The following is a 56,457-nucleotide window of genomic DNA, read 5'->3' as shown; positions in this document are numbered from 1 at the left end:
CATCGACGAAAATTGCCTCCTGGGCACCCTCCTCCTTCGCCTTCTGGCGGGCGAGCACGTTGGGAAGGAGCCCGACGGACTTGATGTCCACCCGGTCCCAGCGGTTTTCCGGTACGGTGATCGCGGCGATCCCATGCGTCGCTTTTTTGGCGATGGCCTCGGCATCGATGCGCTTCGCCGTCACCACGATCGTCGGCATCGTCTCCTTGGCCGGAAACACATGGTCACGGCGCGCCACGCCGCGCGTGACCTGGATATAGAACAGACCATTCCGGACCCGGTTGCGCCGAACCACCTCTCGAATCACATGCACGAGCGCCGCCCGGCTCATCGGCCGGTCGATGCGCAGTTCACGAAGCGAACGGTCGAGGCGATCGAGATGCCGGTTGAGATCGACGATGTAACCATGGCGTATCTCGCAGACTTCGTAGACGCCGTCCGCAAATTGATAACCGCGGTCTTCGATATGGATGCCGGCGTCGGCATGCGGCACGTAGGCACCGTTGACATAGGCAATTCTCGGCATGGATCTCGGCCCTAGAAGTACTGGATGCTGACGCGGAAAAGCTGTTCGACGTGCCGTACGGCATCGGCGGTGGCAAAGAGCACGACACGGTCCTTCGCCTTGATCTTTGTATTGCCGTCCGGACGAATAAACGTCTTGTCGCGATAGAGTGCACCGATGCGGATGCCTTCGGGAAGATCGAGGTCACGCAGGGCCCTGCCAACCAGCGGCGAGGTTTCCAACGCTTCGGCCTCGATCACCTCGGCCATGCCCTTCTGCACCGCATAGACCGCGCGAATGCGCCCCTTGCGGACATGCTGCAGCACGCGCGAGATGGTAACGGCACGTGGGTTCACATAGGCGTCGACGCCAGCCGTGCCGGCAAAATCCTGATAGGACGGTTCGTTGATCAGCACCAGCGTCGACTTGGCGCCCAGCCGCTTCGCCATCATGCTGCCGAGAATGTTGATCTGGTCGTTGTTGGTCAGCGCCACCACGAGATCGGCATCCTGAACGTCAGCCTGGGCCAGAATCCGTTGATCCATCGCCGAACCGTTGAGCACAACCGTGTTGCTCAGCTTATCCGCCATCACCACCGCCCGGTCGCGATCGCTTTCGATCAGTTTCACCCGGGTCCGCGGCTGATGCTCCTCGATGGCCTTGGCAACGAAGTAGCCGACATTGCCGCCACCGAAGATGATGATGCGCCGCGCTTCCTGCTCCTCATGGCCAAAGAGCGCCAAGGTCCGGCGGGCGTGGTCCCGGTCGCAAACGACATAGGCGATATCGCCGGCCTGCAGCTGGTCATCCGAATGCGGCGCCATGACCTTGCCGTTGCGGAAGATGCCGGTAACTGTTGCAAGCAGATCGGGGAACAGTTCGCTCAGCTGCTGGAGCGGCGTGCCGACGACCGGGCAATCTTCCAGGCACTCGAAGGCGACCATGGCGATACGATCTTCGGCGAAACGCACGACGTCGATCGCGCCGGGAAAGGAAATACGGCGCAGCACCAGCCGCCCAACCTCGACTTCGGGCGAGATGGTGACGTCGATCGGCACGTTCTCACGTGAAAACAGGTTCGAATACTCGGGCGCGAGATAGCTTTGCGCCCGGATGCGCGCGACCTTCGTCGGCACGTTGAAGATCGCATGGGCCACTTCACAGGCGACGATATTGACCTCGTCGGAGAGCGTGACGGCAATCAGCATGTCGGCCTGGTCGGCGCCGGCCCTGGCCAGCACATCCGGATGCGCACCGTGGCCGACATAGCCGCGCACGTCGAGGCTCTCGGTGATGTTGGCAATCAGCGTCGCCGAGGTATCGATCACCGATACGTCGTTATCTTCCTGCGCGAGCCGCTCGGCAATGCCGTACCCCACCTGGCCCGCACCACAAATGACTACCTTCATGTCGTACTTTCAGCTGGGAGCACTGCCGCGATGGCCGGAAAAATGCCTCAGACGCCCAGCGATTTGAGCTTGCGATGCAGCGCCGACCGCTCCATTCCGACAAATTCCGCCGTGCGCGAAATATTACCCCCGAATCGGTTGATCTGCGCGATCAGATAATCACGCTCGAACATTTCGCGAGCCTCGCGCAACGGCAACGTCATGATGTGCTGGTCGCCCTGCGCGGAGATCTTCGGCAGCGTATCGCCCACCTCCGTCGGCAGCATGTCTGCGGAAATCGGCGTGTCCGGACCGTCGCTGCGGGCAAGAATCATCAGGCGCTCGATGTTGTTGCGAAGCTGGCGGATGTTGCCGGGCCAGTCGTGGGCCTGGAGCACGGCCAGGGCATCGTCGCCGATCTTGCGCGGACGAATGCCGGCCTGTTCGCTGACCTGGCGCATGAACATGTCGACGAGGAACGGAATATCCTCGCGCCGCTCGGCGAGCGCCGGCACGCGCACCGGAATGACGGCAAGCCGGTGGAACAGGTCTTCGCGGAACAGGCCCTCGGAGATCATGTTTTCGAGATTGTAGGCGGTCGAGGAGATGATCCGGACATCGACCTTGACGCGCTTGGTACCGCCGACACGCTCGAACTGCTGGTCGACGAGCACCCGCAGAATCTTGTTCTGCGTCTCGCGCGGCATCTCGCCGATTTCGTCGAGATAGAGGATGCCGCCATGGGCTTCCTCGAGCGCACCAGTGCGGCGTGGCTGTCCCGGCGTTCCCTCGGTTCCGAACAGCGCAATTTCCATGCGGTCCGGCGTGATTGCCGCCGCGTTCAGCGCCACGAAAGGACCGGTCGACCGCGTCGACTTGCGGTGGATCATCCGCGCGACCAGTTCCTTGCCCGATCCTGACGGCCCCTGGATCATGATGCGGCTGTTGGTCGGCGCGACCTTCTCGATCGTCTGACGAAGCTGCGACACGGCAACCGACGTCCCGATCAGTTCGACCGGATCGCCGGACTTCTTCTTCAGCTCCGAGACTTCACGCTTGAGCTTCGAGTTTTCCAGCGCCCGCTCGGCAATCAGGATCAGCCGGTCGGCCTTGAAGGGCTTCTCGATGAAATCGTAGGCGCCACGCTTGATGGCGTTGACGGCGGTCTCGATATTGCCGTGACCGGAAATCATGACGACGGGGAGGTCCGGATAGCGCCCCTTGATCTCATCGAGCAGCGCCAGGCCGTCGAGCCGGCTTCCCTGCATCCAGATATCGAGGAAGACCAGGCGCGGCACGCGATCGCTGATCGCCGCCAGCGCACTGTCGCTGTCGAAGGCGGTGCGGGTTTCGTGCCCTTCGTCAGAGAGGATACCCGAGACGATCTCGCGGATATCTTCCTCATCGTCCACAACCAGAATATCAGCGGCCATCGCTCGCACCCTTATCCTTCAAACTGTCTTCGCCCCCGGTTTCTCCGGCAGGCGGCAGGACCACGCGGATCATCGCCCCGACACCGCCGTCAAAATCGGCTGGCGCGTCGTGCAACTCCAATTGTCCGCCATGGTCCTCAATGATCTTCTTGACGATGGCGAGTCCCAGGCCCGTGCCCTTCTCGCGCATCGTCATGTATGGCTCCAGAATCCTGTGTCGGTTCTCCGTCGGCAGCCCCTTGCCGTTGTCGATGATATCGACGACAAAGCGACCCGTTGCCACGTCGGTTCGTGCTCGTGCGACAATCCTCGGATGGCCGCGCACCGCATCGGCCGGCACCGCTTCGATCGATTCGACCGCGTTCTTGACGATATTGCCAAAGGCTTGGCCGAGCATTCGCCCGTCGAACATGCCCTCGAGCGGCTCTTCACCGAGGTCCCGCACGAATTCGATGTGATTGTTGCCCATCTCGCGCAGGAACACGGCATCCTTCAGGATCGCGCGGAGATCCGCCTTCTCCTTGGTCGGCTTCGGCATGCGCGCAAAAGCCGAGAACTCGTCGACCATGCGGCCGATGTCTTCCACCTGGCGCACGATCGTATCGGTGCACTGGTCGAAGATAGCCTTGTCTTCCTGGTTGATCTGCTTGCCATAACGGCGCTTCAGGCGTTCGGCGGAGAGCTGGATCGGCGTCAGCGGGTTCTTGATCTCGTGCGCGATGCGGCGCGCCACATCGGCCCAGGCCGTCGAGCGTTGGGCGATGACGAGGTCGGTAATGTCGTCGATGGTGATGACGTAGGATTCGTTCGCTTCGCCACCCTCTTCGCGCGTCACCTGAACGTTAAGCGTCCGCTCGGTTCCGCCGCGCATGATATTGATCTGCTTGCGGTAGTCGTTGCGATGGCGGCTTTCGGCCTCCACCAGAACCTCTTCGACTTCCGGCGCCACCGTGCGCAGGTCCGCGCCGAGGAGCTCAGGCGCCGCCTTCTTCAGGAACTCTTCGGAAAACGAGTTGACGATGGTGATCTGTCGATCGCGCCCGACACCGATCACCGCCGCCGTCACGCCTGAAAGAACAGCCTCGATGAAACGACGGCGATGGTCGACTTCGTCCTTGGCCTCCAGGATCTGTTCCTGCTGGCTGCGGATTTCCGAGACCATCTTGTTGAACGTGCGCGACAAGTTACCAACGTCGCCGTCGACGGCACGGACCGGCACGACGACATCGAGATTGCCGGAGGCGACACTGTCGGCAGCGCCGATCAACTGGCGAATGGGCCGGACGATCCGGTCGGCAACCGCGATTGCGGTCCAGATCGCAGCCAGGAGAACGATGAGCGCAAACCCGATATAGAGAACACCGAAGGCGATCTGCGTGAAGGTTCGACCGGCCTCAAGCATCTTGTACTCGGCCGTGTTCTCTTCCATCAGCCGCAGCGAGCGCATCACTTCCGGATCGACATTGCGAACCGTGTAGAGATAGGTGCCCGGAATGTCGTCGAGCGGAATGACAGCCCCGACAAGGTTGGTGACCCCTGGCGGAATCAGCGTCGGCTGACCGGATACCGAGCTTTTCAGTGCGTCCGGCGGAATGGAGGGCAGCGGACGGTCCGTGGAGATGTTGGCCTGAATTATCGCGCTGCCATCAGCACGAACCAGGAATGCGCCAAGCATGCCGCGACCGCGCGCCTGGCGGGTCATGAGTTCCGTGAAACCGGTGCGGTCGAGGCTGTAGAGCTGCCGGTTGCGTTCGAGGTCGTTCGCCATCGACACGGTCTGGCCCTGCAGATAGCTCGCATTTTCGAGCACATAGGCCTGGGCGACGTTGATCGACGAGCGGACGATCGCCTGCGTCCGCAGCGAAAACCAGCGATCGAGGCCGACGTCGAGCGTGATGCTGGCAAAAATCGCGACAAGAACCGCAGGCGTGATCGCCACGATCGAAAACAGCGCAACGATGCGCACGTGAAGGCGCGCGGCGGCGCGGCCTTTGCGTCGGGCGCGTAGCAGCCGCAGGATTTCGCGGGCGATCAGATAGATCAGGCCAACGACGAACAGGCTGTTGATGGCAGCGCAGGCGATGACGACATTTCGCTCGAGCCGTATCGGCGTCAATCCGAGGAGGACGAGCAGCGAGACAGTGGCGCAGATCAAGGCACCGGTCGCCAGCATCAGCCCCGGCAGGGCAAAGGACGCGCGCCGGTCCTGCGCCGCGAGTCCCTCATCTGTGCCCAGCGGCAAGGCCATTGCGTCCACCATGAAAAGCGTTCCCCCAACCGGCGCCAGCCGGCGACGGCATCACTTGCTAGCATTCTCTGGTCAAAGGTTGACCTCGCCGCCCAAATGGGCTGCCGCGTTGCCCCCCCAGTCAATCAATTGGGTCAAATCGATTGAACGAGACGGCAACGACACGCGATTGGGCGATCGTCACACGTTCAAGCAACGCATTGTGGCGAAAATGCAACGGTGGCCGTGTCCAAGTCAAGCGCTGCGTGAGCTGCGATAGACTGAAACGCCGAGTTCGCGGATTTTCTTGCGCAGCGTGTTACGGTTGAGGCCGAGCAAATCGGCCGCCTTGATCTGGTTACCACGGGTTGCGGTGAGCGCCGCAAGGATCAGCGGATACTCCATTTCGGCAAGCACTCGATCGTAAAGGCCGGCCGGAGGCAAAGCTTCGCCGAAGCTTGCGAAATACTGGCGCATGTTTTCTTCGACGGCCTGCGAAATGGTGAGCGATCCGGGCCGCGCCGCGGTCTTTTCGATAGGGCTGTCCGGTATCTCGGAACGCAACTCGTTTTCGATGATCTCGCGGGTGATCACGTCCTGTGGATAAAGTGCCGTCAGGCGCCGCACCAGGTTTTCCAACTCGCGCACGTTGCCCGGCCAGGCATGCGCCTTCATCAGTTCCAGCGCTTCATGATCGAAGCGCTTGACGTCGAGCCCTTCCTTTTCGGCCTGCTGGACGAAGTGACGAACGAGATCCGGAATATCCTCCGCCCGGTCACGTAGCGGCGGCAGACGCAGCGGCACGACGTTGAGGCGGTAATAGAGGTCTTCGCGGAACAGGCCCTGATTGATCGATTGCTTCAGGTCCTTGTTGGTCGCCGCCACGATGCGCACGTCCGAACGGATCGGCGTGCGGCCGCCAACGGTCGTGTATTCGCCCTGCTGCAGGACGCGCAGCAGGCGGGTCTGTGCGTCCATCGGCATGTCGCCGATTTCATCGAGGAAGAGCGTGCCGCCCTCGGCCTGTTCGAAACGACCGGTCGAGCGCACCTGGGCACCGGTGAAGGCGCCCTTCTCGTGGCCGAAAAGCTCCGATTCGATCAGATCGCGCGGGATCGCCGCCATGTTGATCGCCACGAACGGACCGTTGCGGCGTTTGCCATAATCGTGCAGCGCGCGGGCGACGAGCTCCTTGCCGGTGCCGGACTCGCCGGTGATCATCAGCGTCAGGTCCGTCTGCATCAGGCGCGCCAGCACCCGGTAGATTTCCTGCATCGCCGCCGAACGGCCAACCAGCGGCATGCCGTCCTGGGTGTCGTCGTCGAGCTTGGCCGGCCGGCGCTTGGGCTCCGACAGCGCCCGGCCGATGATGCCGATCAATTCGGTCAGGTCGAAGGGCTTCGGCAGATAGTCGTAGGCACCCTTCTCCGAAGCCTTGATCGCCGTCATGAAGGTGTTCTGGGCACTCATGACCAGCACCGGCAGATCGGGGCGCGCCTTCTTGATGCGCGGCAGGAGATCGAAGGCATTCTCGTCGGGCATGACAACGTCGGTCACGACAAGATCGCCGTCGCCCGCCGCGATCCAGCGCCAGAGCGTCGCCGCATTGGAGGTGATGCGGACATCGTAGCCGGCGCGGCTCAGCGCCTGGTTCAGCACGGTGCGAATGGCGGCATCGTCATCCGCAACGAGGATCGTGGCACCCGTCATGCAAGGCTTCCTTTTGTCATCGGCATGTCGTCTTCATCCGCTGCCTGGCCTTTGGAGGCCGGCATCAGGACACGGAAAGTGGTGCGGTTCTGCTGGCTGTCGCATTCGACGATGCCGCCATGGGCACCGATGATCTTGGCGACCAGCGCCAGCCCCAGGCCGGAACCGTTGGTCTTGGTGGTAATGAAAGGATCGAAGAGCAGCGGCAGCAGGTCGGACGGCACGCCCGGTCCATTGTCGTGCACGCAGAATTCCAGCGGCAGCGAGATCTTCTCGCGAGTCCCGGCGACCGACAGGCGGATACCCGGCCTGTAGGCCGTCGTCAGCACGATCTCGCCATCGCTGCGGTCGCCGATCGCTTCGGCCGCATTCTTGATCAGGTTAAGGAACACCTGAACCAGTTGGTCGCGGTTGGCATAGACGGGCGGCAGAGACGGATCGTAGTTCTCCGCAAACTTGATGTATCGGGCAAAGCCTGCCTTGGCGATCGCCTTCACATGGTCGAGCACCGAATGGATGTTCAGCGGCACGCGATCCACGGGGCGCTCGTCGGAAAACACCTCCATGCGATCGACCAGCGAGACGATGCGGTCGGTCTCATCGCAGATCAGACGCGTCAGCGCCCTGTCTTCGTCATTGGCGGAGGTTTCCAGCAGTTGGGCGGCACCGCGGATGCCCGAAAGCGGGTTCTTGATTTCGTGCGCCAGCATCGAGGCAAGCCCGGTCACCGAACGGGCAGCACCACGATGGGTCAGCTGCCGGTCGATCTTGTCGGCCATCGAGCGCTCCTGGAAGACGACGACGACCGAGCCCGGCTCGGAAAGGACCGGGGCGACATAGAGATCGACGAGCTTGTCGGCGCCGAGACGCGGCGAACTCAGGTCGACGCGATACTCGTTGACCGGCGCCTTGCGCTCGCGCACCTGTTCGATCAGGGTCAAGAGCGGGCTGCCGAAGGGGATGAAGGCGCTGATGTTGTGGCGCGCCAGATGATTGGCGCTCGCGCCGAAAAACGATTCGGCTTCCCAGTTGGCAAACGCGACCAAACCATTGGCATCGACCAGAATCACCGGATTCTGAATGGCGTTCAGAACCGCCATCGACAGACCGTTTGCGGCCGTATCGGGAATGCTCGGTTTCTCGGTCATGCGGCCATTCCTTCCGCGACCGCCTCGCCGTCCAGCTTGGCCGGAGCCGCGTCGAGTATCACGGCGCTTGCCCTGTCGCAGACGAAACGGGCATCAGTCGATGTCAGGATCGCTGCCTTTTCCGTGCCTGCGATATCAGGGGCAAAGCGGTCAAGATACCAGGCGACATGTTTGCGCGCGTGCCGCACGGCCACGTCGACACCATAGAATTCGAGCATCATTTCGTAGTGCTCCGCAAAGATATCGGCGATCTCCGCCTGCGACGGGTGCTCAACGGCACCGGCAAGAAAGCCGACGTGCCACGGGCGCCCCTGCGACGAACGCCCGGCCATGACGGCATCAGCGCCCGACCGGCGGAGAATCTCTTGCGCGTCGGCGATCGTCTCCACGTCGCCATTGGCGACCAGGGGGACGGTAATGACCTCGCGGACCGGGCGAATGGCATCCCAATCCGCCTTGCCGTTGTAGAACTGCATGCGTGTACGGCCGTGCACGGTAATCGCCTTAACCCCGGCGTCTTCGGCGCGCTTGGCAATCAGCGGCGCGTTGATCGAGTTCTCGTCCCAGCCAAGCCGCATCTTCAACGTCACCGGCACTTCGACGGCATCGACTGTCGCCTCAACCAGCGACAGCGCGTGATCGGGATCGCGCATGAGTGCCGAGCCGGAGTAGCCACCCGTCACCTTCTTGGCCGGGCATCCCATGTTGATGTCGATGATATCGGCACCATTGTCTGCAGCTATCTTGGCGGCTTCCGCCATCCAATGGGCCTCACGGCCGGCAAGCTGAACGATATGCGGCTTGATGCCGGAGTTCTTGAGCCGCGCCCACGATTCAGACGCATTGCCGACCAGTTCGCGGCTCGCAACCATCTCGGTCACGACGAAGCCGGCACCATAACGCCATGCAAGCCGCCGGAACGGCAGATCGGTAACGCCGGACATAGGGGCGAGCGCAACGCGATTGCGCAGTTCGATAGTCCCGATCCGGAGCGGAGACGAAAGAGCCGGAATTGGCAAATGCATATCTTTCAGGCACATGTTGTTCCTGCACTATTTTTAGACATTGTTCTCGGGCTTGCCAAGCGATTTCGGCGCCTTGCGCAAATTTCCCGGTTTACAGCGCCGCGCGTCTTTCAAGACGCGCCAAGGTGGCCGTAAGAAACGAGAACTGCTGGCAAAGCGCGACCCTTCGCGGTACATCACCGCGAAGATCGGCGAATGCGGGACCTCATACAGAAGATGCAGCCTCAAGAACAGCTTAAGTGCGGCGTGGTGATCGTTGCGGCCGGACGCGGCGAACGTGCCGGGCAGTCCGCCGAAGGCCCAAAGCAGTATCGAACCATCGGCGACCGCCCCGTTATCGCCCATACGCTTGACACTTTCGCGACATGGCCGGGCGCCGGCCCGATCGTCGTCGTCATCCATCCGGACGACGAGGCCCTGTTCGACGCCGCACGCAAACGCTCGGTGGCCGGCGATGTGATCATCGTCCATGGCGGCGCGACCCGGCAGATCTCCGTGCTCGCCGGCCTCGAAGCCCTGGCTGAAACTGGCGTCGGTCATGTGATGATCCACGATGCGGTCCGTCCCTTTGCCGATCACCCGTTGCTTTCGCGCTGCGCAGCGGCGCTCGGTGGCGAGGTCAAAGCCGCGTTGCCGGCGGTCGCCGTCGCCGACACGCTGAAGCGCGCAGGCAAGGATGGCGTCGTACTGGAGACGGTGCCACGCGACGGTCTCTATGGCGCGCAAACACCGCAGACCTTTGATCTTCCGGCCATTCTTGCCGCCCACCGGGATGCAGCCAAGAGCGGCCGCACCGATTTTACCGACGATGCCTCGATCGCCGAATGGGCCGGTCTCAAGGTCGTCCTCGTCGAGGGCACGGTCGACAACGTCAAGCTTACGCTGAGAAGGGATATCGCCATGGCCGACGAGAAACTCACGCGCACCACCCTGCCGGATGTGCGCACCGGCAACGGCTACGACGTACACCAGCTCATCGAAGGAGACGGCGTCACGCTCTGTGGCGTCTTCATTCCGCACACGAAAAAACTCTCTGGCCACTCCGATGCCGATGTGGCGCTGCATGCGCTCACCGACGCGCTGCTTGCCACCTGTGGCGCCGGCGACATCGGCGACCATTTCCCGCCTTCCGACCCGCGATGGAAGGGCGCGCCGTCGCGCATCTTCCTTGAACATGCCGCACGGATCGTGCGCGAGCGCGGCGGCATCATCACCAATGCGGACATCTCGCTGATCGCCGAGGCGCCGAAGGTCGGCCCGCATCGGCTGACGATGCGCGAGAACCTTGCAGACATGCTCGGCATCTCGCTCGACCGCTGCTCGGTCAAGGCAACGACGAACGAACGCCTCGGCTTCGTGGGCCGCGATGAAGGCATTGCCGCCATCGCCACGGCGACCGTCGTCTATGGGAGCCTTTCGTAATGTGGCCCGCCGATATCGAAGTCAAAGCCGGTGAGATCATCGCCAAGTTCACGGCGCGGGACCTCAAAGTCGCCACCGCCGAATCCTGCACCGGCGGCCTGATCGCCGGGGCGCTGACCGAGATTTCCGGTTCGTCCGCGGTCGTCGATCGCGGTTTCGTCACCTACTCCAACGAAGCGAAGGTAGCGATGCTTGGCGTCGAGACCGCAACACTTGCGGCCCATGGCGCCGTTTCGCGGGAGACAGCAATTGAGATGGCGCGTGGCGCCCTCTCGCATTCGGCAGCGGATTTCGCCGTTGCCGTCACCGGCATTGCCGGTCCCAGCGGCGGTTCGGCTGAAAAGCCGGTCGGGCTCGTGCACCTTGCGGCATCCGGGCGAAACGGCGCGATGCTGCACCGGGAGATGCGCTATGGTGATATCGGCCGCAGCGGCATCCGGCTTGCGACCGTCCGCACCGCGCTCGACATGCTCATGGAAATCGCTCAGGCCGTATAGATGCTGTCGGCGCGCTTTTCGAAGGCGTCGGAGAACATGCGGAAGGCGCGGTCGAACATCGATCCCATCAACGCGCCGAGAATGCGGCTCTTGAACTCGTAGTCGATGTAGAAATGCACGATCGACTGCCCCTCGCCCGCGGGTTCGAAGCGCCAGCGGTTGTCGAGATATTTGAACGGCCCGTCGATGTATTTGACTTCGATCGCGCGCTCGGCCTTGTTCAACAGCACCTGCGTCGTGAAAGTCTCGCGGATCGCCTTGTAGCCGACGGTCATGTCGGCCAGCAGCAACACCTTGCCGTCGCGCTCCTTGCGCGTGCGCACCGTCAGTGCCTCGCAGAGCGGCAGGAATGCGGGATAGTGCTCGACATCGGCAACCAGATCGAACATCTGGTCCGCGGTATGCTTGACGACATGGTTGGTTTCGAAATGCGGCATGATCGAGAGCTAGTCGCCCCGCCTTATCTTCGCAAGTAGTAACGCCGTTTCCGCGTGCGATTTCAACACGAGAACCGGCAGGTTGGCATGGCCGGCCAGCTGCGCCTCGATCTCAACCGCATCCCTGCGCTCGAAGTTCCAGATGTAGCGAAGGAAATCGAGATCGACCTTCTCCGGACAATCATCGGCCATATCCGGGCGGGTCTTTTTCCAATGGGCGAACCAGCGCCAGAGCACACCGCGCAGCGAAACCCAGCGCGGCGGCCGCATCCAGATCACCACGTGTGTGCGTGGCAAGCGGAGCGGCAGCGTCTTCGGACTGGTACCATCCATGATCCAGCGTTCGCCAGCCGCAGCCTTCGAGATCAGGGCAAGCATTTCCTGCCTCGGCCGCAGCTTCCACCCCGGCAACCAGAAGAATTCCCGATCCATCGCCAGATGCGGCAAACCGAACTGCTCGGACAGTTGCCGGGAAAGCGTGCTCTTGCCGCTGCCGGAACAGCCTATTACCAGAATGCGTTGCGCGCTTTCGAGATGCGACACCGCCTCGTCCCAGTTGCTCACGTATCGCGGCATCGGCTCGCGTCCTCCAGAGACAGCCGTTAGGTGATTGAACGGGAGGATGCAAGCTTTGCGCGCGCAGCCCGATGTCGCTCCGACGCCCTCCCCAAAACAAAAACTCCGGCGCAAGCGCCGGAGCCGATCGTTTTTTGAGAACCTGTTTCCGTCTTACTCGGCAGCCTGCAGCTTCTTCTCACGCGCTGCCCTGAGGCGGGCGAAGTCGTCGCCGGCATGGTGCGACGAGCGCGTCAGCGGGCTCGAGGAGACCATGAGGAAGCCCTTGGTGTAGGCGACGGTCTCGTAGGACTTGAACTCCTCGGGGGTCACGAACTTCTCGACCTTGTGGTGCTTGCGCGTCGGCTGCAGGTACTGGCCGATCGTCAGGAAGTCGACATCCGCGGTGCGCAGGTCGTCCATCAGCTGCAGCACTTCGTTGCGCTCTTCGCCGAGGCCGACCATGATGCCGGACTTGGTGAACATCGTCGGATCCAGCTCCTTCACGCGCTGCAACAGGCGGACGGAGTGGAAGTAGCGCGCACCCGGACGGACCGTCAGATAGTTGCCCGGTACGGTTTCCATATTGTGGTTGAAGACGTCAGGCTTGGCAGCGACGACGCGCTCCAGTGCACCCGGCTTCTTCAGGAAGTCCGGCGTCAGGATTTCGATGGTCGTCGCCGGTGACGCTTCGCGGATCGCCCAGATCACCTTCTCGAAGTGCTCGGCGCCGCCATCTTCCAGGTCGTCTCGGTCGACGGAGGTGATGACGACGTGGCTGAGGCCCATCTGCTTGACGGCCTTGGCAATGTTCGCCGGCTCTTCGAGATCGAGCGCATTTGGTTTGCCGGTCGCGACATTGCAGAAGGCGCATGCGCGGGTACAGATCTCGCCCATGATCATGAAGGTGGCGTGCTTCTTGTCCCAGCATTCGCCGATGTTCGGGCAGCCCGCTTCTTCGCAAACAGTGACGAGCTTGTTGCTCTTCACGATCGAACGCGTCTCCTGATATCCCTTGGACATCGGCGCCTTGACGCGGATCCACTCCGGCTTGCGCATCACTTCGGTGTCGGGCTTGTGGGCCTTTTCCGGGTGGCGGACGCGTTGCGCCCGGTCAGAGACGGCATCGAATACCGTTACCATACTGTCTTCCTCGTCGCGGCGGGCCGGCATCAGGCCGGATGACCCATTTTCGCTCTATATAGACGGCCCGACGGGAAATGTCAGGCCGTCTCGCCCGACGGAAGCGCAAATGGCCCGGCAGGCTATCGTTTGACGGCGCGACCAACGGCAATCAGCAGGCAGGCGCCGATAAAGCCGATGACCAGATAGGCGACCCAGCCGGCAAAAGCCATGCCGAAGGCCGCCAGGATGAAATTCAGCACCACCGCGCCGATGATGCCGAGCAGTATGTTCATGAACAGACCCATCTCGCTGCTCATGAACCTCTCCGCGAGCCACCCGGCCAAACCGCCGATGATGATCGCAGCCAGAATGCCGACGCCGTTCACGCTCATTTTGATCTCCGTGCATTGAAAACGAGGCCATTCTCAATGCCGAAGCCTATCAAAAGTTCCGGCGAGGATACAGCGCCGCGCGTCTCGAAGGACGCGCAAAGGTCGCTGTAACCCTTTGAATGCCGTATAATTTTGTCCTTAAATCGATGTCGATCTAAGGAATTATACGGGGCTCTAGGCGTTGAGCGCGCGGCCGTAGGCGTCGAGCACGCTTTCCTTGATCGTCTCCGAAATCGTCGGATGCGGGAAGATCGTGTGCATCAGGTCTTCTTCTGTCGTCTCGAGGTTCATCGCGACGACGAAGCCCTGGATGAGCTCGGTGACTTCGGCCCCGACCATATGGGCGCCGAGCAGCTCACCGGTCTTCTTATCGAAGATGGTCTTGACGAGACCCTGGTCCTCGCCGAGCGCGATTGCCTTGCCGTTGGCAACGAAGGGGAAGCGGCCGACGCGGATCTCGCGGCCCAATTCCTTGGCCTTGGCTTCGGTGAGGCCGACGGAGGCGACCTGCGGATGGCAATAGGTGCAGCCCGGGATCTTCAGCTTGTCCATCGGGTGCACATTCGGCAGGCCGGCGATCTTTTCGACGCAGATCACGGCCTCGTGCTCGGCCTTGTGGGCGAGCATCGGCGGGCCGGCGACGTCACCGATGGCGTAGATGCCCGGCACGTTGGTCTTGCCGTAACCATCGATGGCGATGAAGCCGCGATCGGTCTTCACGCCGAGGGCCTCAAGACCGATATTTTCGACATTGGCCTGCACGCCGACGGCGGAGATCATCCGGTCCGCGGTGATCTTTTCGACCTTGCCGTCCTTCATCTCCACATGGGCTGTGATCGAGTTCGCGCCCTTCTCGACCTTCGTCACCTTGGCTTCGAGATGGATCTTCATGCCCTGCTTTTCGAACTGCTTCTTGGCAACGCCGGATATTTCGGCGTCCTCGACCGGCATCACGGTCGACATAACTTCGACAACCGTTACGTCAACGCCCATGGTGCGGTAGAACGAGGCGAACTCGATGCCGATCGCGCCCGAGCCCATGACCAGCAGCGACTTCGGCATTTCCTCAGGCTTCATCGCCTCGAAATAGGTCCAGATCAGCTTGCCATCGGGCTCGATGCCCGGAAGCGCGCGCGGCCGGGCGCCGGTCGCGATGATGATGTGCTTGGCGGTGTAGGTGCCCTCGCCCTTGGTGTTCTTCGGCAGCGGCGCCTGCGGCTGGACGACCGGCTTCGTCGATTTACCGACGACGATCTCGCCGGGCTTCGTCAGCTTCGCCTCGCCCCAGATCACGTCGACCTTGTTTTTCTTCATCAGGAAGCCGACGCCGCCGTTCATGCGTTCGGCAATGCCGCGCGAGCGTGCGACGATCGCCTTCAGGTCCGGCGTTACCGTGCCTTCGATCTTGACGCCATAGGCACCCGGATGCTGGGCGTAGTGCAGCACTTCGGCGGAGCGCAGCAGCGCCTTGGTCGGGATGCAGCCCCAGTTGGAGCAGATGCCGGCCAGATGCTCGCGCTCGACGACCGCGGTCTTGAGACCCAACTGCGCCGCACGGATGGCGGCGATATAGCCCCCTGGACCCGAACCGATGACGATGACGTCGTAATTCTCAGCCATATGTTTCCTGCCTTTGTCTCAAGCGACCTTGCGGGTGAACAGCACCCAGTCGTGTTTCTTGCTTTCCTCAAAGAGCGGAACCGCCCCGGCGCGCGCTGCCTCGCCGAAACCGTTTGCTCTGTATAATGCCTGGGCCCTGTCGTTGTGGCTTTCGGTGATCAGGCTCACCGGCGCCGATCCGGCGCGTTCGAATTCCTTTGCCAGGAGCGCGCTGCCGATTCCGCGGCGGCGCTGATGGCGATAGACGCCGAGGCTCTCGATGAACCAGTGACCGACGATCTGCCTCTGCAGTGCCAGCAAGGGTTCCAGAACCGGATGCTTGGGAACGATCTCCAGCACTTCCGGACCGATCGAATAACCGACCGTCAGGCCGGCAACCTCATCATCAACGTCAGCAACGAGAGCGTCGCGCCAGTTTCCAGGCCCGGGCTCTTCGCGCAGCTTGTTGCGGCCACGCTCGAAGGCCGTATCCGTCACCCCATGAAGAACGGCGCCGTACCAGAGCCAGGAGGCAAAGCCATGCGCGGCGATATCGACGAGGATGGCGAGCTCGGCCGCCTCGCGCTTTTCCGCCGGACGAATGGTGACGCCCCCCACCATCCCTAGACCCCAAGCATCATCCGCACGACCGGTTCGAGACCCCGGCCGATCGCACGCGTATTCTCGGCATCGAGATGCACACCATCGAGCGGCGTGGTCTGAGCGACCGATCCGGCATCGAAGAAGCCGCAATCGAGTTCGTCGGCGAGATCGCGATAGAGCGGTGCCAGCATCGCCGACTGCTCGACACCGCCGGCGTACATCGCGCCGAAGGCGGCATTGGCCGTTTCGCAGAGCATCGGCGGCGAGACGATCAGGATTTCTGGCCCACCCTCGTCTTCGACCGGCCAGTCATGCCGGCGCACGAGCGTGACGAGACGCTGGATGCCCTTCACCGCGCCGAAAGCGGTTCCGTGGATCACCGGCTTCATATCGTTGGCGCCGAGAAGAAGAATGATCAGATCGAGCGGCGCATGGCTGTGCAGCACCGTCGGCAGCACCTTTGCGCCGTTGCGGTCGCAATCGGCGAGATGATCGTCATAGGCGGTCGTGCGACCGTTCAGTCCCTCGGCGATGACCTGAACGTCCGAACCTAGCGCCTTCTGCAAGACGCTCGGCCAGCGATCGGCAAACGCATGACGACCGCCATCCGCGGCATCGTAGCCCCAGGTCAGACTGTCGCCATAGCAGAGAACTGTTTTCATCGTCCGGGCCCGCCTTCGACTGCGCGAAATGGAACGGACCGGCCCGAAGGCCGGTCCCTATCCAACTCAGACCAGCATGCCCATCGGGTTTTCGATGTAGCGCCTGAAGGCTCCGAGCAGTTCGGCGCCGAGCGCACCGTCGACGCAGCGATGGTCGGTCGAGAGCGTGACGGTCATGACATTGGCGATGACCATCTGCTTGTTCTTGACGACGACGCGCTCCTCGCCTGCACCGACCGCAAGGATCGTGGCGTGCGGCGGGTTGACGACGGCGGCGAAGTTCTTGACGCCCATCATGCCCATGTTGGAGACCGCCGTGGTGCCGCCCTGATACTCTTCGGGCTTCAGCTTGCGGTCCTTGGCGCGCTGGCCGAGGTCCTTCATCTCGTTGGAGATGGCCGACAGGCTCTTCAGCTCCGCCTGGCGAATGATCGGGGTGATCAGGCCGCCCGGGATCGACACGGCAACGCCGACATCGGCGTGCTTGTGCTTGACCATGTTGCTTTCGGTCCAGGAGACGTTCGCATTCGGAACGTCGCGCAGCGCCAGCGCCAGGGCCTTGATGACCATGTCGTTGACGGAGAGCTTGTAGACCGGCTTGCCACCTTGCTCCGGAGCAGCGGCGTTGAGCTGGGCGCGTAGCGCCAGCAGCGCGTCGAGTTCGCAGTCGATCGACACGTAGAAGTGCGGGATCGTCTGCTTGGATTCGACGAGGCGCTTGGCGATCGTCTTGCGCATGCCGTCATGCGGCACGAGCTCGTAGGAGCCCGGCTCGAACAGCTTGAGAACGGCGTCGTCCGACGGGCCCTTGGCAAGCGGTGCGGCCGCGGGAGCAGCGACGCCGGCGGCCGGTGCGGCTGCGGGCTTCGCCGTGCCACCGGCAACGGCGGTCTCAACGTCCTTCTTGACGACGCGGCCATGCGGGCCGGTGCCGGCGATTGCCGACAGGTCGATGCCGGCGTCCTTGGCCAGGCGACGGGCGAGCGGCGAGGAGAAGACGCGAGCGCCTTCGGACTTCGCCGGCTGGGCTGCAACCGGAGCCGGAGCAGCGGCAGGAGCCGCAGCCGGTGCGCTCGGCGCTACCGGTGCTTCCGCCTTGGCCGCGGGAGCCGGTGCGGCTGCGCCGTTGCCACCCTTGGCGGCGGCAGCAACATCCTCGCCATCGGCGGCGAGGACGGCGATCAGCGCATTGACCTTGACGCCATCGGTGCCGGCGGGAACGACGATCTTGGCGACGGTGCCTTCGTCGACGGCTTCGACTTCCATCGTCGCCTTGTCGGTCTCGATCTCGGCAATCACGTCACCGGACTTGACCTTGTCGCCTTCCTTGACCAGCCACTTGGCCAGATTGCCTTCTTCCATCGTCGGAGAGAGGGCCGGCATTGTGATGTTGATAGGCATCGAAGAACCCTCCCCTTATTTGTAGCAAACGGCTTTCACCGCATCGACAACCTCTGCGACGTTCGGAAGCGCGAGCTTCTCGAGGTTCGCGGCGTAAGGCATCGGCACATCCTTGCCGGCGATCGTCAGGATCGGGGCGTCAAGGTAGTCGAAGGCCTGCTGCATGACGCGGGTCGCGATCTCGGTACCGACGGACGACTGCGGGTAGCCTTCTTCGACGGTGACGAGGCGACCGGTCTTCTTGACCGATTCGATGACCGTCGGCAGGTCCATTGGACGGATGGTGCGCAGGTCGATAAGTTCGACGTCGATGCCCTGGGCTTCGAGTTCGGCAACCGCCTTGACCGCATAGGTCATGCCGATACCGAAGGAGACAATCGTTGCGTCCTTGCCGACCTTGTGGATGCGGGCCTTGCCGATCGGCAGCACGAAATCGTCAAGCTTCGGCACTTCGAAGGAGTGACCGTAGAGGATTTCGTTTTCGAGGAAGATGACCGGGTTCGGGTCGCGGATCGCGGCCTTCAGCAGACCCTTGGCGTCGGCTGCCGTATAGGGCATGACGACCTTGAGGCCGGGGATATGGCTGTACCAGGCGGCGTAGCACTGCGAGTGCTGGGCAGCCACGCGGGCAGCGGCACCGCTCGGGCCACGGAAGACGATCGGCGCGCCCATCTGGCCACCGGACATGTAGAGCGTCTTGGCGGCGGAGTTGATGATCTGGTCGATCGCCTGCATGGCGAAGTTGAAGGTCATGAACTCGACGATCGGGCGAAGACCGGTCATGGCAGCGCCGACGCCGACACCGGCAAAACCGTGCTCGGTGATCGGGGTGTCGATGACGCGACGCGAACCGAATTCCTGCAACAGGCCTTGGGTGATCTTGTAGGCGCCCTGGTACTCGGCGACTTCTTCGCCCATGACGAAAACGTCGTCGCTCAAGCGCATTTCTTCGGCCATGGCGTCGCGAAGCGCTTCGCGAACGGTCATCGTCACCATTTCGGTGCCGGCCGGGATTGCCGGATCGGCGGCAACTTCAACCTTCGGCTGGGCTGCAACCGGAGCCGGCGCGGACGCAGCCGGAGCCTCAGTGGCTGCCGCCTTCGGCGCTTCGGCCTTCGGAGCGGCGATATCGCCTGCCGCTTCGCCGTCCTGCAGCAACACGGCGATCGGCGTGTTGACCTTGACGCCCTCGGTGCCGGCGGCAATCAAGAGCTTGCCGATCGTGCCTTCGTCGACGGCTTCGACTTCCATCGTCGCCTTGTCCGTCTCGATTTCAGCGATGACGTCGCCGGAGGACACCTTGTCCCCCTCGTTCTTCAGCCATTTCGAGAGCGTGCCTTCCTCCATCGTCGGGGAAAGGGCGGGCATAAGAATTTCTACTGGCATGTTTGTCCCTCCCCGGATCAAAGCAGGATGTCGGTGTAGAGCTCGGATGCATCCGGCTCCGGATCGGCCTGGGCGAAATCGGCGCTGTCAGCAACGATATCGCGGACATCCTTGTCGATCTGCTTCAGCTCGTCTTCGCTCGCCCAGCCCTTTTCGGTCAGACGGGCTTTCACCTGCTCAATCGGGTCGTGTTCCGACCGCATCTTCTGCACTTCGTCCTTCGAGCGGTATTTCGCCGGGTCGGACATGGAGTGACCACGATAACGGTAGGTCTGCATTTCGAGGATGATCGGGCCCTTGCCGGAACGGCAATACTCGACGGCCTCGTCGGCGGCCGCCTTGACGGCGCGAACGTCCATGCCGTCGACCTGGAAGCCCGGAATGTTGAAGGAAACGCCGCGCTGCGAAAAGTCGGTCTGGGCCGAGGCACGCGATACTGCCGTACCCATGGCGTAGCGGTTGTTCTCGATCACGTAGATCACCGGCAGCTTCCACAGCTGCGCCATGTTGAAGCTTTCGTAGACCTGACCCTGGTTGGCAGCGCCGTCACCGAAATAGGCGACGCTGACATTGTCGTTGCCGCGATAGCGGTTTGCGAATGCAAGGCCTGTACCGAGCGACACCTGGGCGCCGACGATGCCGTGACCGCCGTAGAAGTGCTTTTCCTTGGAGAACATGTGCATCGAGCCGCCCTTCCCCTTGGAAAGACCGCTGCGACGACCGGTAAGTTCGGCCATGACGCCACGAGCGCTCATGCCGCAGGCCAGCATGTGGCCATGGTCACGATAGGCGGTGATGACCTGATCACCGTCTTTCAGTGCCATCTGCATGCCGACGACAACAGCCTCCTGGCCGATGTAGAGGTGACAGAAGCCGCCGATGAAACCCATGCCATAGAGCTGGCCGGCCTTTTCCTCGAAACGCCGGATGAGCAGCATTTCGCGGTAAGCCTTCAGGTCATCTTCTTTGGTGAAATCGGCGATGGTGCCGCCGTTGAAGTCCTTCTTGGCCGGCTTTGCGGCGGCCTTACGGCTGGAGACGGACGCGGTTTTTCGCGGAGCCATTCATTCCTCCCAATGGTTAGCCTTTGGCGGTTACCATAGGGAAAGAAAAGCGCCACAGCAATGCCATATTTGCATGGCTCGCATTCCACGCAAACAATTGAATTTGCTTCACAAATTTCAATTAACTGAATTCAAGTTAATTTTCGGGGCGGTGAAAAATAACGATCTCGTCACTTCGCGACATGTTCAGCGCGAGGCGAGCTTTTTCATCCAGCATGTCCCGTTCCAGCGACCCATCACTCATCAGTTGGACCTCTTTTTCAAGGATCATCCGCTGCTTCGTGAGCTTATCCAGCCGCGCCTGCCGCTCGACGATCTGGCGATCGAATTGCTCCGTCGCCTTCAAGCCATAGCCGCCGTGGATGGAATGATAGCCGAAGTAAGAGAGAAAGGCGACCGCGATCAACGGCATAACCAGCCGGCCCAGTTTCCGTTTCTTATGATGCCGTGTCCACATCCATTCACGCCCTGATACGCATTACGGAAATGAGACTAGCGTCGATTGATTAACCGACCGTTGACCATGAATGGCAGGAAAACAGAAACCCGCCCACGTGGGAACGTGGGCGGGCTTCGTTTGTCAGCTACAGCGACCTTTGCGCGTCTGAAAAGACGCGCGGCGCTACAGGATCAGCCGCGCAGGATCGAACGGCCGGCGTACGTGGCCTGCAGGCCGAGCTGCTCTTCGATGCGGATCAGCTGGTTGTACTTGGCGAGCCGGTCCGAACGGGCGAGCGAACCGGTCTTGATCTGGCCGCAGTTGGTGGCAACCGCGAGATCGGCGATCGTGGCGTCTTCGGTTTCGCCCGAGCGGTGCGACATGACGGCGGTGTAGCGCGCCTTGTGCGCGGTCTCGACGGCGTCGAGTGTCTCCGAAAGCGAGCCGATCTGGTTGACCTTGACGAGGATCGAGTTGGCGACGCCCATCTTGATGCCGTCGCGCAGGCGCGCCGAGTTGGTGACAAACAGGTCGTCGCCGACGAGCTGGCACTTGTTGCCGATGAGGTCGGTCACGGCCTTCCAGCCGTCCCAGTCGTCTTCCGCCATGCCGTCTTCGATCGAGAAGATCGGGTACTTGGCAGCGAGTTCCGCCAGGTATTCAGCCATTGCGCCCGGCTCCAGCGTGCGGCCTTCGCCTTCGAGCACGTACTTGCCGTCTTTGAAGAATTCGGTCGCAGCGCAATCAAGCGCGACGAACATGTCTTCGCCCGGCTTGTAGCCGGCCTTCTCGATTGACTTCATGATGAAGTCGAGCGCTGCCGGAGCGGAAGCGAGGCCCGGAGCGAAGCCGCCTTCGTCACCGACATTGGTGTTGTGGCCGTCGGCTGCAAGCTGCTTCTTCAGCGTGTGGAACACTTCCGAGCCCATGCGGACCGCATCGCGCATCGTATCGGCACCAACCGGAACGATCATGAATTCCTGGAAGTCGATCGGATTGTCGGCATGGGCGCCGCCGTTGATGATGTTCATCATCGGAACCGGAAGCACGTGAGCGTTCGGGCCGCCGACGTAACGGTAGAGCGGCAGGCCGGCCGCTTCGGCCGCAGCCTTGGCGACCGCAAGCGACACGCCGAGGATGGCGTTGGCGCCGAGGCGCGACTTGTTCGACGTGCCGTCGAGTTCGATCATGGTCTTGTCGATCTGGATCTGGTTCTCGGCATCGAGACCGCCGATCGCTTCGAAGATCTCGCCATTGACGGCTTCTACGGCGCGCTCGACGCCCTTGCCGAGGTAGCGCGTACCACCATCGCGCAGCTCGACAGCCTCATGCGCACCGGTCGAGGCGCCCGACGGGACCGCCGCACGGCCGAAGCTTCCGTCTTCCAGGTACACGTCGACCTCGACGGTCGGGTTGCCGCGGCTGTCCAGAATTTCTCGGCCGATGATGTCGATGATTGCAGTCATGATCTCTTCCCTGCTTGAGGACGGTGGAATGGTCGGGGCCTGTCATACGCCAAGGCCTCGAAATTTCAATGGCGCGCAAGATGCAAAACCGTTCGCGCCATTGCGGTTCATGAAAATTTCACGAAGCGCCGCTGATGGCTCAGCTCTTGGCGATCGCGTCGAAGGCGAGCAGCTTTTCGAGCAGCCGCGGCATGTCTTTCAGGTGCACCATGTTCGGGCCGTCCGACGGCGCGTTGTCCGGATCTTCGTGCGTCTCGACGAACACACCGGCGACACCGACCGCGACGGCGGCGCGCGCCAAGGTCTCGACGAATTCACGCTGACCGCCCGAAGAGCCGCCCTGCCCGCCCGGCTGCTGCACGGAATGGGTCGCATCGAAAACGATGGGTGCGCCGAGGGAAGCCATGATCGGCAGCGAGCGCATGTCGGAAACCAGCGTGTTGTAGCCGAAGGAGGCGCCGCGCTCGCAGAGCATGACATTCGGGTTGCCGCTCTCGGTGAATTTCGCCAGTACGTTCTTCATGTCCCAGGGGGCGAGGAACTGGCCCTTCTTGACGTTGATTGCCCGGCCGGTCTTGGCCGCCGCGACCAAGAGGTCCGTCTGGCGCGACAGGAAAGCCGGGATCTGCAGGATGTCGACCGTCTCGGCGACGAGAGCGCACTGCTCTTCGGTGTGCACGTCGGTCAGGACCGGAAAGCCGAACTCCTTCTTGAGGTCGGCAAAGATTTCCATCGCCTTATCCAGGCCGATGCCGCGCTTGCCGGAGAGCGATGTGCGGTTCGCCTTGTCGAAGGAGGACTTGTAGACGAGGCCGAGATCGAGCTTCTTGCAGAGTTCCGAGAGCGCGCCCGCCATCATGAAGGCGTGCTCGCGGCTCTCCATCTGGCAGGGGCCGGCGATCAGCGACAGCTTCTCGGTTTGCGCGAAGGCGACCTCATGGCCGCCGTTGCCGACTACTACTCTGGCATTGGTTTTCATCATCAAGCTCCAAAAGCAAAGATCACCCCTTGCCCCGGCATTTCGGGAACAATGAGGCGCCCGCCCATTTCTGCAAATTCGATATCGTTCTCAGCAAACAGTGCACGCGTCGCCTCGAGGTCGGCGACGCGGAAGACGATGGCGCGACCACGCAGGCCGCGCTCGGCACCCCGTACCGAACGGCCGAAGAAGGCTTCCATGCCGGCGGCGTTCAGCACCGAGATCTTGGCGTTGGTGGCCGACACATCCATGCCGAAGGAGTGGGCCGCGACCTCGCGCTCATCGACCGCTTCCTGCAGCAGGTACTGGAAATCGGTCGGATTGGTTTCCGACAGAACCACTTCGGCAATCCCGATCACCCCGTTTTCATGCTGCTCCAGCGCGGCCCGGTCGGTCGGCAGCGCCCGGACGCGCTGACAGTTGAAGAGAAAGAGATCCGGCGAGCGCAGGTCTGCGGCAAAGGCAAGGCGGAAGGAACCCAATCCCTCACGGCCATCCGGCAGTTTCATCGGCCGGGAAAACTCCAGCATGTCGCCGCCGGAAATGCCGCGCGCCCGAAAGCGGATGTGATCGCTCGCCGCATCCTCGGTGCCGAAGACCAGCGCCGAGAGACCTTCCGGGCCCTGGCGGAAGCGGAAGGCCTGGTCGCGCGCGACAAAGGCATTGCCCTCAAGTGCAGCGGCTTCGCATTCCTCGCGGGAAGCAACGGCGAGCGGCTCGAGATAAGTACCATCAGAAAAGAACACGCAGGCGTTTTCGGTACCGAAGGGGTGGCGGGCATCCTCAGCGACCGTGAAGCCGAGATTAGACAGGCGGCGCCGTGCCTGCGTAAGCGTATCCACCGGCAGCACGAGGTGATCGAGCGGGCGGGTGGTTCGCTTGGAGAGGCTCATGGCGTTTTCCCTGATGGTTCGCCGCTGTTTGCAACTTTTGGCCGGCGAATGCAAGCGGGCTGGCGGCCACAGAGCCGATTGGCCGCTTGAGCCCAAACAAAGGCCGCAAACAGGAACCCTCCGCGCCGGGCCGCGCCCGCCGCAGAGTCATGCTTGCCTGATGGTGCCGGGCTGCCAGGGCCTCAGTAGTAGCCCGGAGCCGCCGTGGAGTTGGCCGTATTTCCCGCCCCGAGACCGGGGGCGAAGATTTGGGGCTGCGCGTAGGTCGTATTGGTCGAGGAAGTAGTGGCACAGCCCGCAAGCCCCAGAACGACCGCCAACGGTACGAACAACGAAGCGATGAAGCGCATATCTATTGACCCTTTCCAGTTTCGCTGACGAACAGAAAAGAATGAAACCGGTGATTTGGCGAGTACGTAACAGTAACGCGACGTAACAGGGCGGCAAAGGAGGCCGGTATCCGCAACCGCAGCGTCGTGTCGGCCGCCGCGGTTATTCTCGTTCCGCCTATGTTTTCGGCCTGAACAACACGCTCGGGCCAATCCCATCAAAGATGCAGATCGCTCTTGATGGCGCAGGTGGCGATGAAGGTCGGCACGAACCTGTCGATCAGGAAGCGTGGCACAGGTTGCCAGTCTTCGTGGAAGCCCGCCAGCACGAATCCGGCCCGTAATTGACCATCGATCTGTTCGGCCAGGCCATGCCCGAACACCAGCGCCTCGCCGCGTTCGATCTTGGATTTTACCACACCGGCAGCGAGATGCTCAGCCTCGGCAAAGGGCAGCGCGTAGGCCGGGCGAATGAGGCCGTTTTCCGCATAGCTCGGATCCCGGTCACCAACGAAAACCACCGGATTGAAAAAGCTGGCAAGCAGCCGACCTCCCGTCTTGAGCACCCGGTGGCATTCCCGCCAAACCGGCTGAATGTCCGGAATGTAGAGATTGGAGATCGGATGAAAGACGAAATCGAAGGTATCATCAGCGAACACCGATAGGTCGCGCATGTCTCCCTGCACGGCCGTCAGCGACAGCCCCTCGCGTTCGGCAACGAGCCGGTCCTGCGCGAGTTGCCCCTCGGAGATATCGAAGACGGTGACCTCGGCACCGGCGGCCGCCAGAATGGGCGCCTGCTGACCGCCGGCCGAAGCCAGGCACAGGATCTTCTGGCCGCGAATGTCCGGCAGCCACCCCTTCGGTAGGTCACCGAGCGTCAGCCGCGCCTGCCATTGCCCGGCACGAGCCGCGGCGATCATTTCCGGCGTCACCGGCCGCGACCACTCGCAGTGCTGACTTGCCTGCCTGTCCCAGGCCTGGCGGTTGTGATCAATGATATCGAGACTGGGTCTATCTTGCATGTTCGGTCCCTGGAAACTTGTCCAAATGTGACCGCTCACGATGGAGAAGAGATCGCAGGCGAGGAATGCCTCGGCGTCTGTCCGTCAATGCGGGTCGAGCAATGCCATCGTCCATCCCCTTCGCAAGCGAAGTTGAGGCGAATTCGGTTTTCACCGGGCATTACTGGCGCATTGGACGACGCTCCTCTTGTTGTGCCTGCAAGCTAGCGGCTGGGTTGCAGGCGGTCAATGTCGGCGACGACGACTTTGCAGTCGATGGCTGTGGCGTGGCGTCGCATCGGTTTGCGTTCGATCGCCTCTCAGCCGGAGCGAATATCCAGAGCTTCTGGTCCGTTATCACCCTGCGTGTGATTTCAACCGCTTGAGAAGCGGGCGCAATCGCGTAAAGTTGGTCGATTGCAGCCTGGGGTTACGCCGGGCGCAGGCTGAGGGGCAGCGCTTGATCTTATTGTTGCAAGGCATGGAACACATCCGGGGCCGACCGGTACGCTCTGCAAAGCGCGTCGGCACGACGGCCTGTTTATCATCTGGACGTGAGCCCACATGATCCGCGATTTGATGGCCAAGCTGGCTTCCATCGCCATCATGATGTTTGCGCGCGCGCTGACTGCGGCGCGCGCCATCTGGCATGAGACCGGCCTGCCGCCAAAGCAGAGCATCTATTTCGCCAATCATTCCAGCCATGGCGATTTCGTGCTGGTCTGGGCGGTGTTGCCGCCATGGCTTCGGGAACGCGCGCGGCCCGTTGCCGGGGCGGAATACTGGCTGAAATCGAAGCTCTCGGCCTTCATCGGTCGCGACGTCTTCGACGCCGTATTGATCGAGCGCGACGCGGCGGCCCGCACCCAGGACCCGGTCGAGCAGATGACGGCCGTCCTTAACGACGGCTCGTCGCTTATTCTCTTTCCCGAGGGAACACGCAACCAGACCGAGGCGCGGCTCCTGCCGTTCAAGAGCGGGCTCTACCACCTCGCCTGCAAGCGGCCGGACGTGGCGCTCGTGCCCGTCTGGATCAACAATCTCAACCGCGTGATGCCAAAGGGGGAGTTCGTGCCGATCCCGCTGATCTGTACCGTAAGTTTCGGCGAACCGATGCGCCTCAAGGCACAGGAGACCAAGGACGAGTTCATCGCTCGTGCCGAGGCCGCCCTGCTCTCGCTCGCCCCCTCCTCGACGGAAGACAATGCATGAGCGCGGCGAGCCTGGATATGCTCAAACTGCTTCTCGGCGTCGGCGGCATTCTCGTCCTGGCATCGAGCATCGGCTACGTGCTCAAGCAGAAGCTTTCACCGGACGGATCGAACGGCGCGATCGAGAACCTCAACGCCCGCATCAGGGCCTGGTGGGCGATGGTGGTGTTGATTGCCATCGCCTTCGTTGCCGGTCGGGTCGGCGTGCTGCTGCTCTTTGCATTTTGTTCTTTCGCGGCGCTGCGTGAATTCATCACGCTCATCAACACCCGCCGCGGTGACCACTGGGCGATCGCCGCGGCCTTCTTCGTCGTGCTGCCGATCAATTATTTCCTGCTCTGGGCCGAGCAATACGGCATCTATTCGATCTTCGTGCCGGTCTATGCCTTTCTGCTGATGCCGATCATCGCGGTTCTGCACGGCGACACGCGCGACTTCCTGCTCAGGATCTCGGAGGTGCAATGGGCGCTGATGATCTGTGTCTTCTGCGCCTCGCATGTGCCGGCGCTGCTGACCCTGCAGATCCCGGGCTATGAGGGACGCAACGTTCTCTTGATCGCCTTCCTGGTCATCGTCGTCCAATCGAGCGACGTGCTGCAATATGTCTGGGGCAAGCTATTCGGCAGGACCAAGATCGCCCCAACGCTTTCGCCCTCGAAGACGGTCGAGGGTTTTGTCGGCGGGGTCGCAAGCGCCACCCTGATCGGCGCCTCGCTCTGGTGGATCACACCGTTCACGCCCGCCCAGGCGGCGTTGATGTCCTTCATCATCACCCTGATGGGCTTCTTCGGAGGGCTCGTCATGTCGGCGATCAAGCGGGACCGCGGCGTCAAGGACTGGGGCCATCTGATCGAGGGCCATGGCGGGTTGATCGACCGGCTGGATTCCGTCGTCTTCTCGGCGCCGATCTTCTTCCATCTGACGCGCTATTGGTGGTCGCTGACATGACCGCGAAGCTGAAGGGACTGGCGGGCAGCGGCGTCGTGCACGTGGCATTCGCCTTTTTCGCCATGGGCGGCTGGGCGCTTTTCGCCAACCGCCATCACCCGATGCCCAAGCCGCTTCTTGCCGCCGTCATCCAGGGTACGCTCTCGGCGCTTCTGACCCTTTACCTCAAGACAGCGGTCGACGCGCTTTCCCGGCGGTTCCGTGGAACCAAGCGATTGTTCCTGCCGCCGCTCCTCGCCTGTCTCGGCTCGTCGGCGGCGCTCGTGGCAATCCACACGATGAGCGGCACGCCGGAGGTCCTGAGGACGATCGCGTTGCCGCTCGCGGTGTCGACCACCTACGCCGCCATCTACAACTATTCCATCAACCGAGGAGAGCCCGGGCATGACCGGTGACCGCAGGCCGCTCGCAAGCCGCAACACTCGCTGGGCCCAGGCGATCGCCCGCCGCCTGGCATCGATGAACGTCACGCCCAATCGGATCTCGCAGGCAAGCATGCTGGCCGCCGCCTTTGCCGGGCTTGCCTTCTGGCTGACGGGCGAAACCCAGGATGGCGCGAGGGTTACGCTGTTCATCGCTGCCGCCCTCTTCTGCCAGTTACGCCTGCTCTGCAATCTCTTCGACGGCATGGTCGCCGTCGAGGGCGGCAAGGGCGAGGCCGACGGTCCGTTCTGGAACGAGTTTCCGGATCGGGTCGCGGATGTCCTCATCTTCGTCGGCGCCGGATACGGGATTGGCGCCCCCGCCCTCGGACTTGCCGCAGCCGCCTTCGCCGTGCTGACCGCCTATGTACGCGAACTCGGCCGCGCCAATGGCGCCCCGAGCGACTTCTCCGGCCCCATGGCCAAACAGCACCGCATGGCGACAATCACGCTGGCTGCGGTCCTCTCGGCCTTTGAAGGTCTTTGGCTCGGCGACGGTGAAATCCTCTGGGCGGCGCTGCTGTTGATCTCGATCGGCGCGGCCTTAACCGCCCTCCTGCGTGCCCGCCGCCAGATCGCCTGGCTCCGGCACAACGCCACCCCGAAAGGCTGATCGTTCCTTACCGCAACAACTGAAGGGCGCCCGCGCGATAACCCGCAGGCGCCCCTTGACGCTTCGTTGCATCAATTATTAGATTGATTAGTCGCTTTATTAAATTTGAACACTCGACGGGGAGCGGCGTTGCCTGCACCCGCTGGCGATCGAGAGATTCATTTGTCGCAAAAGACTTCTGTTTCAACAGGTTATGGCGCGATCCTCCAGCGCCTGCCGCTGCGGAGAACACAAATGACTACCCCCGACCGCATCGACGATGTCGACGCACTTCGCGGCTTTGCACTGCTCGGAATCCTTCTCGTCAACACCATGGCCTTCGCCTCCGCCTTCTATGGGCTGGAACTTGCGGACCCCGCCTTCACCGGCATGACCGATCGCTCCGTTCATCTGGTGATCGCGCTGTTCTTCGAGATGAAGTTCTTTCTGCTGTTCTCATTTCTGTTCGGCTACAGCTTCACCCTGCAGATGCGCTCGGCGGAAAAATCCGGCGAGGCCTTCGTGCCGCGGCTCTTGCGTCGGCAGGCCGGCCTCTGGCTGATCGGTGTCGCCCATGCGGTTCTGCTCTTCCATGGCGATATTCTCACCACCTATGCCGTGCTCGGCATTGTCCTCCTGATGCTGCGCAACCGCAGCGACGGTGCCCTCTTCCGCCTGGCGAAATGGCTGGTCATTCTCGTCGCCGTCGCCTGGGGCGCACTCGGGATTGCTGCCATCCTGGAACCAACACCGCTTGATCGGCCTGGCATCCTTGCCGCCGCCAAGGCAACCGAACTTGCCTTCCGAGGCGACTGGCAGGCAATCATCGGCCAACACTTGACGGAGCTTTCGTCCGTCTGGGTGATCCTGGGCCTACTGCAGGCACCCTCCGCACTCGCGATGTTCGTACTCGGGCTGATCGCCGGGCGTCACAAGACGCTGGCGCGGCCGGAGGAAAACAAGGCGCTGTTCCAACGCCTGCTGCGCGCCGGCCTGCGGATCGGCCTGCCCGGCGCCATCGTCTATGCCTATGCCAGTGTCGAGATGATCGATTCGCCTGTCGCCATCATCGGGCTCTCGATCGGGCTGATCACCGGTCCGTTCCTGACGGGTGCCTATGTTGGCGGCGTGATGCTGTTCTTCGGAACGAAAGCTGGCCAACGGCTGCGCAACGTGCTCGCGCCTGCCGGCCGCATGGCGCTCTCCAACTACCTCACGCAATCATTGATCGCCGCCCTGATCTTCCATGGCTACGGCCTTGGCCTCATCGGCCAGGTCACACCACTGACAACCGTGCTGATCGCGCTTGGCATCTTCACGGCGCAGCTTTTCACCAGCCGCTGGTGGATGACCTATTTCGCCTACGGCCCGCTCGAATGGGTCCTGCGCTTCATCACCATCTGGCGGGCGCCGCAATGGCGCAAACCGGTCGGCGCGCGCTGACAACACCTCCGACTGACCGCGGGAGCAGTCCAAAACCACCAGCGCACATGAAAAAGGCCGGTCGCGAGACCGGCCTTTCCTGATCGATGCAATCCCGGCTTAGACGAGGCGGGACTGTTCCAGCGCCGCTTCGACGAAGCTCGCAAACAGCGGATGCGGATCAAGCGGGCGCGACTTCAGTTCCGGATGGTACTGAACGCCGATGAACCACGGATGATCCGGATATTCGACCGTTTCCGGCAGCACGCCGTCCGGCGACATGCCGGAGAAGACAAGGCCGCAAGCCTCAAGGCGATCCTTGTAGTCGACATTGACTTCGTAGCGGTGGCGGTGGCGCTCGGAAATATCGGTCGAACCATAGATCTCGGCGATCTTGGTGCTGCCCTTGAGCGACGCGCGGTAGGCGCCGAGGCGCATGGTGCCGCCGAGATTGCCGGAGGCCGAACGCTTCTCGAGCTCGTTGCCCTTCACCCACTCGGTCATCAGGCCGACAACCGGCTCCTTGGTCGGGCCGAATTCCGTGGACGACGCCTTCTCGATGCCTGCGAGATTGCGTGCCGCTTCCACGACCGCCATCTGCATGCCGAAGCAGATGCCGAAATAGGGCACCTTGCGCTCGCGGGCAAAACGCGCCGCATTGATCTTGCCCTCGGAGCCGCGTTCACCGAAGCCGCCGGGAACGAGGATGCCGTGTACCTTCTCGAGATAGGGTGCCGGGTCTTCCTTCTCGAAGACTTCCGATTCGATCCACTCAAGCTTGACCTTCACCCGGTTGGCGATACCACCGTGATACAGCGCTTCGATCAGCGACTTGTAGGCGTCCTTGAGGCCGGTGTACTTGCCGACGATCGCGATCGTGACTTCGCCTTCCGGCGTGCGGATACGATCGGCAACGCGCTCCCAGGCTTCCATGCGCGGCTTCGGCGCCGGCTCGATGCCGAAGGCGGCCAGCACTTCGTTGTCGAGGCCTTCCTTGTGGTAGGCGATCGGAACGTCGTAGATCGAGGCAACGTCGAGCGCCTGGATAACGGCCGACTGGCGGACGTTGCAGAACAGCGAGAGCTTGCGACGCTCGGCTTCCGGAATTTCACGGTCGGCACGAACGAGCAGGATATCGGGATGAATGCCGAGCGCCTGCAGTTCCTTGACCGAATGCTGCGTCGGCTTGGTCTTCAGCTCGCCGGCCGCCGGAATATACGGCATCAGCGTCAGATGGACGTAGACGGCGGTGCCACGCGGCAGATCGTTGCCGAGCTGGCGGATCGCCTCCATGAACGGCATCGCTTCGATGTCGCCGACCGTGCCGCCGATTTCGCAGAGCACGAAATCATAGTCGTCGTTGCCTTCGGTAACGAAGTTCTTGATCTCGTTGGTAACGTGCGGGATCACCTGAACGGTTGCGCCGAGATAGTCGCCGCGCCGTTCCTTGTCGATGATGTTCTTGTAGATCCGGCCGGTGGTGATGTTGTCGGTCTTCGTCGCCGAACGCCCTGTGAAGCGTTCATAGTGGCCGAGATCGAGATCGGTCTCCGCGCCATCATCGGTTACGAAAACCTCACCGTGCTGGGTCGGGCTCATGGTGCCCGGATCAACGTTGAGGTAGGGGTCGAGCTTGCGCAGTCTCACCCGGTAGCCACGCGCCTGCAGCAGTGCTCCGAGAGCCGCTGCAGCGATGCCTTTTCCGAGGGAGGAAACCACGCCGCCTGTGATGAATACATATCGCGCCATGGGAGTCACCGGATACCTTTTAACAAATGATTCCGCCACCGAAAAATTCATGTTCCAGAACTTTTCGTCTTGGGATGGAGGCAGACTTCACACAAAACAAAACCGGCGGATGAAACATCCGCCGGCGGGTTCTTCTGAATTGCGGCCTTATTGGCCGCTGGGAACTTGCGATCCCGAATTGTTGTTGGCGGGCGTCTCAGTCGTTGTGCCGCCTGCCGGAGCTTCGCCCGATGTTGCCGGCGCCGTCGAAGGGACACCGTTGCCAGTCGCAGCGCCGTTACCGGTTGCCGGGGCCGTTCCCGGCTGCTGCTGCGTGGCGCCACCGGCCGGAGCCTGGGTGTTGCCGCCACCGAGCGAATCGAGAACGCCGCCGCCGTTCGAGCTGGTGCCCGGGATACGGTCGAGGATGTCGGTCGCCTGCGGCTGATAGCGAGCGAGGATGCCCATCGCGAGCGCCAGAACGAAGAAGAGCGCGGCGAGGATCGCCGTCGTGCGGGTCAGCGCGTTGGCCGTGCCGCGGGCGGACATGAAGCCCGAGCCGCCGCCGATGCCGAGACCACCGCCTTCGGAACGCTGAATGAGAACGACGCCGATCAGGGCGACGACCACCATGAGATAGATGACGAGTAGTACGGTCTGCATCAGCTTCCAGTCCTGCCCTTGGGGCACACGAATCAAACCATGCGCAAACTCGGCCTGGCCGGGCGCAATTTTTCGCCTCTTTATACCAAGCCGTACGCCATTCCAAGCCCCTGCCCGGCAACCCGGGCGATCAGGCCGTCAATTCTTCATAAGCCCGGTAGATGGCGAGGAAGTCTTCGGCTTTCAAGCTCGCGCCGCCGATCAGTGCGCCGTCGACATTGGCGACGCCCATCAACTCCTTCGCATTGGAAGGCTTGACCGAGCCACCATAGAGGATACGCATCTTGGCTCCCGCGTCGGCAAAGCGCGAAACGAGTTCCTTGCGCATGAAGGCGTGCGCTTCCTCGACATCGGCTGCGGTCGGGGTCAGGCCCGTGCCGATCGCCCAGACAGGTTCGTAGGCGATGACGGTGTCTTCGGCGGTCGCCGCATCCGGCAAGCTCTCGGCGAGCTGGCGCCTCAGGACATCAAGGGTCTTGCCGGACTTGCGCTCGTCACCGGTTTCGCCGATGCAGACGATCGCCACGAGTTCGGCGGCGTGTGCGGCTTCCGTCTTCGCACGCACCAGCGCATCGCTTTCGGCATGATCGGTGCGGCGCTCGGAATGACCGACAATGACGTGGGTGCCGAAACAATCAGCGATCATTTCGGCGGAAACGTCGCCGGTGTGGGCGCCCGACTGCTTCTGATGGCAATCCTGCGCGCCGATCAGCAACGGGCTATCGTCGCAAAGCGCCGTCGCCACGTAGAGCAGGGTCGCAGGCGGGCAGATCAGCGTTTCGACCTTGGCGGAGAGTTCGCCCTTGACCCCTTCGGCCATCGCCTTGATCTGATCGAGCGAGGCGCGGGTTCCGTTCATCTTCCAGTTGCCGGCGACGAGCGGGCGGATATCGGGCGTCATGCAGTTTCCTCCGGATGCTTTTCTCCCGAAGCGGCCTAGCAAATGCGGCCGGCAAATAAAAGCGCTGACGGCGATTATTCCCGACGGCAGGGCTGGTTGCCTGCCCCGCCGCAAAGACACCTCATGCGGCGCGCGTCATCTCGACCACGGCAAACGGCAGCCCTTCGTCGTCGGTCGCCTTGCGTGCGGTTTCGACGAAACCGAGGCGGAGATAGAACGCGACCGCCGCCTGGTTGTCGGCATACACGCTTACATCCAGTCGCCCGAGCCGGGCGGTAGCATCCTCGACAAGCGCGCGACCGATACCGGCACCGCGAATGTCCGGATCCACGAACAGCCCGCCGATGAAATTCCCGATCAGCCCGATGAAGCCCACGACCTTCCCTTCGATTTCGGCGACCCAGTTGTCGGCCATCGGCAGGTAGGTGTCGCGCACCACCTGCTGCTGCTCGACAAGGCGCGTCTCGCCGAGAAACGGATGACCGAAGCGCGACGCCGCGAGCCAGATTGCCAACAGCCGCTCGCCCTCCTCGGGGCGCCAGGGCCGGATGGTGATGGGCTTGGCGCCAGCGACCGCCCGGCCCCTGCCCCCCGCTCCCTGCTTCCCTTGCGGCTGCAATGCCGCAATCGCATACATAAGCGGCAGGCTTGGCATGGTTGCAGGCGGCGCCATACGCCGGCCACCAAGGTCGCGCATGCCTTCGAAACCGATCCAGCCGTTGGAATAGGGATATTCCGTCAGACGCTCGATCCGGAGCCCGGCATCGATGAGCGCCTGGATCACATCCGCGATGCCCCAGTTGAACTCGAAAGATGGGTGGGGATTGCTAAAGCCCACCACACCCTCCTGGTAGCCTCCGGCCGCAAGACCGGCACCGGAATCCGCAACATAGTCGCCGACGCCCGCTTCGGCGACCGGTTCCTTCGGCGCGTAGTCATAGTGCGGCTTCCAGCTTGGGTCGAAGACCATCGCGAAGGGATGGAACTCGATGAAGGCGAAGCGCCCGCCGGGCTTGAGTACATCGGCGATACCGCGCGCCCAGACCCCGAGGTCCGACAGCCAGCAGATGGTGCCGTAGGACGCAAAGACGCGATCGAACCGCCGTTCGTCTGCGCGGGCACGCTCGAACCATTCGAACAGGTCGGACCGTTCGAATCTGGCCGCGATCCTGCATTCTTCGGAAAGCCGCGTGGCGAAGGCGATCGCCTCATCCGAGATGTCGACGCCGGTCACATTCGCGCCGAGGCGCGCAAGGCTCAGGCTGTCCTGGCCGGAGTTGCATTGGAGATGGAGGAGGTCCAGCCCGGCGATATCACCGAGCAGTTCGATTTCCTCCGGATAGAGCGTGGAGCCCCCGGCACGGAAAAAGGCCGCCTGGTCGCCCTTATGGCTGTTGTGCGCGACTGTCGCCGCATTCCAGGAGAGGCGATTGGCCTCGTGTAGATCGTTACTCATAGTCTACTCATGAAAATCGTGCGGCAGACACGGAGCCAGGGCCCCATGCTGCACTGTTTTTAGAATTTCAGCACCGCCTCAAGCTCGTCATCATAGTGCTCGCCCGTCAGCTCAAAGCCGAGACCACGATAAAATCCTTCAGGGCTGCCGGAACCCTGTCCGTAACTCGTGTAGAGTTCGCGAAGACCGCGCGCCTTCAGATCACGAACGACAAGGGCGATCGCCTGCTTGCCAAAGCCCTTGCCCTGGAACGGGCGGGCAATCATGAAGCGCCAGAGGTAGACGCCGGGGCAATCGATACCGTCGTCCCAGTCGGATCCTTCATGCAGCATGATGAAGCCGACCAGCGTCTCTTCGGCATAAACAGCGCGGAACCAGGCATTCTCGGAAAAATGCGCCTCGGCAATCGAGGTGCCGTTGTCCGCCACCATGTTGCGCTGTTCGTCGCTTAGCGTTTCGCTGAGCTCGCAGACGTCGCAGACGGTCAGGGCTGAAATGCGCCGGAGGGTAATTTCGGCATCAGACCGCAATACGATCTCATCCATTGGAAACTCCCAAGAAAAATCAAAATGTTAAAAAAGAGCCGGAACCAGAACGGTCGACTTCGGATCACCCGCTAAAGGGGCAAACGGCACGCATGATGAAATCATGGCGAGAAAACGCCTGACCGTTCGCGATAGCGAACGGCGCTGGACTCCGGTTCGCAGATGGTCCTGGTCTAGCCTAGAAACCCAACGTCACTTTGGTCGGCCTGCTGACGGATGTGTACCGCCGTTCTCCAGGCCGGCAATCGCCGCGTGAACGTCCGCCTCCACGTCTTCGTCGAACTGCTCGAAGATCGCATCGCCGATCAAGCCGTGAACCTCGCGCAGGTAAGGGGCAGCCGCCTCGCCTTCGCCAAGAGCGAGGTAGGAGCGTGCGATCGAAAGCGACGAAAGCGGCTGGCGCCGCTCCAAGGTCCACTCGCGGGACAGCAGCGAGACGGCGATGCTCTCGCGGTACTGCCCGGCATCGCAAAGTGCCGCGCCGTAACCACTCTTGATCCAGTAATACATGTCCGTGAAAGCGAGGTGGGCATCGGCTATGTCGGATGCCAGACGCCAGGCATCGATCGCCTCGCCATATTTGCCTTCGGTTCCAAGGCGGATGCCCGTGCGAGCCAGTTCATAAGCCTCCCGCTCATGCGGACTCATTGGTGTCGTTTTTTTCTTCGTCATGTACGCCAGCCCAACTGCTTCCGGGAACAACCCCTCCGTGTCCCCTTCCACCGCAAGTGGACCACAGCTTGCCGACGTCAACAAGATCGCAGTGCAATTTTACGGTATTATCGGCGAATAAAAACATGAGCTCATGGGTCTCACCGCCGTAACCGAGTTGTAGCGGCCGGGCTGGCGACCACGGAGACGAACATGTTGCGCAACGACAAGGCCGGGTTCGGCTGGGTCACCATCATCCTTCACTGGACGATTGCGGCGATCATCCTTGCCTTGCTCGCACTCGGCTTCATCATGCGCCGGGTTCCGATCGACCCAGTGCTGCAGTTTTCGCTGTACCAGTGGCACAAGTCGCTGGGTTTCACCGCGCTTGGCCTGGCGGTGGTGCGCGCCCTCTGGCACGTGGTCGAGCTTCATCCGAAGCCGCCGGAAGGCCTCAGCCCCCTTGAGCAGAGCGCAGGCAGCGTCACTCATATCGTGCTCATGGGGCTTGCGCTCGCTGTCCCGCTTGCCGGTTGGGCCGTCGCATCCACCTCGACGCTGAACATCCCAAGCTTTTACTTCAACTGGGTCGTCATACCGCATCTGCCGATGGCGAAATCGGCACCGGCTGAGAACCTCTGGACGCTCGTCCATATGACGCTCGCCTATCTGCTCCTCGCCTTTGTGACGCTTCACGTATTGGCCGCCCTCTACCACCACTTTGCGCGGCGGGACGACGTCCTCGTCCGCATGCTGCCAACCGGATCGCGCCGCCATAAACGCTCCCAAACGGCGGGCGCGAATCCGGTCATCGCTGGAAGGAAGAAACCATGACACTGCGCTTGCAACCATCACCCAGGGCAGTTGCACTCGCCTTGCTGGCTGCCATGTCCGTCAGCCCATCGCTCGCTGTCGGCGCCGCGCCAAACCTTGCCGATGCGGCCGGAAACTACGGCATCACGTCCGCTTCCCGTATCCATTTCACGGTAGCACAAGCAGGCGGCGGAGGAATCGCCGGCGACTTCGGCAAATTTTCCGGCAGCTTCCGCATCGACCGAAATGATGTCGACCACTCGACCGTCGAGTTCACGCTCTATCCGGAAAGTGTGAAAACGGGAGGGAAGCGGACCGAGGATTTCCTGAAGTCCAGCGCCGTTTTCGACACCGCGAACTACAGCACCGTCACCTTCCGTTCGACGAATGTGAAGCAGACCGGCCCCGCTACCGCGGCGGTCGAGGGAACGTTGACCGCCCGCGGCACCTCGCGAAAGGAACGCTTCTCGGTGACGCTGCTTGACTGGAACCGCGGCTCGATCGCCTTCAACATCCGCGGCAACATCCACCGTTCGCCCTATGGCATGGATGTCGGCACGCCGATCTATTCCAACGTCGTCGAGTTCGACATGAATATCAAAGGGCAGAGGCGGTGAACGCCCCTGCCCCTTTCTGAACGCAAGTCCTTGGCTCAGCCGATCTGGCTGCCGACGAAATCCTTGACGATGCGCACGATACCGCGGCCGAGCAGGTCGTCGAGCGCCGCGATGAACTGGTCGACATGAGCGCGCTCGCAGATCAGCGGCGGCTCGAGCCGGATGACGTTGCGATTGTATTCGGTGAAGGCCACCAGCACATCGTAGTCGCGTAGGAGCAGCGCGCCGATGAAGCCGGACAGCGAACCCTTGAGTTTGTCGTCAAGCATGGAGACGACGGGGCGCAGCACCATCGGCAGCGTCTGGCTGAAGTCCTGGAACTCCAGGCCGACCATCAGACCCTGGCCACGAACGTCCTTGATGATCTTCGGGTATTTTTCCTTCAGCGCCTGCAGGCGATCGATGAGATAGTTGCCGCTGTCGGCGGCGCGGTCGATCAGGTGCTCGTCATAGAGCACATTGATGCCTTCGATTGCCGTCACGCAGGCCTCTCCCATGCCGCCAAAGGTCGCCATGGCATGGATCATTGCGGTCTTCGACGTGCCGTAGGCCTTCATATAGACTTCGCGACGCGCGATCATCGCGCCGACGGCTGCCTTGCCGGCGCCGAGCGACTTGGCGAGCGCTGTCACGTCAGGCACGACACCATAGTGCTCGAACGCATAGAAGCGGCCGGAGCGACCATAACCGCACTGCACCTCGTCGGCGACCCAGAGCACGCCGTACTTGTCGCAGAGCGCGCGAAGCTTCTGCCAATACTCGGCCGGCGCCTGGATGATGCCGCCGCCTCCCTGGATGGTTTCGAGCACGATGACACCGATTTCAGGATCGGACTTGAAGGCGTTTTCCACCGCGTCGATATCGGCGAATGGCACGCGGACCGTATTGTCGGTGAGCTTGAAGTCGGCGCGATAGAGCTGGCCGTCGGTGATGGCGAGTACACCCTTGGTCTTGCCGTGGAAGGAATTCTCGGCATAGACGACCTTAGGCCGCTTTGAGCCGGCGGCGCGCTCGGCGAGCTTGACGGCAGCCTCCATCGCTTCCGAGCCGGACGAGCCGAGGAAGACCATGTCGAGGTCACCCGGCGAGCAGGCAGCGATATTCTTCGCCAGCGCCGCCGCGTATTGCGACATGAAGGCGATAGCGATCTCGTGACGCTTCTCGTCCTGGAACTTCTGCCGCGCTTCAAGAATGCGGGGATGGTTATGGCCGAAGGCCAGCGAGCCGAAGCCACCGAAGAAATCGAGGATCTTGCGGCCGTTCTGGTCGGTGTAGAACATGCCCTCGGCGCTTTCGATCTTCACCTTGTGGAAGCCGAGAAGCTTCATGAAGTGAAGCTGTCCGGGGTTCAGATGCTCCTTGAAAGCCGTGGTGATGTCGCCGATCGACATGGCCTTTGCCTGTTCCACGGTGATCAGTTCGGGCTTTGTCACACCACCATCGAGCGAAGGGGCGGCAACGGCGATACGGTTCGGTATGTCCAGCATGGTGTCTCCCCTCATTCGGCCGGCACGGCGAAGGCGGCGGTGGCCGCGGCACCCATTTTCTTTGCCCGATATTCGTCATAGGCGGCGACCAGCATGTCGCCATCATTGTATTCCGCACGCCATCCGAGCTCGCGCTTCAGCTTGCCGGTCTCACGCACGCACATCTCGTCGGCGATCAGATACTGCTCCGGATCCATGATCGGCTTGTTGATCAGATCGAAGAAGGCCAGCGTCTGCTTGACCGCGAAGGCGGGCGTCGGCAGCAGGAACGATTTGGAACCGGCGTGCTTGATGAGATTGCCGAGCAGGTCGCGCACCGAGGGCGGATTGTCGGAGCCGAGATTGTAAGCTTCATTCGGCACGCCACCCTTCCAGGCAAGGCGCGCAGCTTCGGCGCAATCGAAGACCGAGATAAACTGATACGGCACCTTGCCCGAGCCGATCATCGGCACCGGCAGGTTCATGTCGATCAGCTTGAACAGCTTCTCGAGAATGCCGAGACGACCGGGCCCGATAATCAGGCGCGGGCGGAAGATCGAAATGTTCATGCCCTGCTTGCGCCATTGCACCGCAAGCTGCTCGGTCGCCCATTTCGACTTGCCGTATTCGCCGAGCGGCTTTGCCGGATGGGTTTCGGTCTGCGGCGATTGCACCGTGTGGCCGTAGATCATGTCGGTGGTGAACTGCACCAGGCGCGATGCGCCGGCGGCGTCCATGGCCTTCATGATGTTTTCGGCGCCGTAATAGTTGACGGGCCAGAAGAATTCCCAGCGCTTCGAGCGGATCTGCAGCGGCGACAGCATCTTGGCCGCCATATTGTAGACCATGTCATCGGGACCGATGCCGACCTTCTGTACAGCCTTCAGGTCAGTGACGTCGCAATGGACGAAGCGGGCGCGGCCGTAATGCGGCAGGTCGGACTTGACGATATCGGCGATCACCACGTCCTCGCCGTCCTTGACGAGACGTTCCGCCAGATGACGGCCAACGAAACCGTCGCCACCAAAGATGATGTGTGTCATGACTTGCTCCCGAATTCTGCAGTGCTCACCCCGGCTGCATCCGCCGGCTTGTCATCGGCGTGGGATGAGATGCCCGACTGGGCGATAAGAACGGTTCCGGCGCAGATCAGCGCGATGCCGGCGATGCGCCAGGCATTGAGGTCTTCGCGAAAGACGAAATAGGCAAAGACCGCGACCGCGACGTAAGCGAGGCTCAGGAACGGATAGGCAAAGGAAAGCTCGACCTTCGACAGCACATAGAGATGCGACGCCATCGAAATGACGAAGGTCGCGAGGCCGGCAAAGACCCAGGGGTTGAAGACGATCTGGAACAGCCGGACGATCGCCGTTTCAGCGGTCATCGAAATCGGCCCGAGCGTCAGCATGCCCTGTTTCAGCATGAGCTGAGCGGCAGCGTTGGTAAGCACCGTAAAGAGAATGAATGGAATATATTTCATTGTTTTACTCCCAGTCCCGCAAATGTACTTACGGGCAAGAGACGGATTTTCCGTGAAGTTTGAAAGTTTATTTGAATAAAATTGTCTGCATTCTCATTCTGGCAAAGCCAGAGCCGTGCGCTTCCAGAAGTTGGAAACGAGCGCAGGATCGCGCAATGCCTCGATCTTCCTCCAGGAAGGGAAAGACATTTCAAAGACTTGCGGGCTCATGCGAGCATCCTTGTACGGATTGACCGCACCGCCTGCCTCCACCACGATGCGATCGAGCGCATCCAGCAGCTTTACTGTTCGTTCACCTTGATTGGCGAAGTCCAATGTCAAAGTAAAACCGGGTCGCGGGAAGGACAGAACGCCGCGCGAGCCGATATCGCCAAAACGCTTGAGAACCGTCAGGAACGACGCGTGGCCGGCCCTGCGGGCCGTTTCCATGAGTTGTGCGGTGATCTCGGGCGCGCGCTCGGCAGGATAAACGCTCTGGTGCTGGTAGAGACCGCGCGGACCGTAAAGCCTGTTCCAGGCGCCGATCGCATCCAGCGGATAGAAATAGGAGGTCCAGGGAACCGTGGCCACGGTTTCTCCGGACTTTTCCTTGCGGAAGTAGTATTCGTTGAAGGCCTTGAGCGTTGCCCGGTTCAGAAGATTGAAGGGCGGCGTGAAGGGCACCGAAAGTTTCAATCCCTTGGGAATATCGGGCAGTTCACAGGAGCCGTCGGCGTGGTCGCCGGCCAGCAGTACGCCCCTGCCCGTGCGGGCTCCGGTTGCGAGCTGGTCGATCCAGGCAACGGAATATTCGTGCTCCTCGTCGACACGATCGACGAGGGCGAAGTATTGGTCGAGATTATCGAAGCGGATCGCATGCTGTTGCACGTGCGGCGACGGCACCTTCATCAGCTGCAGATCCACGGTCAGGATCAGCCCCGTCAGGCCCATGCCGCCGATCGTCGCAGCGTAGAGTTCAGCGTTCTCTCCCGGCGAACAGGTCAATCGATCCCCGTTCGAGCGCAGAAGCGTGAAACCTGTCACGTGATTGCCGAAGGTGCCGCGCGCATGGTGGTTCTTGCCGTGCACGTCGTTGGCAAGTGCGCCGCCGACGGTCACTAAAGCCGTGCCGGGGGTGACCGGCAGGAAGAAGCGATGTTCGATCGCGCGCTCGAGCACCTCGCGCAACGTCACGCCGGCCTCGCAAGTCATCATGCCGGTGCCGGGATCGAAGGCGATGATCCGGCCATGCCGGCGGCTTTCGATCAGCGTGCCTCGGTCATTGTGGCAACTGTCGCCGTAGCTGCGGCCATTGCCGAAGGGCAAGTAACCTTCCGCCTCCAGTTTGCCGAGGCGATCCTCATAGTCGTCAGGCGAAATGGCAGGCCGCGCGCGATTGTCGAGGCGGCCCCAGCTTTCATGGTCTTGCAAACTCATTGCGGCCCGATGGCTCCAAACAGGATCAACAGCGCGCCGACCAGCATGGTCAATTGGCTGCGCCAGTCACGCATGATGAAGACAACAGGGTCCTCATGCAGCATGCCGCGACGCGCGAGCATCCAGATGCGCAACAACATATAGAGCACGAGCGGGCAAAGCGGCCACAGCGCCCACGGCGTGGTGTACATTTCCTGGAGTTCCTTGCTGTGCACGTAGAGCGCAAGGACCAGAGCCGAGGTGAAAGCGGAAGCGACGCCAGCCTGCCCCACCATCTCGAAATCGACAGCGAGATAGCCGCGCCCCGGAACGTTGCCGCCGTGCTTGTCGTCGAATTCATGCAGCTCGACATAGCGCTTCACCAGCGCCAGGCTGAGGAAAAAGAAGATCGCGAAGGAGACCAGCCAGAAAGAGAGCTCCGTTCCTGTTGCCGCGGCGCCGGCAACGATGCGCGTGGTGTAGAGGCCGGCGAGCGTGAAGACGTCGACCAGCAGCTTGCGCTTCAGCACGAAGGTATAGGCGGTCGTCGCGCAGGCATAGAACGCCAGCACACCGGCAAATTTCCATGGCAGCAACAGCGTCAGCGACAGCGATGCCAGGACGAGGCAGCCGGCAAGTATGAGCGCTGTCGGCACCGACATCTGGCCGCTGGCGAGCGGCCTGTGACGCTTCTTTGCATGGCGGCGATCATTGGCGAGGTCCGAAAGATCGTTGATGACATAGACCGCCGAGGCGAGGAAGCTGAAGGCGAAGAAGGCGACGATGACGCTCATGATCGCGTCGAAATGCAGCACCTCATGATTGAGGATCATCGGCACGCCGATGAGTACGTTTTTCGCCCATTGATGCACGCGGATGGACTTCAACGGCGCAAGCGCGCTCACCTTGCCGGTCTCCAGCCGTTCCGCGTCATGATTGCGGCGCCACTTCTCCGCCGCAGCATCCGGGGCGACCACGATCGCACGCCGCGCTACCTCGAAAACGGCGATATCGTCACGGCTGTTGCCCATATAGTCGAAGGCACCGTCGCCGAAACGATCGACCAACGCCTGGCGCTTGCGGCTGCTCGTCAGATTGAGCGCATCGGTCGAATGCATGACCGAGGAAAAAAGTCCGACATGATCGGCAACGTCTCTGGCGACCGACGGCGCAGCACCGGTGACGAGCACCAGTTCGCGGCCCGCCTTTCTCTCCTCGGCGAGCCGATCGATGACGGCCTGCCGGTAGGGCCAGTCCTGAGCCTTGCGGCCGGAACGCAAGGCTACCTCATGCTTCAGCCGCGCCTTGCCCTTCGCCAACCAGAACAGCATGGGAAAGAGCATCAGGGGATTGCGCAAGAGAATGATCGCCGCACCTTCCCACAGCGTATCGGCGGCCAACAAAGTACCGTCCAGATCCACACACAGCGGAATGTGCCGTGTCTCGGTGCGCGCGTCCATGATTTCCACCCCAGCAATAATTGCCGGGCATGATGACGTCTTCAACTTTCCAGAGTGGAAACACGGGCCACAATCTCGCCCGGAAACTGTCGGGCTGGTTAACAAAAGTCAGCGGCGCGGACAAAGGTCAGCGGCGACCGATCCAGTTCAACGCATCCCGCCAGTCGGTCATGCGCACCGGGGTGCCGTGCGAGCCGGTTTCGAAGAGGACGAAGCGTGTCGGGTAGCCTTGGCCCTTCAGCGTGCGATAGAGCGCTTTCTGGCTCTCGGCCGGATAAACGCTGTCGCGGCTGCCATGGCTGAAGAACATGGGCAGCTTCGCCTTGTAGGCGGCGCTCTTGGTGAAATCGGGGTCACTTACGCCCCCCATGACCATCATGCCGCCGAGAGCCGCGACCGCGGAGGCATCGCGCGAAACGCCCCAGCAGATGAAGCTTCCCATCGAGGCGCAGGCCAGCACCACGGGGCGACCGCCGGAACGCTCGGAAACCTGTTTGACCAGGCCGGCAATATCAGCAGCACCTGCCGTGTCGAAGGAGCGGACGCTCGGCGCGTAGTAGACTCCGCCATTGGCGACGGCGAGGTTTTTCAGCCGGTTGAAGTTGCCGCCGAAGGAAAAATCGTTGATGCCGAGCCGGCGATCACCGCCGCGGCCGTGGATGAAGATCACCGTAAAGGCAGCGCCGCGGTCCGGACCGACGCGGGTCACGTCAAGCGAGCGACCGCCAATGTCGAGCGTCTCGTTGACCTGCTCGCTTTTCACGCCCAGCGAAACATAGGCGCGCTTCACCCGGCGTTCCGGAATTTCGTCCCGTTCGTTGATGTCGCGCAGTTCCTGATATTCCACCGTCAGGTCGTCGCCGCCATCATTTTGTTGCAGCACCTTGGCATAGGAGAAAAGCTCATCCTTGAAGGGTTTCAACGTCTGCGCTTGAGCCGCGGAAGCGCCTGCGGCGAAGGCCGCAGCCAGAAAAAGCCGGCGAAACGGAAAAACAGTTGTGGACACGGCCAATGACGGGCTCCCTCTTTGGCCGGAAGCCTTGCCATCGCACGGACGCCAAAGCAACACTTGCTCCGTAACAGGGCCGCAAAGGCGGCATTTCACCTGCAAGCGATGCCCAGCATTCTCCTTTTGTTCGCTCTTTCGGCGGGAGTCTGGCAGAATTCAGGTGATTCGACCGCCGGGGGATGGCGGCAAAGTCGAGGTCTTGCTATGGCCTCTCCCCAAGTGACAGGAACGATCCGAACGGCCCCATGGACGACAACAGCGACCTCTTCTCCTCCGCGCCCCTGCAGCCGAAGCCTGCTGAAGCTGGAGCTCCGCCGCGCAAGCCGCCGACTGCGCCCGCTTCAGGCAGTGACGAACCGCGCCCTGCCCCGCGCGGCAGCGATGGCAGCGACTACGATGCTTCGGCGATCGAGGTGCTCGAAGGCCTGGAGCCAGTCCGTCGTCGTCCGGGCATGTATATCGGCGGCACCGACGAGAAGGCGCTGCACCACCTCTTCGCCGAAGTCATCGACAACTCGATGGACGAAGCGGTCGCCGGTCATGCGAATTTCATCGAAGTCCATCTCGACGCCGACGGTTTCCTGACGGTCACGGACAACGGCCGTGGTATCCCGGTCGAGAACCATCCGAAATTCCCCGGCAAGTCGAGCCTTGAAGTCGTCATGACCGTGCTCCATGCCGGCGGCAAGTTCGACGGCAAGGCCTACGAGACGTCGGGCGGTCTTCACGGTGTGGGCGTTTCCGTCGTCAATGCGCTTTCCGACGCGCTCGAGGTCGAGGTCGCCCGCAACCGCAAGCTCTACCGGCAGCGCTTCTCCCGCGGCATTCCGCAGGGCGGGCTCGAGGAACTCGGCGACGTTCACAATCGCCGTGGCACGCGCGTTCGTTTCCATCCGGACCCGGATATTTTCGGTCCGCACGCGCATTTCGAGCCCGGACGGCTTTTCCGCATGGCGCGCTCGAAGGCCTATCTCTTCGGCGGCGTCGAAATCCGCTGGTCCTGCGATCCGTCGCTGCTGCAGGAAGGCTCGGAGATCCCGGACAAGGCCGTCTTCCACTTCCCGGGCGGCCTGAAGGATTATCTTGCCGCCACACTCGGCAAGGAATTCACCGTCACCCGCGAGATCTTCGCCGGCAAGTCGGAGAAGGCCAACGGCCACGGCTCGCTCGAATGGGCCGTCACCTGGTATGGTGGCGACCAGCAGGTCCATTCCTACTGCAACACCATCCCGACGCCCGAGGGTGGCACGCACGAAGCGGGCTTCCGCATCGCGCTGACCAAGGGCCTGAAAAATTACGCCGAGCTGACGCAGAACAAGCGCGCGTCGATCGTCACCACCGACGACGTGATGATCTCGGCGGCGGGCATGCTGTCGGTCTTCATCCGCGAACCGGAATTCGTTGGCCAGACGAAGGACAAGCTCGCGACGGTCGAGGCACAGCGCATCGTCGAAAACGCGCTCCGCGACCCCTTCGATCACTACCTTGCCGACAATCCCGGAGAAGCCGCCAAGCTGCTCGACTGGGTGGTCGAGCGCGCCGAAGAGCGCGTCCGCCGGCGCAAGGAAAAGGAAGTCAACCGCAAGACGGCAGTGCGCAAGCTGCGCTTGCCGGGCAAGCTTGCGGACTGCTCGCAGAACACGGCCGAAGGCGCTGAACTCTTCATCGTCGAAGGGGACTCGGCTGGCGGATCGGCAAAGCAGGCGCGCAACCGCGCCAACCAGGCGATCCTGCCGCTTCGCGGCAAGATCCTCAACGTCGCGAGCGCAGGCCGCGAAAAGCTCAGCGCCAACCAGCAGATCACCGACCTCATTCAGGCACTCGGCTGCGGCACGCGTAGCAAGTACCGCGAAGAGGATTTGCGCTACGAACGCATCGTCGTCATGACCGACGCCGACGTCGACGGCGCGCATATCGCCTCGCTGCTCATCACCTTCTTCTATCAGGAGATGCCAGAGCTCATTCGCGGCGGTCACCTCTATCTCGCCGTACCGCCGCTCTATCGCATCAGCCAAGGCTCGAAGACGCTCTACGCCCGCGACGATGCGCACCGCGAAGAACTGATGCGGACTGAATTCGCCGGTCGTGGCAAGGTCGAGATCGGCAGGTTCAAAGGTCTCGGCGAGATGCTGCCGGCGCAGCTCAAGGAAACGACGATGGACCCGAAGTTTCGCACGTTGCTCAAGGTCGAGATCGACGAGATCGATTTCGAAGGCACGCGCGAGGCGGTGGACAATCTGATGGGGACGAAGGCTGACGCCCGCTTCCGCTTCATCCAGGAGCGCGCCGTGTTCGCCGAAAACCTGGACATCTGATTGGGCGATGGATGCGAAGGCGCATGGCGTTTTTGCGCGCCGCACTCCCTGAGAAATCAAGTTTGAGAACGGCGGCCCTCGCGCCGCCGTTTTGATTTTCAGCTCACGGCACCACTCGGCGTGGCGAGATCATGCCGCCTGGCGAACAGGCTTTTCCATGAACAGGCTGAGCGGATCCGGCTGATAGTCACCAAAGGGCGGACGCTCGATATAGCCGGCCGCCTTGTAAAGTCCGATCGCCTCGGGCTGATAGATGCCGGTTTCGAGGCGAATTGCCGTGTAGCCGAGTTCACCTGCGCGCGCTTCCAGTGCCTGCAACAGCAGCTTGCCGAGCCTCAGCCCCCTCGCCTCCGGATCGACGAACATACGCTTGATCTCAGCCGTACCGTCGCCGGCCTCTACCAGGGCGCAGCAACCGACGATGTTGTCGTCACGCCGCGCCACAAAGAAGGAAACCCCCGGCTGCTCCAGGCTCGAAAGGTCGACCATGTGGTTGCTTTCGGCGGGATAGAGCGAAGCGGCATAGGCGTCGGAGAGTTTCAGCAGACGCACGACCTGCGCTTGGCGTGGCGACTCCAGGGCTATGGTTACGGCAGGCAATTGTTTCGTCCTTGTCGATTTTAACTGTTTGCGGCCGGACGTTAGTGCCACCCGTACCGCCAGCCAATACGGCAAATGACGCAGGCGCGCCCGGTGCCACCCTATCAATCCGGCTAACGGGCTGAAACAATTTGTTCCCTATCACCTGCAACGCCGCCCTATTTCGGGGAGAATCGCACAGGCATAGGTTGATCGCATCACAACCTCCAGGGACCGACAGGAACTCCATGCAAGCGGCGCTGATTGTCATGACCATTCTCGGCTGCGACCACGATGTCAGCCAATGCCAATACATCTCGACGGTCAACGGCACATGGCCGTCGATCGCCCAATGCGACACGGACTCGCAGGCGCAACTGCCGAAGTTCTCGAACGCCAACTATCCGGTCGTCGTCGCGGTTTGCGAAACCTCCGGCCCAGCCCTTGCCGACCTCACCCCACCACCGGCCGGCTCGCAACAGAGCCAGATGCCGCCCTCGCAGGTGACGGAACCGGAGCCGGAACAAAACCTGCCGAAACGGACGCTGGCTTTCCTGTCCGGCGCCATGCCGGACCGGGAGAAGCTCAAGACCATCGTCACAAAGCCGGTGCACTACATCGAAGACGGCTATTCCTGGGTCGCTCGCCGCTTCACCAACTAGCGGGCACGCTCACACCAGACAGTGCCGATCAGGCTTTCGGCGCTGGCCATGACCGCCTCTTCTTTGGTTCGTCGGCTGCCAGCCCAGAACGCGACGCGCCTTCTCGTTGGAAATGCGGGAGTCGCGTCCCAACTCCCGGACGATCAGGCGCAAACCGGCATCGAAGGGAGCAGCCAAGCCTGCCAGCCAGTTCGGCAGAATGAACTTCGGCAGCTTGGCGGCATGCGCGGGAAACGCACGGCGCAGAACGGACGCGATGTCGGCAATAGACAACGTCTCTCCAGCGATCAGAAACCGCTCGCCCGCCGCATCGGCAACGGTCATTGCCCTTAGATGGGCATCGGCGACGTCACGAACATCGACGACGGGTACGCCGAACTTCGGCAGAGCGGGATACCCGCCTTTCAGGAGGTTTCGAACCACGGCAACAGAGGTGCCGATCTCGCGCCCGAGCAGCGGCCCGAGGACCATGCCTGGATTGATGACCACCAACTCAAGCCCTTTTCCAGCCGCATAGTCCCATGCCGCGTGTTCCGCAAAGGTCTTCGAGCGGTAGTAGGGCGTCGCCAGCGGCGATTGCGGATCGGTCCAGTCGTCCTCGGTGTATGGCGCACGACCGGCCCCGTAGATGACCGCGGCAATCGAAGAGGTTAGAACGACACGGCGAACGCCGGCCGACCGGGCGGCTTTCAGAACGCGCAGCGTGCCGTCCAGCGCTGGTCCGATCAGATCGGCCTCGTCGGCAGGCAGACGCGCCGGAAACGGCGATGCCGTGTGCATGACATAGGAAACGCCAGCGAAGGCATCGGCCCAGCCTTTTTCACCCAGCAGGTCCGCTTCAGCAAAACTCAGTTTGGCCGCCTCCGTGCCGCCGGCGGCGCGGATTGATCGTTCGATCTCCTCTGCGCGCGCTAGGTCCCGAACGGTGCCGCGTACGTCATAGCCCCGCCGCAACAAGAGGAGCGCGACGTGACGCCCGACAAAGCCGCCTATGCCGGTTACAGCAACGGTTGCGTCGGCCCTCGCGTTCATGCGTCAGTTCCTCATTGACCGCGAACCCGCAATCATCGGGCCGCCAGCAGTATTACGTCGCGGATACAATCCGCCGCAATAGAAGTCAGGCGGCCTGCCGCGCCGCAAGTTCCGCATAATTGCGAGCCGACTGCCGTTCCTCGGCAAATGCCAGGCGTTCGAGCAGATCGATCATCGCAGTATTGACCGAGGACGGGCTCTCATTCCGCAGCCGCGCGAGCAGCGCCGTGGAGACGGAAGCCGTGCTGTCGTTTCCAGCTGAAGTGTCCTGGCGCCAGAAAAGCACAGCCGCAGCAAAGGTTTCGCTGACATCGTGGCCGAGGCCGGCGCTCTCGAACAGAGCACGGATCGAATGAACGCGGCCGCCGGACAGGATGGAGCGCACGCGCTTCTCGCAAACGCCGGAGAGATCGACGATCGCGGCCGAGAAAAACTCCGCACGGCCGGTCACCAGCGCGTGCAGCAGGAAGGCTGGGGTCAGGCGGCCGGTCTCACGCAGATGCACCACGAGGCCAGGCAACTCGTCCACAGCCAGCGTCCCGGCCATGCCGACGGCAGCAATATCGCAAGCTTCCCGCATGATCCGCTGGACCCGGGCTTCGCCGATCGCCATCTGCACCAGGCCGAAGGCTGCCAGCGCCGCTCCCACCTCTTCCACCAGCGCGTGGCGGGCATCGCTTGGCAGGTCCGGCCGGGCAAGCAACAGGTCGCGCACGGCCGCGAAGCAGCCAAGACGCTCGGCAATGCGTTTCAACGATCGGCGCGACAGGTTGGCGCCGGCGTTTTCCAGGAGGATCAGAATTTCTTCCTCACCGCCGATTTCAGCGATTGCGGCCGATACGGCACGGGAGACGAAACTGCGCGCCGCGATCAGAGCGCGCGTTTCGAGCGTTCCCCTAGCAGCAAGGTCGACCAGATCCTCATCGGTCAGGACAGGCGAGCGGGATATGACGACATAGGCAATTTCCGGCTGGTCTTCGGCAAGGCCGAGAATGATGCCGCGCGGAACGGACGAGCAGCCACAAAGCGCATCAGCGAGTGCACGCCGAACCTTCGGCGACGGATCGTCGAGCAGGAAGGTCATCGCCATCTCAGCGGCGCGGCGATCGAGGCCATTCATCTGCGCGTCGACATAGGCGCGACCGAGCGCACTGGCGGCGCGGGTGCGTTCACCCGTTCTCGCCGTTTCCACCCAGCGAAGAAATGCTTGTATGATCACCTACGCCCCACTAGACCACGCCAATGCCACCGATGTTCAAACCCTAGCCGGCAAAGGTTTAAGATTGGTTCACCATGTCTGTTAACCGCTCCCAAACCATGAAGCCGTTGCTGATCGTTAAGGGTACGGCTCCGGCGATGGAAGTCGCTGTGCTCAATGCGCTCGCCGGTGTCATCATGGATATCGGTTGCGACACAGAAATAGTGCGCAGCATGGCGCGTTTGGCAGGCCGCAGCTTCGCCCTTCTTGCGCGCGTCGAACCGCTGGAGCGGCTGGACGAAGAGGCATTGAACCGGCTGCTCGACAGCGGTGTCGACGGTATCGTGCTTTCCGGATGCCGCGGGCGCGCCGACATACAACGGCTCGACGTGATGTTGCGGGTTGCGGAAGCCGCCAACGGTACCGCGCCCAACCGTATTCGGATCTATGCGGAATACGGCGGCTCGCCGGGAGGCCTGTTATCGCCCAATCCGCTGACAGGTTCGTCGTCCCGCCTGGAAGCGCTGATCTTCAACGGTGCAGCGTTGGCCAAGTCCCTTGGCTGTCTGGAGCCGACCAGCGCTCCCCATCAACGCGTCGCAGCGCCGATCCTTGCCGGACGAGCATATGTGGTCCTGAGGGCGTGCGAAGCTGGTGTGCCCGCCTATGAGGTGCTACCTGCTGCCACCCCCGACGAAGCCGCGACACGGTGGGCGCATTCACTGAGCCGGGACAACGGCTTTGCCTCGGTCGTTTGCAACTCGATCGAACAGGCAACGATCGTAAGCAACACGTGACCTATCAGGCGCGCAAAGTCGCTGATCTCAGAGGGTCGGGCGTGTCATCTGGAAGACGTCGCCGCCGTCGCAATAGTCCATGTAGCCGAGACGGGCGAGCGGCCTGACCGTCGCCATGTCGAAGCGGCCATCGCGGATTGCTTCCTCGCGGATATGAATGCCGACGACCTGGCCGATGACGACATAGTTGTCGGACACTTCGCCATCCAGGCCCTTCGGTTGAAACATCTCCGTCATCCGGCACTCGAGCGCAGCAAAGGCCTCACCGACGAACGGCGCCTTCACCAGAGTGCCGTCGACTGGCGTGAGCCCGGCGATCTCGAATTCACTCTCACCGTGCGGCGCGGGAATTGACGTCTTGTTCACAGCCTCGGCAAGACTGCGGCTGGCGAAGCTCGCCGTGAACTCACCGGTTGCTTCGATGTTGCGGACCGAATCCTTGTAGCCGCTCGATGAGAACATCACGAGCTTCGGCCGATCACTGATGGCATTGAAGAAAGAATAGGGCGCGAGGTTATGCGAACCGTCGCGCCCACGCGTGCCGATCCAACCGATCGGCCGCGGCGAGACGATGGCCTTGAAGGGGTCATGCGGCAAGCCGTGACGATTCGAGGCCGTATCGTAGAACATCAGGCGCCCTCGCCAACCCAGGTGACGATCTCTTCAAGCTCGGGCCTCGGCCGCTCCGTCGGCGGCACCATCGCAGTGCCGATATGAATGAAGCCGGCTGGCTTCTCACCCGGCTTGACGCCCAGCAAGGGATAGGCGCGCTCGTCGAAGGCAAACCATTCGGTCAGCCAGTTGGAGGCGTAGCCAAGTGCGTTTGCGGCCATCAGCAGGTTGAGGCACACGGCACCGGCAGACATCTGTTGCTCCCATTCCGGAATCTTGAAGTGCGGCGCAGCCGTGCTGACCACGGCGACCACGACCGGCGCCCGCGTCAGCCGCGTTTCCTCGACCTTGATCATTTCTTCCGAGAGATCGGGCTTCACTGCGAGCGCCATCGCCTTCAGCTCGGCGCTGATGCGCGCCCGCTCCTCACCGCGGTAGACGATAAAGCGCCAGGGTGCGAGCTTGCCGTGGTCCGGGACGCGGGAGGCGAGCTTCAACATCTCCTCGACCTCGGCCTTGCTGGGGCCGGGTTCGCCCATCTGGAATGCGGGGATCGAGCGACGGGACGCGAGATAATCAACAAGCTTAATTTCGGTTTTCATGTCGGATGAATTCCACTAATTTGCCGCAGCATCGGCAGCCACGAAAATGCCATATCGGCGTCCCAAGTGGAGTCACTCAGTCAGGAAGTCAACTGCTCTCATGCGTGCATGCTCTCGTATTTTCCTCAGAACCGGACTCGCGATCCTTGTCGCCGGCGCTGCTGCAGGAAGCGTGCTTGCTGAGGATGCAACGCAGGCCTTCGAGAGCTTTCCTTCGATCGCCGGCCCGCGCAAGATGCCGAAGCTTACGGGCTTCAGCCCAATGACGACGGATCCGATCGCCGACGGTACCTTGAGGGATGTCAAGCTCGAAGCGCTGCTCACTGAGAAAGGCGCCCCCGTCGAGGCCGGCCTGACCTGGCGCGTGTTCAGCCCGATCCCCGGAAGCGACGGCAAGCTGCCGCTTCTTGCAACGTCGGAAGGTGGATCGACGGCGTTCAACGTCGTGCCGGGCGATTATTTCGTCAACGTTTCCTTCGGACGTGCGTCCGCGACACGCAAGATCCGCGTTCCCCAGGAAGGCACGCTCGAAAAGCAGGTTCTGGTCCTGGATGCGGGCGGCATCAAGCTGAACGCCGTCTCCGGCAGCGATGTGCGCATACCACCGGCCGAACTCAGCTTCTCCGTCTATTCTGCCGATACCAAGAGCGACGGCGAACGGGCGCTCATCATGTCGGATGTGAAGCCGAATACGGTGATCCGGCTCGGCGCCGGAACCTATCATGTGACCTCGAGCTACGGTGCCACCAACGCCTCGACGGCCGCCGACATCCAGGTCGAAGCCGGCAAGCTGACGGAAGCGACCATCCAGCATCGCGCTGCCAAGCTGACGCTCAAGCTCGTCTCCGAGCCCGGCGGCGAAGCGATTGCCAACACCGCATGGACGATCCTGACGTCCGCGGGCGACACGGTGGACGAAGAAAACGGCGCCTTCCCGACGCTGGTTCTGCTCGAAGGTAGCTACTCCGCCGTCGCACGCTACAAGGACAAGATCTACGAACGCGACTTCGCCGTGAAGGCCGGCGTCAACACGGATGTGGAAGTGTTGCTCAGCAGCGGCGGCAACGACGCCAATTCCAACCCGGGCGCAATCTCCGACGCGGCCGACTAGGATCTTCCTTCCAACATCAACCAGCTGACGCTACGTCAACCCACCCGTCTCATGAACCGCCGGCGCGGCGGCGCCATGGAGAAGACCGCTTCATAGATGCGGGCCAGCAAATCCTTGCGATCGCCACAGGCACCGAGGTCCTCCGGCGTCAGCACACGGCCGATGCGCGCCGCGATCGTCGAACCGGACAGACGGCGAAACTCGCGGATCAGCAGCGACAGCCTCAGCGTCAGTGAAATCTTGCTCGCCAGGTGGAAAAAGGGACCGTTCTGTCCCTCGAAGTAGATCGGGATCACGCTCGCCCGCGCGGCCTGGATCAGCTTCGCCGGAAAGATCTTCCAGGGCAGATCCTCGGCGCGACCGAAGCCCTTCGGCGCGGTCGCGACACCGCCGGCGGGAAAGATCACGATCGTCACGCCTTCCTTCAGCAGGCGCAGCGCCTCATGGCGTGTCGCCATATTGACCGCGAGCGCCTCCTTCGTCTCCTCGAACGACACGGGCAAGGAATAGGGCGCCATTTCTGGCACCTTCAGCAGTTCGTTGTTGATGAGCACACGGAACGGGCGGCCGAGCTGTTCGGCAAGCGCCAGCACAGCGATGCCGTCGCCGATGCCGAAGGGATGATTGGCGATGATGACGATCGGCGTGTCGGGCAAGTGCCGCGGCGGCCACTCACCCTGGGTTCGCAGCTTCACATCGATGAGCTGCAGCATCTCGCCGAAGACCCGATCGCTCTTGCCGACGATGTCGGACCGCCAGCGCGTGTAAAGCTTTGCGTAGCGATTGCGACCCGACAGACCTTCGATGGAGCGAATGAACCAGCGCTTCAGGCGCCGGTCGTTTTCATTGGCGTAGGACAGCTCTTTGAACTGCACGGACATCTCCGATGGATATAATCTTATCCGGATATTCCGCTAATATGACAGTTTGCTGACAAAGCAAGTGCCCGGGGGTTCAACCCCGGGCTTTCTTTTCCGCCTTGCGCTTGAGATCCGGCGCCATCGCCTCGAAGGCGAGCGAGGAAATTGCCTCGTCGAGCGACATCGCGGTCTGGGCCTGGGAGCCGAGACGGCGGATGTTGACCGAACGCTCTTCGGCTTCGCGCTTGCCGCAAACGACGATGACCGGAACCTTGGTCACCGAATGTTCGCGGACCTTGTAGTTGATCTTCTCGTTGCGGAAGTCGGTCTCGACGGTGAGGCCGGCGTCACGCAGGAGCTCGGCAACCTCGCGACCATAGTCGTCGGCTTCCGAGGTGATCGTTGCGACCACCACTTGCAGCGGCGAAACCCAAAGCGGCATGTGGCCGGCGAAGTTCTCGATCAAGATCCCGAGGAAGCGCTCCATCGAACCGCAGATGGCGCGGTGGATCATCACCGGCTGGCGCTTTTCCGATTCCTTGTCGATATAGAAGGCACCGAACCGCTCTGGCAGGTTGAAGTCGACCTGGGTCGTGCCGCACTGCCATTCGCGGCCGATCGCGTCCTTCAGCGTGTATTCGAACTTCGGACCGTAGAAAGCGCCCTCGCCCGGCAGGATGCCAGTCTTGATGCGGCCTTCCGACTGCGCCTCGATCGTCTTCAACACGTCCATCATCACGCTTTCGGCGCGATCCCACAGCTCGTCGGAGCCGACGCGCTTGTCCGGACGGGTGGAGAGTTTGACCACCACTTCCTTGAAGCCGAAGTCCTCGTAGACCGAGAGGATGAGGTCGTTGATGCGCAGGCATTCAGCCGCCATCTGCTCGTCGGTGCAGAAGACGTGGGCATCGTCCTGGGTAAAGCCGCGCACGCGCATCAGGCCGTGTAGAGCACCGGAGGGCTCGTAGCGGTGAACGTTGCCGAATTCGGCCAGGCGAACCGGAAGCTCGCGGTAGGACTTCAGGCCATGCTTGAAGATCTGGATATGGCCCGGGCAGTTCATCGGCTTCAGCGCGAAGACGCGATCGTCGTCGGTTTCATCGCCGGCAACCGTCACCTTGAACATGTTGTCGCGGTACCAACCCCAGTGACCCGAGGTTTCCCACAGCGACTTGTCGAGCACCTGCGGCGCATTGACTTCCTGGTAGGTGTTCGCAAGCCGACGGCGCATATAGGCCGTCAGCGTCTGGAACATGCGCCAGCCCTTGCCGTGCCAGAAGACGACGCCCGGACCCTCTTCCTGGAAATGGAACAGGTCCATTTCGCGGCCAAGGCGGCGGTGATCGCGCTTCTCGGCCTCGGCGAGCACGTGGAGATACTGGTCCAGCTCTTCCTGGGTGTGCCAGGCGGTGCCGTAGATGCGGGTCAGCATCGCGTTGTTGCTGTCGCCGCGCCAATAGGCGCCGGCCACCTTCATCAGCTTGAAGGCGGTGCCGATTTGACCGGTCGAGGCCATGTGCGGACCGCGGCAAAGATCGAACCAGTCGCCCTGGTAATAGATCTTGAGATCCTGTCCCTCGGGGATCGCATCGACGAGCTCGACCTTGTAGGCCTCGCCCTTGTCGGCAAAGACCTGCCGTGCCTTTTCGCGCGACCAGACTTCCTTGGTGAAAGGCTTGTTGCGGGCGATGATCTCCTTCATCCGCTTTTCGATGAGCGGCAGATCATCCGGCGTGAAGGGCTCGTTGCGGGCGAAGTCGTAGTAGAAGCCATTGTCGATGACCGGACCGATAGTCACCTGCGTTCCCGGCCACAGTTCCTGCACGGCCTCGGCCATCACGTGTGCGGCATCGTGACGGATAAGCTCAAGCGAACGCTTGTCGTCGCGCACGACGATCTCGAGCCGGCCATTGGTCACCGGATCGGACAGGTCGCGCAGCTCGTCGTCGAGCGCAATCGCGACCGCCTTCTTGGCGAGCGATTTCGAAATCGATTCTGCCACGTCGCGGCCGGTCGTGCCGAAAGGATATTCGCGCACCGAGCCATCTGGAAATGTAAGGGAAACAGGATTCGACATGATGATCTCCTATCCAGTCCCGCCAACGAATGCGGGTGGTATGGTTGACCGGAAACGACCGGTGAATTGACGATACAGCGTCGCATCCGTCAGACGCGCAAAGGTCGCTGTAGTGCTTTGGATTGCCGCATGTTTTGCCCTAGG

General features: G+C 62.1%; 54 protein-coding genes (1 of these 54 cut by a window edge). 13 read left to right on the top strand and 41 right to left on the bottom strand.

The genetic code is table 11. The features are described 5' to 3' along the window. The 7 genes from ASE60_RS32210 to dusB all read right to left on the bottom strand — a co-directional run. Nucleotides 1-526: the 5' portion of a D-amino-acid transaminase gene (locus ASE60_RS32210; RefSeq protein WP_057255686.1), read on the bottom strand. It extends 338 nt beyond the left edge of the window; only the first 526 of its 864 coding nucleotides appear in the window; the start codon lies at nt 524-526; the stop codon falls past the left edge of the window. Nucleotides 527-537: 11 nt separating this feature from the next. Further along, nucleotides 538-1,914: a Trk system potassium transporter TrkA gene (trkA, locus tag ASE60_RS32205; RefSeq protein WP_057255685.1), complete on the bottom strand. Its 1,377-nt coding sequence runs from the start codon at nt 1,912-1,914 to the stop codon at nt 538-540. 47 nt (nt 1,915-1,961) lie between these two features. Then, nucleotides 1,962-3,326: a two-component system response regulator NtrX gene (gene ntrX / locus ASE60_RS32200; protein ID WP_057255682.1), complete on the bottom strand. Its 1,365-nt coding sequence runs from the start codon at nt 3,324-3,326 to the stop codon at nt 1,962-1,964. After that, on the bottom strand, nt 3,316-5,586 hold the full coding sequence (locus ASE60_RS32195) for a PAS domain-containing sensor histidine kinase (RefSeq protein WP_057255680.1): 2,271 nt from the start codon (nt 5,584-5,586) through the stop codon (nt 3,316-3,318). Before ASE60_RS32195 ends, ntrX begins: the two co-directional genes overlap by 11 nt. A gap of 222 nt (nt 5,587-5,808) precedes the next feature. Then, nucleotides 5,809-7,263 (bottom strand): nitrogen regulation protein NR(I), encoded by a 1,455-nt coding sequence (gene ntrC, locus ASE60_RS32190; protein WP_057255678.1) that lies wholly within the window; start codon nt 7,261-7,263, stop codon nt 5,809-5,811. Then, nucleotides 7,260-8,411 (bottom strand): nitrogen regulation protein NR(II), encoded by a 1,152-nt coding sequence (locus ASE60_RS32185; protein WP_057255676.1) that lies wholly within the window; start codon nt 8,409-8,411, stop codon nt 7,260-7,262. The genes ntrC and ASE60_RS32185 overlap by 4 nt, the downstream gene beginning before the upstream one ends. Then, nucleotides 8,408-9,451: a tRNA dihydrouridine synthase DusB gene (gene dusB, locus ASE60_RS32180; protein WP_057255674.1), complete on the bottom strand. Its 1,044-nt coding sequence runs from the start codon at nt 9,449-9,451 to the stop codon at nt 8,408-8,410. The genes ASE60_RS32185 and dusB overlap by 4 nt, the downstream gene beginning before the upstream one ends. 201 nt (nt 9,452-9,652) lie before the next feature. On the opposite strand from dusB, the gene ASE60_RS32175 reads away from it, so the two are divergent. Next, nucleotides 9,653-10,858: a bifunctional 2-C-methyl-D-erythritol 4-phosphate cytidylyltransferase/2-C-methyl-D-erythritol 2,4-cyclodiphosphate synthase gene (locus ASE60_RS32175; RefSeq protein ID WP_348272252.1), complete on the top strand. Its 1,206-nt coding sequence runs from the start codon at nt 9,653-9,655 to the stop codon at nt 10,856-10,858. Continuing rightward, a complete protein-coding gene (locus ASE60_RS32170; protein WP_057255671.1) occupies nt 10,858-11,355 on the top strand; it encodes a CinA family protein in 498 nt (165 codons plus the stop codon). The genes ASE60_RS32175 and ASE60_RS32170 overlap by 1 nt, the downstream gene beginning before the upstream one ends. Here the strand turns inward: ASE60_RS32170 and ASE60_RS32165 are convergent. From ASE60_RS32165 to ASE60_RS32095, 15 genes are all read right to left on the bottom strand, one after another. Then, nucleotides 11,343-11,792, bottom strand: a complete 450-nt coding sequence (locus ASE60_RS32165) for a type II toxin-antitoxin system RatA family toxin (protein ID WP_057255670.1) — start codon at nt 11,790-11,792, stop codon at nt 11,343-11,345. The two genes, ASE60_RS32170 and ASE60_RS32165, sit on opposite strands and share 13 nt — an antisense overlap. A 9-nt stretch (nt 11,793-11,801) precedes the next feature. After that, nucleotides 11,802-12,368 (bottom strand): AAA family ATPase, encoded by a 567-nt coding sequence (locus tag ASE60_RS32160; RefSeq protein WP_057255668.1) that lies wholly within the window; start codon nt 12,366-12,368, stop codon nt 11,802-11,804. A 153-nt stretch (nt 12,369-12,521) separates the two neighbouring features. Further along, nucleotides 12,522-13,490, bottom strand: a complete 969-nt coding sequence (gene lipA / locus ASE60_RS32155; RefSeq protein WP_057256065.1) for a lipoyl synthase — start codon at nt 13,488-13,490, stop codon at nt 12,522-12,524. Nucleotides 13,491-13,612: 122 nt separating this feature from the next. Beyond that, nucleotides 13,613-13,864 carry a GlsB/YeaQ/YmgE family stress response membrane protein gene (locus ASE60_RS32150; protein ID WP_057255666.1) on the bottom strand — a complete coding sequence of 84 codons (252 nt, stop codon included), beginning with the start codon at nt 13,862-13,864 and terminating at the stop codon, nt 13,613-13,615. Between the two features lie 174 nt (nt 13,865-14,038). Further along, entirely contained in the window at nt 14,039-15,484 is a 1,446-nt protein-coding gene (gene lpdA / locus ASE60_RS32145) for a dihydrolipoyl dehydrogenase (RefSeq protein WP_057255664.1), read from the bottom strand. Nucleotides 15,485-15,502: 18 nt separating this feature from the next. Then, nucleotides 15,503-16,084 carry an N-acetyltransferase gene (locus ASE60_RS32140; protein ID WP_057255662.1) on the bottom strand — a complete coding sequence of 194 codons (582 nt, stop codon included), beginning with the start codon at nt 16,082-16,084 and terminating at the stop codon, nt 15,503-15,505. A gap of 2 nt (nt 16,085-16,086) precedes the next feature. Continuing rightward, nucleotides 16,087-16,728 carry an SGNH/GDSL hydrolase family protein gene (locus ASE60_RS32135; RefSeq protein WP_057255660.1) on the bottom strand — a complete coding sequence of 214 codons (642 nt, stop codon included), beginning with the start codon at nt 16,726-16,728 and terminating at the stop codon, nt 16,087-16,089. Between the two features lie 66 nt (nt 16,729-16,794). Beyond that, nucleotides 16,795-18,129 (bottom strand): pyruvate dehydrogenase complex dihydrolipoamide acetyltransferase, encoded by a 1,335-nt coding sequence (locus ASE60_RS32130; protein ID WP_057255659.1) that lies wholly within the window; start codon nt 18,127-18,129, stop codon nt 16,795-16,797. Nucleotides 18,130-18,144: 15 nt separating this feature from the next. Beyond that, nucleotides 18,145-19,515, bottom strand: coding sequence for a pyruvate dehydrogenase complex E1 component subunit beta (locus tag ASE60_RS32125; RefSeq protein WP_057255658.1), 1,371 nt, complete (start codon nt 19,513-19,515; stop codon nt 18,145-18,147). A gap of 17 nt (nt 19,516-19,532) precedes the next feature. Next, nucleotides 19,533-20,579 carry a pyruvate dehydrogenase (acetyl-transferring) E1 component subunit alpha gene (gene pdhA / locus ASE60_RS32120; RefSeq protein WP_057255657.1) on the bottom strand — a complete coding sequence of 349 codons (1,047 nt, stop codon included), beginning with the start codon at nt 20,577-20,579 and terminating at the stop codon, nt 19,533-19,535. Between the two features lie 136 nt (nt 20,580-20,715). After that, the gene (locus tag ASE60_RS32115) at nt 20,716-21,036 is read right to left on the bottom strand and encodes a septum formation initiator family protein (RefSeq protein ID WP_057255656.1); all 321 of its coding nucleotides are present in this window, start codon (nt 21,034-21,036) and stop codon (nt 20,716-20,718) included. Between the two features lie 173 nt (nt 21,037-21,209). Further along, complete coding sequence (eno, locus tag ASE60_RS32110; protein ID WP_057255655.1) at nt 21,210-22,484, bottom strand: phosphopyruvate hydratase; 1,275 nt, start codon at nt 22,482-22,484, stop codon at nt 21,210-21,212. A gap of 139 nt (nt 22,485-22,623) precedes the next feature. Next, nucleotides 22,624-23,466 carry a 3-deoxy-8-phosphooctulonate synthase gene (gene kdsA, locus ASE60_RS32105; protein WP_200964222.1) on the bottom strand — a complete coding sequence of 281 codons (843 nt, stop codon included), beginning with the start codon at nt 23,464-23,466 and terminating at the stop codon, nt 22,624-22,626. Next, nucleotides 23,466-24,356, bottom strand: a complete 891-nt coding sequence (locus ASE60_RS32100; RefSeq protein ID WP_057255653.1) for a VOC family protein — start codon at nt 24,354-24,356, stop codon at nt 23,466-23,468. Before ASE60_RS32100 ends, kdsA begins: the two co-directional genes overlap by 1 nt. Nucleotides 24,357-24,903: 547 nt before the next feature. Beyond that, entirely contained in the window at nt 24,904-25,710 is an 807-nt protein-coding gene (locus ASE60_RS32095) for a class I SAM-dependent methyltransferase (RefSeq protein ID WP_057255652.1), read from the bottom strand. A 546-nt stretch (nt 25,711-26,256) separates the two neighbouring features. Between ASE60_RS32095 and ASE60_RS32090 the strand changes: the two genes are divergently transcribed. From ASE60_RS32090 to ASE60_RS32070, 5 genes are all read left to right on the top strand, one after another. Next, on the top strand, nt 26,257-26,901 hold the full coding sequence (locus ASE60_RS32090) for a lysophospholipid acyltransferase family protein (RefSeq protein ID WP_057256062.1): 645 nt from the start codon (nt 26,257-26,259) through the stop codon (nt 26,899-26,901). Further along, nucleotides 26,898-27,848 carry a phosphatidate cytidylyltransferase gene (locus tag ASE60_RS32085; protein ID WP_057255651.1) on the top strand — a complete coding sequence of 317 codons (951 nt, stop codon included), beginning with the start codon at nt 26,898-26,900 and terminating at the stop codon, nt 27,846-27,848. The genes ASE60_RS32090 and ASE60_RS32085 overlap by 4 nt, the downstream gene beginning before the upstream one ends. Next, nucleotides 27,845-28,243, top strand: coding sequence for a hypothetical protein (locus ASE60_RS32080; RefSeq protein WP_057255650.1), 399 nt, complete (start codon nt 27,845-27,847; stop codon nt 28,241-28,243). The genes ASE60_RS32085 and ASE60_RS32080 overlap by 4 nt, the downstream gene beginning before the upstream one ends. Next, the gene (locus tag ASE60_RS32075) at nt 28,233-28,883 is read left to right on the top strand and encodes a CDP-alcohol phosphatidyltransferase family protein (protein WP_057255649.1); all 651 of its coding nucleotides are present in this window, start codon (nt 28,233-28,235) and stop codon (nt 28,881-28,883) included. Before ASE60_RS32080 ends, ASE60_RS32075 begins: the two co-directional genes overlap by 11 nt. A gap of 234 nt (nt 28,884-29,117) precedes the next feature. Then, nucleotides 29,118-30,305: a DUF418 domain-containing protein gene (locus ASE60_RS32070; RefSeq protein WP_057255648.1), complete on the top strand. Its 1,188-nt coding sequence runs from the start codon at nt 29,118-29,120 to the stop codon at nt 30,303-30,305. A 99-nt stretch (nt 30,306-30,404) separates the two neighbouring features. Here ASE60_RS32070 and ASE60_RS32065 read toward each other — a convergent pair whose 3' ends face one another. The 6 genes from ASE60_RS32065 to ASE60_RS32040 all read right to left on the bottom strand — a co-directional run bounded on the left by ASE60_RS32065 (nt 30,405) and on the right by ASE60_RS32040 (nt 36,249). After that, entirely contained in the window at nt 30,405-32,042 is a 1,638-nt protein-coding gene (locus ASE60_RS32065) for a CTP synthase (protein ID WP_082616291.1), read from the bottom strand. Between the two features lie 138 nt (nt 32,043-32,180). Beyond that, nucleotides 32,181-32,675: a preprotein translocase subunit SecG gene (secG, locus tag ASE60_RS32060; RefSeq protein ID WP_057255646.1), complete on the bottom strand. Its 495-nt coding sequence runs from the start codon at nt 32,673-32,675 to the stop codon at nt 32,181-32,183. Between the two features lie 130 nt (nt 32,676-32,805). Continuing rightward, entirely contained in the window at nt 32,806-33,576 is a 771-nt protein-coding gene (tpiA, locus tag ASE60_RS32055) for a triose-phosphate isomerase (RefSeq protein ID WP_057255645.1), read from the bottom strand. Nucleotides 33,577-33,697: 121 nt separating this feature from the next. Then, entirely contained in the window at nt 33,698-35,032 is a 1,335-nt protein-coding gene (locus ASE60_RS36255; RefSeq protein WP_200964221.1) for a bifunctional class I SAM-dependent methyltransferase/GNAT family N-acetyltransferase, read from the bottom strand. Between the two features lie 59 nt (nt 35,033-35,091). Further along, nucleotides 35,092-35,577, bottom strand: a complete 486-nt coding sequence (locus ASE60_RS32045) for a GNAT family N-acetyltransferase (protein WP_057255644.1) — start codon at nt 35,575-35,577, stop codon at nt 35,092-35,094. Nucleotides 35,578-35,769: 192 nt separating this feature from the next. Next, nucleotides 35,770-36,249 (bottom strand): hypothetical protein, encoded by a 480-nt coding sequence (locus tag ASE60_RS32040; protein WP_156414764.1) that lies wholly within the window; start codon nt 36,247-36,249, stop codon nt 35,770-35,772. A gap of 192 nt (nt 36,250-36,441) precedes the next feature. On the opposite strand from ASE60_RS32040, the gene ASE60_RS32035 reads away from it, so the two are divergent. Both ASE60_RS32035 and ASE60_RS32030 read left to right on the top strand, forming a co-directional pair. Then, complete coding sequence (locus tag ASE60_RS32035) at nt 36,442-37,062, top strand: cytochrome b (RefSeq protein WP_057255642.1); 621 nt, start codon at nt 36,442-36,444, stop codon at nt 37,060-37,062. Further along, the gene (locus ASE60_RS32030; protein WP_057255641.1) at nt 37,059-37,658 is read left to right on the top strand and encodes a YceI family protein; all 600 of its coding nucleotides are present in this window, start codon (nt 37,059-37,061) and stop codon (nt 37,656-37,658) included. Before ASE60_RS32035 ends, ASE60_RS32030 begins: the two co-directional genes overlap by 4 nt. A gap of 35 nt (nt 37,659-37,693) precedes the next feature. Here ASE60_RS32030 and ASE60_RS32025 read toward each other — a convergent pair whose 3' ends face one another. The 6 genes from ASE60_RS32025 to ASE60_RS32000 form a co-directional block, all read right to left on the bottom strand. Then, nucleotides 37,694-39,145, bottom strand: a complete 1,452-nt coding sequence (locus tag ASE60_RS32025) for an aspartate aminotransferase family protein (protein WP_057255640.1) — start codon at nt 39,143-39,145, stop codon at nt 37,694-37,696. A gap of 11 nt (nt 39,146-39,156) precedes the next feature. Further along, nucleotides 39,157-40,167: an NAD(P)-dependent oxidoreductase gene (locus ASE60_RS32020; RefSeq protein WP_057255639.1), complete on the bottom strand. Its 1,011-nt coding sequence runs from the start codon at nt 40,165-40,167 to the stop codon at nt 39,157-39,159. Next, on the bottom strand, nt 40,164-40,604 hold the full coding sequence (locus ASE60_RS32015) for an EamA family transporter (RefSeq protein ID WP_057255638.1): 441 nt from the start codon (nt 40,602-40,604) through the stop codon (nt 40,164-40,166). Before ASE60_RS32015 ends, ASE60_RS32020 begins: the two co-directional genes overlap by 4 nt. Before the next feature lie 93 nt (nt 40,605-40,697). Continuing rightward, nucleotides 40,698-42,020, bottom strand: a complete 1,323-nt coding sequence (locus ASE60_RS32010; RefSeq protein ID WP_057255637.1) for an FAD-binding oxidoreductase — start codon at nt 42,018-42,020, stop codon at nt 40,698-40,700. Beyond that, nucleotides 42,017-43,459 (bottom strand): UbiA family prenyltransferase, encoded by a 1,443-nt coding sequence (locus tag ASE60_RS32005; RefSeq protein WP_057255636.1) that lies wholly within the window; start codon nt 43,457-43,459, stop codon nt 42,017-42,019. The genes ASE60_RS32010 and ASE60_RS32005 overlap by 4 nt, the downstream gene beginning before the upstream one ends. Nucleotides 43,460-43,586: 127 nt before the next feature. Beyond that, nucleotides 43,587-44,471, bottom strand: coding sequence for an alpha/beta fold hydrolase (locus tag ASE60_RS32000; RefSeq protein ID WP_057255635.1), 885 nt, complete (start codon nt 44,469-44,471; stop codon nt 43,587-43,589). A gap of 242 nt (nt 44,472-44,713) precedes the next feature. On the opposite strand from ASE60_RS32000, the gene parE reads away from it, so the two are divergent. After that, nucleotides 44,714-46,783: a DNA topoisomerase IV subunit B gene (gene parE / locus ASE60_RS31995; RefSeq protein WP_057255634.1), complete on the top strand. Its 2,070-nt coding sequence runs from the start codon at nt 44,714-44,716 to the stop codon at nt 46,781-46,783. Nucleotides 46,784-46,912: 129 nt separating this feature from the next. Here parE and ASE60_RS31990 read toward each other — a convergent pair whose 3' ends face one another. After that, nucleotides 46,913-47,383: a GNAT family N-acetyltransferase gene (locus tag ASE60_RS31990; RefSeq protein WP_057255633.1), complete on the bottom strand. Its 471-nt coding sequence runs from the start codon at nt 47,381-47,383 to the stop codon at nt 46,913-46,915. 227 nt (nt 47,384-47,610) lie between these two features. On the opposite strand from ASE60_RS31990, the gene ASE60_RS31985 reads away from it, so the two are divergent. Further along, nucleotides 47,611-48,024, top strand: coding sequence for a hypothetical protein (locus tag ASE60_RS31985; protein WP_057255632.1), 414 nt, complete (start codon nt 47,611-47,613; stop codon nt 48,022-48,024). A 9-nt stretch (nt 48,025-48,033) separates the two neighbouring features. Here the strand turns inward: ASE60_RS31985 and ASE60_RS31980 are convergent, their stop codons facing one another. After that, complete coding sequence (locus tag ASE60_RS31980; protein ID WP_348272249.1) at nt 48,034-49,056, bottom strand: aldehyde reductase; 1,023 nt, start codon at nt 49,054-49,056, stop codon at nt 48,034-48,036. Nucleotides 49,057-49,141: 85 nt separating this feature from the next. After that, nucleotides 49,142-50,275, bottom strand: a complete 1,134-nt coding sequence (locus ASE60_RS31975) for a DUF2336 domain-containing protein (protein ID WP_057255631.1) — start codon at nt 50,273-50,275, stop codon at nt 49,142-49,144. A 149-nt stretch (nt 50,276-50,424) separates the two neighbouring features. On the opposite strand from ASE60_RS31975, the gene ASE60_RS31970 reads away from it, so the two are divergent. After that, a complete protein-coding gene (locus ASE60_RS31970; protein ID WP_156414763.1) occupies nt 50,425-51,051 on the top strand; it encodes an aldolase in 627 nt (208 codons plus the stop codon). A gap of 27 nt (nt 51,052-51,078) precedes the next feature. On the opposite strand, the gene ASE60_RS31965 is transcribed toward ASE60_RS31970, so the two are convergent. Both ASE60_RS31965 and ASE60_RS31960 read right to left on the bottom strand, forming a co-directional pair. Continuing rightward, nucleotides 51,079-51,681: a flavin reductase family protein gene (locus ASE60_RS31965; protein WP_057255629.1), complete on the bottom strand. Its 603-nt coding sequence runs from the start codon at nt 51,679-51,681 to the stop codon at nt 51,079-51,081. Further along, a complete protein-coding gene (locus tag ASE60_RS31960) occupies nt 51,681-52,265 on the bottom strand; it encodes a nitroreductase (protein WP_057255628.1) in 585 nt (194 codons plus the stop codon). Before ASE60_RS31960 ends, ASE60_RS31965 begins: the two co-directional genes overlap by 1 nt. A 100-nt stretch (nt 52,266-52,365) precedes the next feature. On the opposite strand from ASE60_RS31960, the gene ASE60_RS31955 reads away from it, so the two are divergent. Beyond that, on the top strand, nt 52,366-53,376 hold the full coding sequence (locus ASE60_RS31955) for a hypothetical protein (RefSeq protein ID WP_057255627.1): 1,011 nt from the start codon (nt 52,366-52,368) through the stop codon (nt 53,374-53,376). Between the two features lie 35 nt (nt 53,377-53,411). Here the strand turns inward: ASE60_RS31955 and ASE60_RS31950 are convergent, their stop codons facing one another. Both ASE60_RS31950 and thrS read right to left on the bottom strand, forming a co-directional pair. Continuing rightward, the gene (locus ASE60_RS31950; protein WP_057256060.1) at nt 53,412-54,251 is read right to left on the bottom strand and encodes a lysophospholipid acyltransferase family protein; all 840 of its coding nucleotides are present in this window, start codon (nt 54,249-54,251) and stop codon (nt 53,412-53,414) included. Between the two features lie 79 nt (nt 54,252-54,330). Further along, nucleotides 54,331-56,313 (bottom strand): threonine--tRNA ligase, encoded by a 1,983-nt coding sequence (gene thrS, locus ASE60_RS31945; RefSeq protein WP_057255626.1) that lies wholly within the window; start codon nt 56,311-56,313, stop codon nt 54,331-54,333. Between the last annotated feature and the right edge of the window lie 144 nt (nt 56,314-56,457).

Source organism: Ensifer sp. Root278, from assembly GCF_001429285.1.
Lineage (GTDB): Bacteria > Pseudomonadota > Alphaproteobacteria > Rhizobiales > Rhizobiaceae > Ensifer.
Note: the sequence above shows the minus strand (reverse complement) of the source record. Positions and strands in the feature narration are given on the sequence as shown.

What these genes read in the sequence shown, in the direction of transcription:
- trkA (WP_057255685.1), bottom strand. Translation starts at nt 1,914, where the DNA reads ATGAAGGTAGTCATTTGTGGTGCGGGCCAGGTGGGGTACGGCATTGCC.
- ntrX (WP_057255682.1), bottom strand. Translation starts at nt 3,326, where the DNA reads ATGGCCGCTGATATTCTGGTTGTGGACGATGAGGAAGATATCCGCGAG.
- ASE60_RS32195 (WP_057255680.1), bottom strand. Translation starts at nt 5,586, where the DNA reads ATGGTGGACGCAATGGCCTTGCCGCTGGGCACAGATGAGGGACTCGCG.
- ntrC (WP_057255678.1), bottom strand. Translation starts at nt 7,263, where the DNA reads ATGACGGGTGCCACGATCCTCGTTGCGGATGACGATGCCGCCATTCGC.
- ASE60_RS32185 (WP_057255676.1), bottom strand. Translation starts at nt 8,411, where the DNA reads ATGACCGAGAAACCGAGCATTCCCGATACGGCCGCAAACGGTCTGTCG.
- dusB (WP_057255674.1), bottom strand. Translation starts at nt 9,451, where the DNA reads ATGTGCCTGAAAGATATGCATTTGCCAATTCCGGCTCTTTCGTCTCCG.
- ASE60_RS32175 (WP_348272252.1), top strand. Translation starts at nt 9,653, where the DNA reads ATGCAGCCTCAAGAACAGCTTAAGTGCGGCGTGGTGATCGTTGCGGCC.
- ASE60_RS32170 (WP_057255671.1), top strand. Translation starts at nt 10,858, where the DNA reads ATGTGGCCCGCCGATATCGAAGTCAAAGCCGGTGAGATCATCGCCAAG.
- ASE60_RS32165 (WP_057255670.1), bottom strand. Translation starts at nt 11,792, where the DNA reads ATGCCGCATTTCGAAACCAACCATGTCGTCAAGCATACCGCGGACCAG.
- ASE60_RS32160 (WP_057255668.1), bottom strand. Translation starts at nt 12,368, where the DNA reads ATGCCGCGATACGTGAGCAACTGGGACGAGGCGGTGTCGCATCTCGAA.
- lipA (WP_057256065.1), bottom strand. Translation starts at nt 13,490, where the DNA reads ATGGTAACGGTATTCGATGCCGTCTCTGACCGGGCGCAACGCGTCCGC.
- ASE60_RS32150 (WP_057255666.1), bottom strand. Translation starts at nt 13,864, where the DNA reads ATGAGCGTGAACGGCGTCGGCATTCTGGCTGCGATCATCATCGGCGGT.
- lpdA (WP_057255664.1), bottom strand. Translation starts at nt 15,484, where the DNA reads ATGGCTGAGAATTACGACGTCATCGTCATCGGTTCGGGTCCAGGGGGC.
- ASE60_RS32140 (WP_057255662.1), bottom strand. Translation starts at nt 16,084, where the DNA reads ATGGTGGGGGGCGTCACCATTCGTCCGGCGGAAAAGCGCGAGGCGGCC.
- ASE60_RS32135 (WP_057255660.1), bottom strand. Translation starts at nt 16,728, where the DNA reads ATGAAAACAGTTCTCTGCTATGGCGACAGTCTGACCTGGGGCTACGAT.
- ASE60_RS32130 (WP_057255659.1), bottom strand. Translation starts at nt 18,129, where the DNA reads ATGCCTATCAACATCACAATGCCGGCCCTCTCTCCGACGATGGAAGAA.
- ASE60_RS32125 (WP_057255658.1), bottom strand. Translation starts at nt 19,515, where the DNA reads ATGCCAGTAGAAATTCTTATGCCCGCCCTTTCCCCGACGATGGAGGAA.
- pdhA (WP_057255657.1), bottom strand. Translation starts at nt 20,579, where the DNA reads ATGGCTCCGCGAAAAACCGCGTCCGTCTCCAGCCGTAAGGCCGCCGCA.
- ASE60_RS32115 (WP_057255656.1), bottom strand. Translation starts at nt 21,036, where the DNA reads ATGTGGACACGGCATCATAAGAAACGGAAACTGGGCCGGCTGGTTATG.
- eno (WP_057255655.1), bottom strand. Translation starts at nt 22,484, where the DNA reads ATGACTGCAATCATCGACATCATCGGCCGAGAAATTCTGGACAGCCGC.
- kdsA (WP_200964222.1), bottom strand. Translation starts at nt 23,466, where the DNA reads ATGATGAAAACCAATGCCAGAGTAGTAGTCGGCAACGGCGGCCATGAG.
- ASE60_RS32100 (WP_057255653.1), bottom strand. Translation starts at nt 24,356, where the DNA reads ATGAGCCTCTCCAAGCGAACCACCCGCCCGCTCGATCACCTCGTGCTG.
- ASE60_RS32095 (WP_057255652.1), bottom strand. Translation starts at nt 25,710, where the DNA reads ATGCAAGATAGACCCAGTCTCGATATCATTGATCACAACCGCCAGGCC.
- ASE60_RS32085 (WP_057255651.1), top strand. Translation starts at nt 26,898, where the DNA reads ATGAGCGCGGCGAGCCTGGATATGCTCAAACTGCTTCTCGGCGTCGGC.
- ASE60_RS32080 (WP_057255650.1), top strand. Translation starts at nt 27,845, where the DNA reads ATGACCGCGAAGCTGAAGGGACTGGCGGGCAGCGGCGTCGTGCACGTG.
- ASE60_RS32075 (WP_057255649.1), top strand. Translation starts at nt 28,233, where the DNA reads ATGACCGGTGACCGCAGGCCGCTCGCAAGCCGCAACACTCGCTGGGCC.
- ASE60_RS32070 (WP_057255648.1), top strand. Translation starts at nt 29,118, where the DNA reads ATGACTACCCCCGACCGCATCGACGATGTCGACGCACTTCGCGGCTTT.
- secG (WP_057255646.1), bottom strand. Translation starts at nt 32,675, where the DNA reads ATGCAGACCGTACTACTCGTCATCTATCTCATGGTGGTCGTCGCCCTG.
- tpiA (WP_057255645.1), bottom strand. Translation starts at nt 33,576, where the DNA reads ATGACGCCCGATATCCGCCCGCTCGTCGCCGGCAACTGGAAGATGAAC.
- ASE60_RS36255 (WP_200964221.1), bottom strand. Translation starts at nt 35,032, where the DNA reads ATGAGTAACGATCTACACGAGGCCAATCGCCTCTCCTGGAATGCGGCG.
- ASE60_RS32045 (WP_057255644.1), bottom strand. Translation starts at nt 35,577, where the DNA reads ATGGATGAGATCGTATTGCGGTCTGATGCCGAAATTACCCTCCGGCGC.
- ASE60_RS32040 (WP_156414764.1), bottom strand. Translation starts at nt 36,249, where the DNA reads ATGACGAAGAAAAAAACGACACCAATGAGTCCGCATGAGCGGGAGGCT.
- ASE60_RS32035 (WP_057255642.1), top strand. Translation starts at nt 36,442, where the DNA reads ATGTTGCGCAACGACAAGGCCGGGTTCGGCTGGGTCACCATCATCCTT.
- ASE60_RS32030 (WP_057255641.1), top strand. Translation starts at nt 37,059, where the DNA reads ATGACACTGCGCTTGCAACCATCACCCAGGGCAGTTGCACTCGCCTTG.
- ASE60_RS32025 (WP_057255640.1), bottom strand. Translation starts at nt 39,145, where the DNA reads ATGCTGGACATACCGAACCGTATCGCCGTTGCCGCCCCTTCGCTCGAT.
- ASE60_RS32020 (WP_057255639.1), bottom strand. Translation starts at nt 40,167, where the DNA reads ATGACACACATCATCTTTGGTGGCGACGGTTTCGTTGGCCGTCATCTG.
- ASE60_RS32015 (WP_057255638.1), bottom strand. Translation starts at nt 40,604, where the DNA reads ATGAAATATATTCCATTCATTCTCTTTACGGTGCTTACCAACGCTGCC.
- ASE60_RS32010 (WP_057255637.1), bottom strand. Translation starts at nt 42,020, where the DNA reads ATGAGTTTGCAAGACCATGAAAGCTGGGGCCGCCTCGACAATCGCGCG.
- ASE60_RS32005 (WP_057255636.1), bottom strand. Translation starts at nt 43,459, where the DNA reads ATGGACGCGCGCACCGAGACACGGCACATTCCGCTGTGTGTGGATCTG.
- parE (WP_057255634.1), top strand. Translation starts at nt 44,714, where the DNA reads ATGGACGACAACAGCGACCTCTTCTCCTCCGCGCCCCTGCAGCCGAAG.
- ASE60_RS31985 (WP_057255632.1), top strand. Translation starts at nt 47,611, where the DNA reads ATGCAAGCGGCGCTGATTGTCATGACCATTCTCGGCTGCGACCACGAT.
- ASE60_RS31980 (WP_348272249.1), bottom strand. Translation starts at nt 49,056, where the DNA reads ATGAACGCGAGGGCCGACGCAACCGTTGCTGTAACCGGCATAGGCGGC.
- ASE60_RS31965 (WP_057255629.1), bottom strand. Translation starts at nt 51,681, where the DNA reads ATGTTCTACGATACGGCCTCGAATCGTCACGGCTTGCCGCATGACCCC.
- ASE60_RS31960 (WP_057255628.1), bottom strand. Translation starts at nt 52,265, where the DNA reads ATGAAAACCGAAATTAAGCTTGTTGATTATCTCGCGTCCCGTCGCTCG.
- ASE60_RS31955 (WP_057255627.1), top strand. Translation starts at nt 52,366, where the DNA reads ATGCGTGCATGCTCTCGTATTTTCCTCAGAACCGGACTCGCGATCCTT.
- thrS (WP_057255626.1), bottom strand. Translation starts at nt 56,313, where the DNA reads ATGTCGAATCCTGTTTCCCTTACATTTCCAGATGGCTCGGTGCGCGAA.